Raw genomic sequence first — 57,671 nt, 5'->3', positions numbered from 1 at the left:
TCCCAGCGCCGCAGCGCCCGGGAGGGCATATATTTCAGTCTTTTTTCCGGCGCTGTAATTCCCCGATGAGCGCCGCTGCTTCCGGCGCAATTGCCCCCGGCACAATGGCCGGGCGTGCCAGAAAATAGCCCTGCAAAAGGTCTGCGCCCAGCTCGATGACCGTACGCAGCTCGGCGGCAGTCTCCACGCCCTCGGCAACGATCTTCATGCTGCGGGGGTGGGCGTAGGCCACCACATTGCGCAGAATCTGCTGCTTGTCCGGCGAGGTGTCGATGCCACGGATGATGGTAATATCCACCTTGACGAACCGGGGTGCAAGCTGCAATAGCGTGTTCTCGTTGGAATAGCCGCTGCCGTAATCGTCCAGTGCAAACATCCCGGAAAAGCCCGGTGCATTGCGCTTTCTCTCCAGTGCTTCGTAGTCGATGGCTTCCTCTTCGGTGATCTCGACGACCATACGGTGGCACAACTCGTGCCAATGGTTGTCTATATATTTGCCGTCCTCATGCGACAGGCAGGTGCTGGCGATGGAGTTGACAAAGAGCATGGCATCCCCGGACACACTGCCTGCCCGGCACAGGCTTTCAAAGGTCTCCAGCGCCTTAGTAAAGGTGATGCGCTCGATCTCGTACAGTGCCCCCTGCTCCCGCGCCAGCTTCATGATGGTGGCCGGGGAGCGCAGGGTGGGCAGGTCGGAGCGCATCAGCGCCTCGTAGGCGACTACCCTGCCGCTGCGCGCCGAGAAGATGGGCTGGAAGCAGTAGAACACCTGCGCATTGCTGAGCAGCTGCCGGAACTCCCTGCGGGTGCGCTCGGCGTAGGCTTCGCGGTTGTACACCCCGATGTCGAACTCCTCCACCCGGCCTTTATCCGCGTGCTTGACCTGATACATGGCAAAGTCGGCGTATTTTTTCAGGGTCTCCCAGTCCTGCCCATCGTCCGGGTACCACGCGATGCCGCCGGAAAGGCTGATGTGCAAAGCGTTGCCGCTGGGCAGCAGCGCCACGCTCTGCTGCATGGCATTGGTCAGGCGGTCGATCTTTTCCCGCACTGCGTCCCGGCTGCGGTAGCCGTGGAACAGCACAAGGAACTCGTCGCCGGAAAGGCGGGCGCAGACCGTCCCGGCAGGGGTATTGTCCCGCAGGCACTGGCCGGTGCGGCGGATGTACTGGTCGCCCCAGTCGTGGCCGTAGGTATCGTTGATGTGCTTGAGGTTATCCAGGTCCATCATCATCAGCGCCGCTACGCCCATGCGCTCCGGCGCGGCGAACAGCTCGGTGCACACCCGGTTGAAGGCCTGCCGGTTGTACAGCCCGGTCAGGATATCGTAATCGCGCTCGTGCTCGATGCGCTTCCGTTCCAGCACAGCGGCGGTCACGTCCTCGGCAAGGCCGATCTTGGCGTGCCCCTCGATGGTGCTGCGCAGCATGATGTACCGCACGCCGTCCGGCTGCCGGATAGTCAAAAGCTCGTCGCCCTCGGCGGTGCGGCCACAGGGATTCTTTTCCCGGATGCCCTTGAGCACCTCCTCAAAGCGGCGCACGCTCAGCGGCTTGCCCTGCATCTCGGGCTTGCCCAGCAGGGAGAAGAAATTATCGGTCACGAACACGCTGCCGGTGTCGGTGCGCAGCTCGTAGCCGCCGATCTCCACACTGGCCATATCCATGATGCGCAAAAACTTGGTGGAGTTGGTCACCAGTTCCCTGTTCAGCTCGGTAATGGTCTCGGCAAAGCGGTCCACCTCCCGGATGGCAGTGCGGGACAGGCGGGGGAAGGTCTTTTTCTCCTGCGCGTCTATCACCTCGCGGTACAAACGGTTGATGGGTCTGGCCAGCCGCGCCGAGACCAGCAGGCTGCCCAAAACGCTCAGCACCAGTGTGACCAGTATGGTAGCCAGCAGCACCTTGCGCACCCGGTCGGAAAAAGCCAGCAGCACCGATTGTTCCATGGTACCGGCCAGAAACCACTTTTCGGCGGCAAAGGGCGCGTTGCGGTTATACACCTGCAGCGGCTCCAGCACCATATAATAGCGCTTATCGTTCAGCTCCACCCAGTTGCCGTCGCTGCCGTTGCTGCGGCAGTTCAAAACGCCCAGCGGTGCATCTGCCGTTACCAGATCCTCACCGGAGGTCACGGTCTTGCGCAGGGAGAGCACGTCGTCCGTCAGCGCATCATCGGTAGTGGTCACGATAAAATAGGTGCCTGCCTTGTCCTCGTCCAGCTCGGTGAAGGGCAGCTTGGTTTTCAGATACTCGGTAAGCAGCTCCACGCCCACCACGCCGTACACCGTGCCGTCCGGCAAAATCAGCGGCATCGAGTAGGCAATGGCGTGCCGGTCGTCCCCTGCCAGACAGTAGGAGTCGGTGGTCCAGCGGCCATAGCTTTCCGCCGAAAGGCTGGCACCGCTCTTATACGCGGTCTGAAACACCGTGCGCAGGATGCCGCCCTTGGTATTGCCCTGATAGGGGAAAGCGGGCTGCCAGCCCTTATCCGTGCCGATGGCCAGCTCTTTTACCACTGTGGCGCTGGCGCGTTCCAGCAAAAGGTCGCTGTTGCGCTCCGAAGGGCGGGCGTCCGGGTCCAGATCCCGCAGGTAGATGCCGGGCATTTTTTTGCCCACCTCGCAGGTGTCCAGATCGTGGGTGTTCAGCATGATAAAGATGCCGGTCACCTGCTTTGTGCGCAGGGTGTCCAGAAGCTGCGGGGCAAGGGCAACCAGCAAAGCATCGCTCTGCTCGCTGCTGTTATCCAGCGTATCCAGCGAGATATCGCCATTTTCCAGCAGCTGCTGGGTGGTGGTGGTGATCTGCTCGCTCAGCTGCCCAAGATCCTCCGCGTTCCGCAGGATCTCCTGCACATAGCTGGCGCGGTTGCGCACCCGCATGGTAAGCAGATCCTTGGCGTTTTCGTCCAGCTGTCCGGTCACGTTGACTGCAAGGATGCTGGCGACCGCCATCAGCAGCTCCACCGCCAGCACCAGCATCAAGGTAGCAAAAATATTGTAGAACACGGTTCTTTCCGGTCTGTTTTTCAAGCGCTGCCGCTGGCGCTCTTTCCATGCGTCAAACATCGCCCTGCCTCCTTTCCGTCTTTTTCCGGCGTTCAGCCCTCGTACTGCTGTAACTGTGCAAGGGTGGCCTGATACCACGCCTCAAAATAGTCGTCGGTCAAAAACTCTGCCATGGCTGCTTCCGCGCTCTGGCCTGCGGCAATGCGTTCCAGCACCGTGTCCCGGTCAGCACTGGCCTGATCGCTCATGCTGTAATCCAGCACCTTGCGGGCTGCGTTGCCGCCCGCAAAGGCCATAGGGGTGTACAGCTCGTTTTTGCGCACTGTTTCCACCGCGCCGGAAAGGACCTGCTCCATGGTGTCGGTCAGTTCCAGTCCGCTTGCGCGGATGGCGTCCATGTCGTTGGCGGCGGTGGTCACCGGCAGATAGCCCGACTCCACCGCGAAAGCGATGTTATTCTGCGGCTCGGTGAACCACTTTAAAAAGGTGACTGCGCCGTTGATCTCGTCCTCGGTGCCGGTGGTGACCACCATGCCGGCACCCTGCTGCACCGCCACCTTTTCGCTCCCGGCAAACCGGGGCACAGGCAGCACCTTCATCTCGATATCGTGGATCTGGTTATCCCCGGGCATCACCTGCTTCGGGAAGAAGGTGGCGCTGGCACAGGAACCTACACAGCCCAGCAGTGCGCCGGTTTTCACGTCATCGCTGCGGAAGCGGCCATTCGCAGCAAAATACCCCTTGACGAAGGGCACATAGTAGTTATCCCACAGCTTGCGCACCACATCATGGTCGAAGTGCAGGGTCATTTTGCCGTTGTGCACTTCAAAAATTTCGCAGCCCAGCTGCTTTGCGCCCACAATCATATAGTTTGCCATCGCGTCCCGGCCAAACAGCGCCTTGCCGCCGGACCAGTTGTAGTACTGCTCGGCCACCGCTGTCACGCCCTCCATGGTGGAAAGGGCACCGTAACGCACAAAAGTGTCCTTTGCAAACCGCTGCCAGTCGGTATCGTTAAAGAACATCAGCTCGGTGGATTTTGCCACCGGAAAAATTTTTATGCTGCCGCTGCCGTCAAAATCGCCTTCGGTGATATAGCCGGGCACAAAGGCGGCCTGTTCGTCCTCGGTCAGGTAGTCCTTCAGGTCCACCACCATGCCCATCTGGTCCAGCTTGTACGCGGTATCTGCGTAGGCGGCAAAAATGGTGGGCATCTCCGCAGAGCCCACCTTGCCCTGTGCTGCGTCCATCACGTTGGCTTCCAGATCGTTCACCGTGCCCTGACTGGAGCCCGTCACCCGGATGCCCTTTGCCTTGCCGATGGTCTCGTTGAAGGTGCTCACAAGGCGGTTGAAGCTTTCCAGCTGGTCACCGTTGTAGTAGTTCCACACCGTGATGTCGGTCACTTCTTTTTTGCTCGTTTTCGCATCGCAGCCGGACACCGCCAGTGCCGCTGCCGAGACCGCTGCCGCTGCCAGAAAGCTGCGGCGCGAGATCTTGTTCTTCATCCCATACCCTCCCAGCGTATACAGGCGCACTCTACCCCATACTATACTATTTTATATAATACCACCGTTTCCGTCATAGTGTAAACTATTTCTTGAAGAATCTGGTAAAAAAGTATAGATGACGAATTTGGGTCTGTTTTTTTGGCAGATTTGTCAAAAGCATATTCCCAACCGTGAAAAAGGGGTACAGGAAAACCCGCAGGCTTTCCTGTACCCCGAAAATAAAACTATTTTTTCCCGTTACATCCGTATCCGCTGCGCGGCGCGGGCGATGGAGGCCAGCAGCGTCACAAGGCGCTTTTCGTCCATCTGGCCGCAGTAGCTGGTAAAGGTGTAGTAGCACCCCTGCACGCAGAAGGACAGCACCACCTTGCGCACTACGTCTGCCTCAAAGGTGGGGTCGGTCTGGGCGATGCACTGACACATGGCCTGCTCCACCCGGTTGATGAACAGCCCCTGCCGGGAGCCGGAGAAGAGCACGGTGATCTCTTTCTGATGCGCGGTGAAGGCGCGGAACATCTCCCGCGTCAGCCACTCGGTGCGCTCGCTCACATCGCTGGCGGTCAGGCGGGGCAGACTTTCCACCACCGCCTGCACCATCTCGTCCTCCATGGCGTTGGCCAGCGCATAGATATCCTGATAATGGGCGTAAAATGTGGATTTATTGATGCAGGCGCGGTCGCACAGCTCCTTGACGCGGATCTTCTCCACCGGCTTTTCGGTGCGCAGCTCCATAAAGGCTTCTTTGATGGCGCGCTCAGTCTTTTCAATGCGGATATCCAGAAAACCCACCCCTTTTGCATTTTTGTTGATTTTCCAACATTTTTCCGGTTTTGCGGATAGACAAGCCCCGCAAGCCTTTTTATACTGGGTACAAGCGCCGCAGGGTCACTCCTTGCGGTACAAAAGCCCCTGCTGCTCCAAAGCATCGCGGATGCGGGCAAAGGTGTCCTTGTCCGGGCAGCGCAAAGTGTGCAGGTGCACGCCGCCGGTCATGCGGCTCAAAAGGCTCTCGGGCGCATCGGCTGCCTGACGGATAAAGTTGTCCACATCGTACCGGTTGCACAGGTTCAGGGTGGCGCGGATCTCGCCGTACAGGCTGTTTTCCACCGCCACATCCACCACCGTGCCGCCCTGATCTACCACGGTGTACAGCTCCCGGCGCATCTCCTCCTGCGTGCGGTGCACACAGGCCAGAATGCCGGTATAGCCCTTCTCCGCCGGGTGCAGCTGGTAGCCCCGGGGGGTTGCATCGATCTGCGCCCCACCGGCGCGCAGCAACGCCACATCCCCTACCACGATCTGCCGCGACACCCCCAGCTCTGCCGCCAGCGTGCTGGCGCTTAAAGGGGCACCGGCGCTGTTCAGCCGGGTCAGGATGCGTTCTCTGCGCTGTGCTGCATTCATAGGGGGTCAGGCTTCCTTTCCGTAAAACGACTTTTCTCTCCTTATTGTAGCAAAACGCGGCAAAATGTGCAAGGTTATTCCAATCTCAGCAGGGTGGCGTAATTGGAGGGCAGCTGCACCTTCATGCGGTTCCACTCGGTGGAGACCAGCACCTCCTGTGCTCCTACGGTGTCCGCCAGCAGGTCGGTGACCTTGGCAGCCTCCACCGGCAGCTGGAACTCCAGCTGTGCGGGAGTATCGCCGTTGTTCAGCACCGCTACCACCGCCTTGCCGTCCAGCACCCGGGCAAAGGCGTAGCACTGGGTAGTAAGCTGCAATTCTTTTACCTCGCCGTAGGTCATTTCCGGCAATTCAGCCTTGCATTTCCCCAGCGCTTTGTATACACTGGTAACAGGATTTGTGCGTTCTGCATCGGCGTAGTCGCTAAGCTCCAGACAGGGGCGCAGCGGCCAGTCGCTGCCCCACTCCTTTTTGCCCTCGATGCCGAACTCCGAGCCGTAGTAGATGGACGGAATGCCCCACAGGCTGTACACCAGAATGGCGATGTGCCGGATGTGCTCTTTGTTGCGCAGCTTGTTGGGCAGGCGCTCCACATCGTGGTTATCCGAGAAGAGATACAGCCGGGTGTCGTGGCACAGCCCCTGCAGCCGGCGCATGGTGTGGGCAATTTCAAAATAGTTGTGGTCGTTGTGGCCGCTCCACAGGCCCTTGTGCAGCTCGTAGTTGGTGACGGAGTGCAGCATTTCCGGGTTTGCCCAGCGGCTGTAATCCCCGTGGATGACCTCGCCCATCAGCCAGAACTCCGGCTTTACCTCGTTTGCCAGACGGCGCAGCCCCCGCATGAAGTCGAAATCCAGCACATCGGCTGCGTCCAGACGGATGCCGTCGATGTCGAACTGCTCCACCCAAAAGCGGACGGTATCATAATGGTACTGCTGCACCTCCGGGTTGCGCTGGTTCAGCTTGACCAGCAGGTTGTAGCCGCCCCAGTTGCCGTAGCTGAAGCCGTCGTTATACTCGTTGTTGCCCCAGAAGTTCACATCGCAGAACCAGTCCTTATAGCGGGCGTTCTCGCGGTTCGACTTCAGATCCTGAAAGGCGAAGAAATCGCGGCCCACATGGTTGAACACGCCGTCCACGATGACCCGCTGTCCGCGGGCGTGGCAGGCCGCCACAAAGGCCTTGAACTCTTCGTTGGTGCCAAGGCGGCGGTCCACCAGACGGTAGTCGATGGTATCATAACCGTGGGAGCCGCTCTCGAACAGCGGGCCGATGTAGATGGCCGTACAGCCCAGCTTTGCCGCGTGGGCTGCCCATGCTTCCAGCTTTGCAAAAGCGCCCGGGGTGGGCTGGCCGTCGTTTTCGTGCGCACAGCCGCACAGCCCCAGCGGATAGATGTGATAAAATACTGCTTCGTCATACCAAGCCATGATCGTTCGCTCCCATTCTATTGCTTTAAAAAAGTTGCACCGCTTGCAAGGCGGTAGCAACAGTATACCACACCCTCTGGCAAATATGTGTATTTTTGCCGATTTTTGTCAAGATTCGCTAAGATTATCGGCCATCATGCCGGTAAAAAGACGTTTTTCTTGGATAGTTTGCCCAAATAGCCTTGTACCAACCGGCGCACACCGCCGGTCAACATAGAGAAGTAAGGAGATCTTTGCATGAATTACCCTGTGATCCCCCGCACGTTTTTCAGTGGCGACTGCTTCGATGCCTACCGCATTCTGGGTGCGCACCCCTGCACCGACCCAAACGGCGCCGAGGGCTGGCGTTTTGCCGTGTGGGCACCCGGTGCCACCGCCGTGGAGGTATGCGGCGGCTTTGACGGCTGGGAGCGCGGCGTGCCCATGGAAAAAGCCGATACCGGCGTGTGGAGCGCTTTTATCCCCGGCCTTGCGGAGGGCGACCTGTACAAATACCGCGTGCATGGCGCGGACGGCAGCGCCGTGATGCGCAGCGACCCCTACGCCTTTGCCACTGAGCTGCGCCCCGGCACCGCCAGCAAACTGACAAAGCTGGATTTCACCTTTGACGACACCGCGTGGATGGAGCGGCGGGACAAATGCCGCAACCGCCCGCTGAACATCTACGAGCTGCACGCCGGCAGCTGGAAGCATAAGCCCGGCGCAACCCGGCCGGACGGCTCGGACGGGTGGTACAACTACGAGGAGCTGGCGCGGGAGCTGATCCCGTGGCTGCTGGAGCACCACTTTACCCATGTGGAGCTGCTGCCGCTGGCCGAGCACCCCTTTGACGGCAGCTGGGGCTACCAGACCACCGGCTACTTCTCGGTGACCAGCCGCTACGGCACCCCCGCCCAGTTCGCGGGCTTTGTCAACGCCTGCCACCGCATGGGCATCGGCGTCATCATGGACTTTGTGCCGGTGCACTTTGCCGCCAACGCCGACGCGCTGGCAAAGTTTGACGGCACCTACCTGTACGAGTACGACAGCGACGTGGGACAGAGCGAGTGGGGCACCTGCAACTTCAACTACTACCGCCGGGAGGTGTGCAGCTTTCTGAGCAGCGCCGCCGGGCTGTGGATGGACGTGTACCACTGCGACGGCATCCGCATGGACGCCATCTCCCGGGCGCTGTACTGGCAGGGCGACCCCAACCGCGGCGTGAATCAGGGCGCTGTGAACTTTTTGCGCAGCCTGAACCACGGCCTGAACGAGCGCTGGCCCACCGGCATCTACATGGCGGAGGATTCCACCAACTTCCTCAAGGTGACCGCCCCCACCCGCTACGAGGGCGTGGGCTTTGACTACAAGTGGGACATGGGCTGGATGCACGACACGCTGGACTACTTTGCCACCCCCTTCGGCGAGCGCCCGGGCTGCTACGGCAAGCTGCTGTTCAGTATGCACTACTTCTACAACGAGCTGTATCTGCTGGCGCTGAGCCACGATGAAGTGGTGCACGGCAAAAAGACCATCATTGACAAGCTGTGGGGCAGCTATGCGGAAAAATGCGCCCAGCTGCGCACCCTGTATTTTTATATGTACACCCATCCCGGCAAAAAGCTGAACTTTATGGGCAACGAGCTGGCACATTTCCGGGAGTGGGACGAAAAGCGGGAGCTGGACTGGAATTTGCTGGAATACCCCTTCCACGATGCCTTCCAGAAGTACTTTGCAAACCTCTGCCGCACCTACGCCTCCGAGCCCGCCCTCTACGATGGCGAGTACAACCCGGACTGCTTTGAGTGGGTGGCCAGCGAAAGCTGCGCCGAGGGCGTGTACGCATGGCTGCGCAAGGGGCGCGGGCAGAACCTGCTCTGCGTGATGAACACGCAGGACCATGCCCACAAAAAGTTCCCCCTGTACCTCAAGTTCCCCTGCAGCGCAGAGCTGGTGCTGGACACCGAGGCCGGGGTCTGGGGCGGCGTGCACAAGGCGCACCGCAAGCAGAACTTCCACACCACCGACGGCGGCGTGTTCGGCCGGGACTATACCCTGACGCTGGACCTGCCCGCCATGGGCAGCTACCTACTGCGGCTTGCCCCGGAAGCTCCGAACCCGGACGCCGCTCGCCTGAGTGCCAACAAGGCGCTGGCGCAAAAGCGCAAGGCGGCAAAGGCCGTAAAGGCCGTTGCGGAAGTTTCCGATAAGTAATATTTACACAAAAATGTCCCGTCTGCTTTGAAAACGGCGGGACATTCTGCATTTTTCGCCTTCGGGGTGCTGGACAGTGCCCCGGGGAGTTGTTATACTGTAAGGTGTGAAACTTTGCAAGGAGGGCTCATTCCCCATGACCGATACCATAACAAGGCTGCGCACCTCAAACACGGCAAAGTGCGTGCTGGCATTGGCCGCTGCGGCGGTGCTGCTGGCCGTTTTTGCGCAGGCTGCGCCCGGCAGCGTTTTCTTCTTTCCGCTGGTGAGCCTGTGGTGCAACTTAGCGCTGTTTGCCTGTGTGCTGCTGGTGCTGCGGGTAGCGGGGGTAAAGTTCGACCTGTTCCACAAGGCGGTGCTCGTTGGCCTGTGGGCGGCGGCGCTGCTCTACTTTTTCTGGGCGCTTGACCGCCGCAGCTTTGTTTACATCTGGGATTATTTCAACTATATCAACAAGCAGTACAGCGCCGAAGCCGCCTTTCTGCAAGGCCCGGCGGCGGGCTTTCAGTACATCTTCGGCTCTTTTGCCGAGGACTATACCAACTTCATCACCCTGTTTCTGGATTTTCCCTTCTGCCTGAGCGACCGCACTGGCGACAGCTTTGCGTTCTGTCAGGTGTTCAGCATCCTGCCCATGCTGCTGGTGCTGCTGGCGGGGCTTACCATCAAGGTGGGGCAGATGCTGCAGGTGAAAAACCGCTTCTGGTACTTCCTCATGGGCTTTTCGTGGTGCATCACCTTTCCCTTTTTGCGCATGAGCGCCATGCTGGGGCAGCCGGACTGGTTCGGCCTGATCTTCGGCTTCAGCATCCTGCTGCTCACGCTGGACTTCCGGTTCGAGAGCTTACAGCCGGTGCGCTTTTGCCTGCTGTTTGCTGCCACGGCAGCCATCATCCTTTCCCGCCGGTGGTACTTATACCTTGTGGTGGGCTACTACTTTGCCTACGCGTTGCTGGTGCTGGTAAGCAGTGTGCGTATTGCCCGCGCCGGGCAGAAAACGCAGGCGCTCGTACAGGTGCGCAATCTGGTGCTGTTCGGGCTGATGAGCATGGTGGCTATGCTCATTCTGCTGTGGCCGATGGTGCGCAAGATCCTCAGCTACGATTACGCCGGGCGCTATGCTTACTACAACTTCGGCGGCCTTACGCTGGAGCTGGCCGCACAGGCTTTGCGCATCGGGCTGCTGAACTTTATCCTCATCGGGCTTGGGCTGTGGTTTGCGGCAAAGCGCCGCCTGCCCGCCCTGCCCTGCCTTGCGGGCGCAGAGCTGCTGATTAGCCTTTTGCTGTTTATCCGGGTGCAGAACTCCGGCTCTCACCAGATGCTGCTATTTTTGCCGGGGTGGCTGCTGCTCTTCCTCACCGGCGCGGCGGCGCTGGCCGAGGGCATCCAGAAGCACCGGGAGCTCAAGCTTTTCTACTGGGTGTTCACACTGGTGTTTGCCGTCTCGGTGCGCTGCTCTCCGCTGACCGTTGTGGCGATGCCGGGCTTTCTGGTGGATCACTTCCCGCTGGAAGCCACCAGAGAGTTCGTCCGGTTGGACAAGCTGATCTACGACCGCAAGGATCTGCCGCAGATCAAGGCCATTGCCAACTGGATCGACACCCACTGCGCCGAGGGCGAGCTCAGCTACATGATCCCCCACGATATGCTGTATTGCCCGGATCACTTCAAGAACTGCCTTCTGCCCGAAACGCCCATTAACGATAAGCTGGCCTTCGGCTTCTCGGTGCCGGGTACCCACAACTTTCCCATGCAGTTCTTTGAGGCGAAGTACGTCCTTACCGCCGACCCCTTCCCCCAGACCTTTGTGGGCAACGGCGAGCTTTCCCACAGGTGGAACGACCGTTTCCTTGCGGTGCGGGAGGAATCCTTTGCGCTGGAAGCCACCTTTGATATGGGCAACGGCACCACCTTTACGATATGGCGGCGCACCGCAGCCCCCACCCGCGCCGAGGTGGAGTACTACCTGAGCGCCTTTACGGAAGAAGATGCCCAGTACCCGGAGATGTTCTCCGAAATTGCAGAAAGCTGGCTGGCCGCCCGTGGGCTGTAACGCCGCTTTTATAAAAAGGAGTGTTCGACTATGGAACAGACTGCAAACACCATGCCCGCTGCCGCTTTAGGGCAGTACAAGGGGCTTGCTTTCACCCGCCGGGTGCGCCCGGTATCGGAAAAGGCCGTGGAAGCGGATATCGCCAACATGGCGCGGGTCCATGCGCCCTTTGTGCCCACCGGCGACCCCGCTGCCCGCGGGATGCGGGTCACGCTGGATTTCGAGGGCTTTCTGGAGGGGGCTTCCATCCCGGACAGCCGGATGGAACAGGTGACCGTGGTGCTGGGCACCGGGCAGCTGATGCCCGCCGCAGAAGAAGCGGTGTACGGCCACTGCGCAGGTGAGACTTTCCGGTTCGACTTCACCTACCCTGCCGACTTCCGGGTGCCGGAGCTTTCCGGCAAAACGGCGCAGTTTGAAATTTGTCTGCACACGGTGGAGCGTAAACAGGTGCCCCCGGTGGACGATGCCTTTGCCAAGACGCTGGGCTTTGCGGACTTGGAAGCCCTGCGGGAGAGCCTGCGGGAGAAAAAGCGCGCCTCCCACGAGGCCAACGCCGACCGCATTGCCGGGGCGGCGCTGCTGGATATGGCAGGCGCGAACCTGACCGTGGCGCTGCCCGCCGAGCTGCTGGCGCAGAACGCCGAGTACCAGATGAACCAGCTGCGCCAGCGGCTGCGCAAGAGCCAGATGACCATGGAGCTGTACTGCAAGAGCGCCGGGCTGACCCCGGAGCAGGTGCGGGAGGGCTACCGCAAAGAGGCCGAGCGCCAACTGCGGGCAATGCTGGCGGTGCGCGCCATTGCCGAAGCCGAACAGATCACCGTGACCCAGCAGGAGGTGGACGCCGAGATCGCCCGCCTTTCCAAGCTGCACGACACCCCGGAGGAGGAGATCCGCAAGGTGCTGAGCCGGGACGCCATCGCCGCCGCCGTGACCAACCAGAAGGTGCAGCGTTTCCTGCTCGACCACGCTGCCCTTACCTCTGTTGTGGAAAAGGAGTAAGACCATGGGCTTTTTTACCAGAACTGCAATGGATGCCCTGATGAAGACCACCCATCCCGAGATCAACCGCCGCCAGTGCTGGAACCTGCACCCCCACCGCAAGCCCTGCACCACCTGCAAGGACATCTGCCCCTATGGCGAGGAGATTTTTACCCGCCCGAACCTCGTCAAGGACTGGGATCCCTGCACCGACTGCGGACTGTGCGTTTCTGCCTGCCGCAGCGGCTGCATTGCGCCCTCGCCGGAGCAGGTGCAGCGGGATACTGCCGCTGCCGACACCGACAGTGATACCATCTGGATCGGCTGTGAAAAGTCCACCCGCAAAAACACCGTGGTGCGCAGCTGTATCTGTGCGCTCTCGTGGGAGGCGCTGGCGTATCTGGCGCTGAACAAAAAGATCGTGCTGGACCTGACCCCCTGCGGCGGGTGCGAGAACGACTTGTGCGCCGAGCAGCTGCGCAAGGAGTTGACAAGACTTGTGGACTTTTTCGGTCAGCCGATGTTCGAAGCGCGGTTCTCGCTGGCATACGAGGAAAAGGAGTACCCCTACCATGTGCAGGAGCTGACCCGCCGCGAGATGCTGGAACAGGTGAGCCACGGCTCCAAGAGCGGCACCAAAAAGCTGCTGCAGATGCTGCCCGGTCTGCGCAGCGAGGAGGACAGCGGGGTGGACTTCCGTCTGCTGCTGCACCAGCGCACAAAGCAGCTGAAAGCCGCTATGGAAACGCCCCTGCAGTACGGCTACTATATGCCCAAGTTCACCGACAAATGCTTTGGCTGCGGCCGGTGCGAAAAAGCCTGCCGCGCCAACGCTTTGAAGTTTGAGGAGATGCCCAACGGCCAGACCCGCATGGTGCTTACCCCGTGGAAGTGCAGTGAGTGCGGCGTGTGCATGAACGTGTGCTCCAACAAGGGCTTTGACGGTATGAAGCTGTACCAGCTGACCACCCTTGGCCCCGTGGTGCTGCACAAGTGCACCAAGACCCTGTGCAAGCAGTGCGGCAAGCCCATTGCCCCGGACAGCGCCGAGGGCCTGTGCTCGGTGTGCCGCATCAAGGCGCGCACCCAGAAGCGGCAGGAGGAGGCGCGTCAGCGCGCCGAGCAGCTGAAGGCCGAGCGCGCCGCCAAGGCCGCCGAGGAGGCCGCAGCAGCGGCTGAAAATGCTGCCGAAGCTACGGCAGAAACTGCCGCCGAAGCTGCCGTAAAGACTGCGGAGACCGCCGCCACTGCCCTGCCCGCTGCCGTCCCCGCCGGGCAGAGCGCAACCCCTGCCAACGTGGCTGCGCCCGCTCTCGGAGAGCCGCGCTCCGAATAATAAGGGGCAGGGCTGACGAGTTGCGCCCTCTCAGGCGCTCCCGCGCCAGCTCTCCCAAAGGGAGAGCCAAGCCGTTAGGCTCGTTGCTAAAGCATTAGGCGCAATGAAAAACCTTCCGGGCGTGCAAAAGCCTTCCCCCGGTCGGGGGAAGGTGGCTGCGACCAACGGGAGCAGCCGGATGAGGGCGCAGACCGGCAGTCCGGTGGAAACTATTTGACGTTGCAACCAAACAATGCTATACTGGGCTTAAAGTTACCAGTAATAGCCGACAGACTGTTCAAAAGAGGTAACGGATGTGGTTCCGTTGCCTCTTTTTTTACAAAGAGCGAAAGAGGTTTTTATGATGCATCATGCTTTTTCCCGTCGTCAGTTCTTGAAGGCAGGCGGTGCGGCAGCCCTTTCCACCGCTGCTGCCGGGCTGCTGAGCAGCTGCGGCGGTTCCTCTGCGGGCGGCACTGCCACCGGTGACGGCAGCGCCACCTACACCGTGCTGTACGCCCGCCAGCCCGCCACCCTGAACTATCTCATCTGCTCTGCCGACCCGGACCTGTACCACGGCACCCACTGCGTGGACACGCTGGTGGAGTACGACAGCCGCGGCAAGATCCGCGAAGGCCTTGCCACCAGCTGGGAATGGGACGCCGACACCCTGACATGGACCTTCCACCTGCGGGACGAGAACTGGGTGGACTATACCGGCGCGGTGCTTGGCCCCGTGACCGCGCAGGATTTTGTGGACGCGCTGGCTTATCTGCTGGACCCGGACTATGCCTCCGGCACCGCCAGCCTTGTCACCCCCTATGTGGCCGGGGCTGAGGACTACTACAACTACTGCGTCTGGCGCAACAACGCCAACAACGGCACCGTGGCCGAGGACGGCACCACCTACACCATCGACGCCGCAGGCACCGTGACCCTGACCGCCGCCGACGGCAGCACCACCACCTGCCCTGCTGTGGATTTCTCCTCTGTGGGCGTTTGTGCCGTGGACGAGCACACCCTGACCTATACCTTGAACTACGACTTCCCGGGCTTTTTGAGCCTTTTGAACTACGCTCCCTATGAGCCTGCCTACGGCCCCATGCTGGCAGAGCTGGGCGACCAGTTCTGCACCAGCGCCGAGACCGCCTGCAACTGCGGCGCGTTCTATCTGGCGGAGTACACCCCGCTGGAAAGCTGGGTGATGAAGAAAAACCCCGAAAACTACGATAAGGACAACGTGTACATCGACACCATCCGCTACATCTACAATCAGGAGGCGCTTATCAGCGGCCCGGAGATGGTGCGGCGCGGCGAGATCGACCAAGCCACCATCAGCTCGGACATTCTGGACAGCTGGCTGGCAGACGATACCACCAAGGATATGGTATCCATGGAGCGCCCGGAGACCGGCAAGAGCTACTTCTACTTCTTCAACTTCCTGCCCTACGCCCACCAGTTCTCCAACTGGAACACCACCGGTGTGGACGCCCAGTACCAGCCGGACAACTGGGCCAAGGCGGTGAACAGCACCAACTTCCGCAAAGCCTTCCTCTACGCCATCAACCCCGCCGTTACGCTGGCGGTCACCGCACCGGAAGGGTACGAAAACTACAAGCTGCACACCATCACCCCGCCCTCCTTCTGCGCGGACAGCAAGGGCGTGGACTATACGGAATGCGGCGCGCTTGCCAAGGTGACCGACCACTTCAACGAAGCCACCGCCAAGCAGTACCGCGACGCCGCCGTGCAGGAACTGACCGCTGCGGGGGCTACCTTCCCCATTAAGGTGCAGTACCCCTACAATCCCGCCGTGGTGGACTGGGACAAGCAGTGTCAGGTGTTCAAGCAGCAGGTAGAGGGCGTTTTGAACGACGGTTTCGACTTTGTGGATATTATTATCACGCAGGGGCCGTCGGATAACTTTTTGAACGCAGTGCGCCGCGCGGGTGCGTATGAGTTCATGTCCTACTACTGGGGCGCCGACTACTCCGACCCCGAGACCGAGGTGTACCCCTTCTATCAGGAGGCGGGCGACCGGGGCACCTGCTACGCCTTTCTGCGCACCGGCGTAGAGGACGGCATCATCACCGGCGAGACCGCCGACTATGTCATGACCTACATGGACATGGTGGAAAAAGCCAAGGGCATCACCGCCGACCTTGACGCCCGGTACGCCGCCTTTGCCGATGCCGAAGCGTACCTCATCGAGAATGCACTGGTCATCCCGCTCAGCCTGCCGGTGCCGCCCTACATCGCCACCCGTCTGAACCTGTGGGAGGGGCAGTACGCCCCCACCGGCTTCTCCTCCAACCGCCTGAAGGGCATCCATATCCTCGACCACTACGTTTCCATGGACGAGTATAACGCCAACCGGGATGCACGGTAAGCCGCAGTGCCTGCGGCAATGAGGTGCTGACGCAATGAGGTGCTGACGCAATGAGGTTTGGCGCAAAATGATGTGCCGCTTGCGCGGCAATGCTTTATAATTTCGGGATAGCGGAGCGCCTGCGGGCGCTCCGCTATCCCATTTTCACGGGAGGGAACTCCCCATTTTCCCGCAAAAACCCACAAAGCACTTCCCAAAAAGGGCAATTTGCGGTATGCTATATCTATCGGTATTTCAAGTAAAAAGAGAGGTGCACACCATGGTGCAATATCTTGCAAAGCGCATCGGGCGCTCGGTGCTGACGCTGTTTATCATCGTGACGCTGGTGTTCTGCCTGCTGCGGCTCATGCCGGTGGAAGGCTACTTTGCAAACTACGAAAAAATGTCCGAGGCGCAAATTCAGGCCGGGCTGCAAGCCATGGGTCTTTTGGACCCTCTGCCCGTGCAGGTGGGGCGCTTTTGGAAAAACGCTTTGCACGGCGACCTTGGCGTGAGCCATATCTATAAGGTAAACGCCCCGGTCACCCAAATTTTAGCGCAGAAGCTGCCCATCTCCATCCAGATGGGCGTGCTGGCCATGCTGCTCAGCCTTGTGCTGGGCATCCCGCTGGGGCTTGTGATGGGTCAGTACAAGGGCCGCTGGCCGGATAAGCTGGGTACGGCGCTGATCGTGCTCATTCAGGCTGTGCCCGCTGCGGTGTACTTTTTGTACATCCAGATGTACGGCACGGCGGCGGTGGGCGTGGGGCTGCTCTTCAACGCCGCAAACTGGCGGTACTGGGTGCTGCCGGTGTGCAGCATGAGCCTTGCAAACCTTGCCTTTTACGCCATGTGGCTGCGCCGCTACATGGTGGACGAAAGCAACAAGGACTACGTCCGTCTTGCCCGCGCCAAGGGCGTGTGCGGGCGGGATATCGCGCTGCATCATGTGTTCCGCAACGCCATGGTGCCGCTGGTGCAGTATATCCCCTCGGCGTTTCTCAATACCGTGGTGGGTTCCATCTACATCGAGAGCCTGTACAGCATCCCCGGCATGGGCGGGCTGCTGGTCACCTGTGTGCAGCGCCACGACAACACCATGGTGCAGGGCATCGTGCTGCTGTACGCCTGTGTGGGCATCGTGGGTCTGATACTGGGCGATATCCTGATGGTGCTCATTGACCCCCGCATCAATTTTGGCAGGAAGGAAGGTGGCCGCTGATGTTCAAACGCGCGTGTTCCCGTCGGCTGGAAACGCAGCTGAACACCCTGCAAAAGGACGGCCCTGCCGCGTGGGCAGACCTGCCGGAGGAGGAGCTGTTCACCCCCGCCGGGTTCAGCCAGCAGCAAGCCGAAGCCACTGCCAGCACCAGTTACAGCTACTGGGGCAGCACCTTCCGTGCCTTTTTTAAAAACAAGCTTGCCGTGGCGCTGCTGGCAGCGCTGGCGGCGGTGGTGGTGTTCGCCTTTGTGCAGCCGCTGCTGCCCGGGCAGGCAGACCCCAACCTCTGCGCCGTAGACCCCGCCACCGGCATCCAGTACCGCAACATTGCCCCGGGGCAGCAGGGCTTTCTCTGGGGCTCCAACTCCATCGGACAGGACCTGTGGGCGCGCATCTGGGCGGGCGCGCGCACCAGCCTGACCATCGCCTTTTTCGTGGCGGTCATCGAGGCTGTCGTAGGCATTACCGCCGGTGTGCTGTGGGGCTATGTGCGCGGGCTGGACTTTGTGTTCACCGAGCTGTACAACATCTTCGATAACATCCCCACCGCCATTGTGCTCATCCTCATCTCCTATGTGGCTACCCCCAGCATCTGGACGATGATCCTTGGCATGTCCATCAAGGGCTGGATCGAGATGGCGCGGTTCATCCGCAACCAGATTTTAATTATCCGCGACCGGGACTATAACATCGCCTCCCGCTGCATCGGCACGCCCACGCTGCGTATCGTGCTGCGCAACCTGCTGCCGTATCTGGTTTCGGTCATCATGCTGCGCATGGCGCTGACCATCCCGGAAGCCATCGGCAACGAGGTGTTCATCACCTATATCGGCCTTGGGCTCTCGGTGGAGACCCCCTCGCTGGGCAATCTGGTGAACGATGGCCGCAAGGTGATGATGCAGGCGGGGCTGCGGTATCAGCTGCTCTACCCCACCCTGATTTTAAGCTTTGTCACCATCGCCTTTTACCTGATCGGCAACGCCTTCTCGGACGCTGCCGACCCCAAGAACCATCTGCAATAAGGAGGATACCCCATGACCCAAGACCCCATCCTCTCGGTGCGCGGCTTGCAGATCCGGTTCGATCTGCGCGGGCGCACCCTGCACGCCATCCGGGAGATCGACCTCGACCTTTACCGGGGCGAGGTGCTGGCTCTTGTGGGCGAAAGCGGCTCCGGCAAGAGCGTGTTCACCAAAAGCTTTATGGGCCTTTTGGACGCGAACGGCAGCATCACCGGCGGCAGCATCGACTACTACCCCACCCCCGGCTGCGCCCCGCTGCACCTTGCGGCACTGAAAACCGAAAAAGAGTGGCTTACCGTCCGCGGGCGAGAGATTGCCATGGTGATGCAGGACCCCATGACCAGCCTGAACCCGCTCAAGACCATCGGCGAGCAGATCACCGAGGCGGTCACCCTGCATCAGGGCTTAAAGGGCGCTGCTGCGCGGGAAAAGACGCTGGAATACCTGCGGGACGTGGGCATCCCGGACCCCGCGCTGCGGTACAAGCAGTACCCCCACGAGTTCTCCGGCGGGATGCGGCAGCGGGTGGTCATTGCCATTGCGCTGGCGTGCAATCCGAAAATCCTGCTCTGCGATGAGCCCACCACCGCGCTGGATGTGACCATTCAGGCGCAGATTTTGCAGCTGCTGCGGCAGATGCGGGAGAAATACCACCTGACCATCGTGCTGATCACCCACGACCTTGGCGTGGTGGCAAACCTTGCCGACCGGGTAGCGGTGATGTACGCGGGCGATATCGTGGAGATCGGCACAGCGGACGAAATTTACTACGACCCCCGCCACCCCTACACATGGGCGCTGCTGTCCAGTATGCCCCAGATGGGCGTGAAGGGCGAGGATCTGTTCAGCATCCCGGGCACGCCGCCCAACCTGTTTGCGGAGATCCACGGCGACGCCTTTGCGCCCCGCAACCCGCAGGCGCTGAAGATCGACTTTGTCAAGCGCCCGCCCTACTTTGCGGTGTCGCCCACCCACAAAGCGCGCACATGGCTGCTGGACCCCCGCGCGCCCCGCATCGAGCCGCCTGCTGCGGTGAAAAAGCTGCAAAAGGAGGGGCTGTGATATGGCAGAGCCGTTACTGGAAGTAAAAAATTTACAGGTGACCTACGGCAGCGGGCGCAAAGCGTACCCTGCGGTGCAGAACGCCAGCTTTACCATCTATAAGGGCGAGACCTTCGGTCTTGTGGGCGAAAGCGGCAGCGGCAAAACCACCATCGGCCGCGCCATTCTGCGCATTTTGCCCACCACCGGCGGCGAGATTTTATACAAGGGTCAGCGCATCAACGGCAAAATCTCCCGCGCGCTGGACAGGCAGCTCACCCGGGAAATCCAGATGATCTTTCAGGACCCGCAATCCTCCCTGAACGAGCGCGCCAAGGTGAGCTACATCGTAGGCGAGGGGTTGCAGAACGTGCGCCCGGAGCTTACCGCCGCGCAGCGGGAGGAGAAGGTGCGGCAGGCGCTGTTGGACGTAGGTCTGCTGCCGGAGTTTGCCAGCCGCTTTCCCCACGAATTTTCCGGCGGGCAGCGGCAGCGCATCGGCATTGCCCGGGCGCTCATCGTAGAGCCGGAGTTCATCGTGGCAGACGAGCCCATCAGCGCGCTGGATATGTCCATCCGGGCGCAGGTGCTCAACCTGCTGCGTCAGCTGCAAAAGCAGCGCGGCATCACCTACCTGTTCATCGCCCACGACCTTTCGGTGATGCGTTATATTTCCGACCGCATTGCCGTCATCCGCAAGGGGCATATCGTAGAGCTGGCGGACGCCGAGGAGCTGGTCACCCACCCGCTGCACCCCTACACCCGCAGCCTGCTTTCTGCTATTCCCATGCCGGACCCGCGCCGGGAGCGGGAAAAGCAATTGCTGGTCTACGACCCCGCCATGCACGATTACACCGCAGCGCCCCCCGCGTGGCGCCAGCTGCGTCCCCGGCACTGGGTGCTGTGCAATGACGCCGAGGCACAGCAGTGGCTCGCCGGAAGCGGGACGATTTGAAATGCGCGCCGCGTTGCTTTGCGCATAAATAGTTGCTGTTGCATTATAAAGTTGAATTGCTAGAATTTTCCGACAACTACCTTGACAATCAGCGGTATTGCTCTATAATACAAGTGTATACTATGCAAAAAAATGCATGGGAACGTTTGGGGGACATAATTAATAACAAGGAGGCAGTACGATGAAAAAAATGGAGCGCAGAAAGTTTTTGCAGGTTATGGGTGCGGCGGCTCTTGTGGGCGCAGCGGGTGCTTTGACGGGTTGTGGCCCGGTGCCTGGGCCGGAACAGAATAAAGGCGATGGCTCGGTTTCATTGGCATCGCTGGATGCGTTCACCGGACATTTGGAATGGAACAACGGCGTAGAACCGGAGGATGTCTCCGGAAACAGCTACTCCAAAGCGGTCAACTATATTGTTTGTGCATTTTCGAACGGATCCGAGTGGGATTTCTTGAAGAGTTATACCAATGGATATGGGTACGGTTTTGCAGAGTATCGTGTATCCAAAAAATATAAGAAGCTGACCATGAAGCTGGCACCGCACAAGCTGATGAATAAGGACGGAAACGCTTATATTAAAGTGTATGCAGATGATAAGCTTGTAGCAACTTCGGAGTTCGTGAAGAAAAAATCTTCGGTAATCGACTTTGAAGCAAATATTGCGGACGCAGAATATATCAAATTGGAAGTGTATGTCCATACAGGAAATTCCATCGGCGAGGGTCCGGATGGCAATGATGGTGCGCTCATCATGGCGGACGCAAAGCTGTGGTCGTAACGTTATAAAATGATGGACGAACGAAATGTCAGCCGCCGGAGTTTTTTTAAAGGTATCGGCAGTACCTTGCTGGTTTCGGCGGTGATTGGTATGACTGGCTGCGGCAAAAAGAGTCAGCCGAAAACAAAAACCAAAGAGGAATTGCTTGCGGGTGATTGGTACAGTTTTTTCACTGAGCCGGCTCTTTCCGTCTATGACGACGGAACCTATACGATGTATGGCGATTACGGTACAGGTCATTGGGCAATTGTAAATGAAGACCAGCTCAAACTTACAGATTTCTACGGGGAAACACATATCATGCGTTTGGTTGATATAGATGAGAGTAAACTGACGCTTGGCCCGACAGAAGCCGATATTGCGGGTGGTGCAGACCCGGACGCAAGGCTTATGATGTACCATACATATGAAGAAGCGAAGCAAAACCAGTCCAAAAATGAATAAGTAGTCAAAAGGGGCTGTTGCAAAATAGCTCTCTGAAAAAATCATGCACAAAACCCGGAACCTTTTCAGGGTCAAAACGGCTCAAAAAGGGTTCCGGGTTTCTGTTTTTGCACTATTTCTTTGTGCAAGTTGCTATCGCATTTTTATTTTGCAACAGCCCCTTTCCCTTTTTTACGGTTGCACGGTTTGTTTATTGACTTTCCCCTGCGGTTCTACTACAATACGGAATAAGAGGTCTTGCCCTCTCCAGCATCCCGGCAGCTTTCCACCATGGCAAGCTGCCTTTTTTATGACCGCCGCAAATACTGCGCCGGACGGGAAGATTGAAAGAAGAGAAAAGAAGAAAGGTTTTGATCCTATGACCGAAAACACCAAGGAGCCTGTCTATGCCTCCAAGGCAAAGCCTTGGCTGAAGTATTATGATGAAAAGTACATCCACCAGACCGTGCCGGAGTGCTCGGCCTTTGAGCTGATCTGCCGCAGCAACGAGCGGCATCTGGGCGACACCGCGCTGGAATACTACGGCCGCAGGTTCAGCTATGCCGACCTGATCGTGCAGGTAAAAAAGACCGCCGCCGCCTTGCAGGCGCTGGGGGTGAAAAAGGGCGATATCATCACGGTGGTCAGCGTGATGACCCCGGAGGTGGTCTACACCTTCTACGCCGCCGACCTGCTGGGCGCTACCCTGAATCTGGTAGACCCCCGGTACAGCGCCGAGGGCATCCGGGAGTACATCGAGGAGGTGGAGTCCCGCCTGCTGATCTGCCTGAACGTGGTGTACCCCCGCTGCCATCAGGCCGCAAAGCGCACCAGCGTGGAGCGGGTGGTGGTGCTCAGCCCCGCCGACAGCCTGCCGCTGGCCAAAGCCGTGGGCTACAAGCTGACCAACCCGGATAAAAACCGCTACGCCTCCAACGTGCTGCGCTGGAAGGACTTTATCGCCGCAGGCAAGGGGCACAGCCCCGCCGCCGTGCCCTACGACCCCCAGCACGCCTGCGTGGTGGTGCACACCGGCGGCACCACCGGCTCGCCCAAGGGCGTTATGCTGACCGACTACTGCTTCAACGCCCTTGCGCAGGAGTTTGCCGCCCAGAGCCGTCTGTTCCATCGCGGACAGAAGATGCTGAACGTGATGCCGCCCTTCATCGCCTACGGTTACAGCTGCGGCATCCACATGCCGCTGGTCATGGGGCTGCATGTCATCATCATCCCCAATCTGGACCCGGATAAGCTGGGCGCGCTGGTGTGGAAGCACAAACCCGCGCACATGTTCGGCGTGCCCACCCACTACCAGCAGCTGGCTGCCGACCCGCTGCTGAAAAACAAAGACCTTTCCTTCATCCGCAACTACGCCGCCGGCGGCGACTCCCTCTCGCTGGGCGCAGAGCAGACGGTGAACCAGTTCCTCAAAGCCCACGGGGTGGAGTACCCGCTGGCAAAGGGCTACGGCATGACCGAGGTGTCCTCGGCAGCCACCATTGCCGCCGGTAACGTGACAAAGCCCGGCAGCGTGGGCATCCCCATGGTCAACACGGTGGTCTCCATCTTCGAGCCCGGCACCGAGACCGAGCTGCCCATCGGTCAGCGCGGCGAGATCTGCATCTGCACCCCCACCGCCATGAAGGGCTACTACAACAAGCCCGAGGAGACCGCCTACCTGCTGCGCCGCCACGCCGACGGCCAGCTGTGGGCGCACACCGGCGATATCGGCTATATGGACGAGGACGGCTTTGTGTATCTGGACGCCCGCATCAAGCGCATCATCATCCGGCACGACGGCTTCAAGGTGTTTCCCTCCATGATCGAAAACGTCATCAGCCGCCACCCCGCCGTGCACCAGTGCTGCGTGGTGGGCTACGCCGATACCGACCACACGCAGGGACGTCTGCCCTTCGTCTTTGTGGTGCTGGACCCTGCCGCCGCTGGCAAAAAGCGCCAGATCCTGCGGGAGCTGCGCCAGCTGTGCCGCGAGGAGCTGCCGGAGTATGTGCAGCCCGCCGCCTCGGCCTATAAGATCATCCCCGAAATGCCCATGACCCCCGCCGGAAAGGCCGACTACCGTAAGCTGGAGGAAGAGGTGGGGTAAACCCGCTGCCTTTAAGAAAGAAGGAACCATCCATGGATCATCCCCGTTTTGCCGCATGGCTGTGCAGCGCCGCTGCGCTGGTGCTGCTGGCTGTGCCCGCCTTTGCACAACAGCCCGATGCCCTGCCGCCGGAGGCTGCCCCCGCCGCGCAGGTGCAGCCCGCTGAGGAAGCCCCCGCTGAGCAGGCCGCCCAGCCCGCCCCGGACGGAGAAGCGCCCGCTGAGGAAGCCGCCCAGCCCGCCGGGGAAGCCACTGCCGCCGACCCACAGCGCACCTATGTGGCGCTGGGGGACAGCATCGTTTCCGGCGTAGGTCTGCCGGATTTCAAGTACACCGAAGCCGCCATCGGCATGGACGTGGCCGCAAACTTCGAGGGTTACCCGGAGCAGTGCTATGTTTCGCTGGTGGGCAAAGGCCTTGGGCTGGACCGTCAGCACGCCATCAACCTTGGTCTGCCCGGGCTGACCACCGGCGACCTTGTGGATATGCTGCACACCGGCGCAATGCCCCAGATGAACCAGCTGGCGGGCACCTACTACGTCTACCCCCAGATGCTGGACTATATCCGGCGTGCGGATATCATCAGCGTGCAGATCGGCTCCAACGATGCGCTGGTGCCCGCCCTTGTGGCGCTGGGCAACGCCACCAACTGGAAGAGCGAGCAGCTGGTAGCCACCATCGTCAGCGGTGTGCTGCGCGAGCCCAGCTTTGAGAACCTGCAGCGGCTGAACAGCGACCTTTCCCGCCTGCGGCTGACCCGCGAAGAACGCAAAGCCACCACCCAGCTGCTGCTGGGCGGCGGCACCGACGCCATCTGCGAACAGGCGTATCAGGACGCCGCCGTACACATGCCGCAGGTGGTGTCCCAGCTGCGGGCGCTGAACCCGGACGCGCAGATCATACTGGTAGGCTACACCAACCCCGTGCCCCTGCTGCCGGAGTGGACACAGCTGTTCCGGCGGCTGAACGCCCTTGGCAAGAGCCTTGCCGCCCAGAACGAGAACGTGACCTATGTGCCCATCCCCTTTACCCTGACCGCCACCGATGCCCACCCCACCGTGAGCGGGCATAAGTACATCGCCAAGCGCATCCTGCGGGCGGTCAAGTAAGCGCACCAAAAAAGCCGGGCAGCCTGCGGGCTGTCCGGCTTTTTATTTGTGTTCAGCTTACCCTTCCGCTCTCTACCGAGAAGCTGACATCCGCCGCAGCCATGGTGGACTTGCGGTGAGATACCAGCAGCACCGTGCGGTCTTTGCACGCGGCGCGGACGGCACGCAGGATGATGCCCTCGTTCAGGCTGTCAAGGTTGGAGGTGGGCTCGTCCAGCAGCAGGAAAGGCGCATCGTGCAAAAATGCCCGCGCCACGCCGATGCGCTGCCGCTCGCCGCCGGAAAGGGTGCTGCCCAGCTCGCCCACGGGGGTGTCGTAGCCCTTGGGCAGGCTGCGGATAAAGTCATCCAGCGCAGCCTTTTTGCAGGCGGCTTCCACCTCTGCCTGCGTAGCATCGCGCTTTGCAATGCGGATGTTGTTGCCGATGGTATCCGCAAACAGTTCGGTCTCCTGCGTCACAAGACTTTCCTGCGCGCGCAGGGCGGCGGTGTTCACCCGCCGGATGTCCGCATCCCCAAACCGGATGCTGCCGGTCTGCACGTCCCAGAAGCGCATTAGCAGCCGCAGCAGGGTGCTTTTGCCGCTGCCGGAGCGCCCGGTGATGCCCACGATCTTTTTTTCCGGGATGGTCAGGCTGATCTCCCGCAGCACCTGCTCCCCCGCGTAGCCAAAGCTGACGCTGCGCACCTCGGCACCCGCAAAGGGGGTGTTTTCGCCGTCGGTCACCTCGGGGGTCACAGGCACTTCGTCCAGCAGCGCCAGCACACGGTCTGCGCTGGCAAATACCTGCGTCAGCCCTGCGCCAAGGTTCGCCAGCGCCACCACCGGCCCGAAGGAGCTGAGCGCGGTCAGGGTGCACACCAGCACTCCCTGCGCTGCCAGTGCGCCGCGCTGGTACAGCCACAGGCTCACGCCCAGCACCGCCAGTGTGGTGAATAAGATCAGGGTGTTGGTCACGGCAACAATAAGCCCCTCACGGTACTTCAGCGCCGTCTGCTTTGCGCCCAGCACCTCGCTGTGGGCGGTGATGCCTGCCGCCCGGGCGGCGGTATCCTGATACTGCAAGGTGTCCCGCAGGCCGCGCAGGCTTTCCAGCACATCGCTGTTGGTATCTGCCAGCGCCTGCCGGTACTCCCTGGCAACGCTCTGCCCGCGCTTTGCGCTCCACACCGGCAGCGCCACTCCCACCAGCAGATAACCCGCCAGCAGCGCCAGCGCGGGCAGGATGTGCCAGTGCGCCGTAAAGGCGGTCATCCCTGCCGCCCAGAGCACGGCGATGCACACCGGCGAGATGGTGTGGGCGTAGAACACCTCCAGCGCCTCGATGTCGGCGGTAATCAGGGAGATCAGATCGCCCCGGTCGCGGCCTTCCAGCTTTGCGGGGGTCAGGCGGCGCAGCGCGCCGAACACCTTATCCCGGATAAGCGCCAACAGCCGGAAGGCGATATAGTGGTTGGACGCCTGCTCCGCATAGCGCAGCACGCCGCGCAGCAAAGCAAACACCAGAATGCACCCGAAGGCCGTGCCCACGGTGGGCAGCGGGCTTTGCAGCCCGGCAGCGGTCAGGATGGCAAAGCCGCCGAAAATGGTGATGAAGGTGGCGCAGAAATGCCCCGCCACGCCCATAACGATGGCTGCCAGCATGATGGGCAGCATGGGCTTTACCAGCACGATCAGCCGCGCCACAATGGCGGCAGGGGTGCGGTGGTTCGTTGTTTTATGCATCAGGCATCCTCCTTTGCAAGGGTTTCCAGCTGCTTCTGGGCGGTGTACAGGCGGCAGTAAGCGCCCCCGTGCGCCAGCAGCTGCGCGTGGGTGCCCTGCTCGGCAATGCTGCCGTTTTCCAGCACATAGATACAGTCGCTGTCCACCACATTCGCCAGCCGGTGGGAGATCAAGATCACCGTCTTTTTCCCCGCCAGACCCCGGATGGCTGCCATGATGTCGTTTTCGCTCTCGGCGTCCACGTTGGAGGTAGCCTCATCGAAAAGGTAGATGGGGGTATCGTGCAGCAGAGCACGCGCCATGGCAAGGCGCTGCCGCTGCCCGCCGGAAAGGTTGCTGCCGCCCTCGTGTACGGCGGTCTGTAAGCCGTTCTGGCTGCGGCAGAAATCCGCAAGGTTCACCTCTTCCAGCACCGCCCAGAGCTCGCTCTCGGTGGCCTGCGGTTTTGCCATGCGCAGGTTGCTTTCCACCGTGCCCTTAAAAATGGTGGAATCATGGGGCACAACGGTCAGGGTGCGCTGCCGCGCAGCCCGCTGCAGCTGCTGCACCGGCACGCCGCCCATGGTCACCCGGCCGGTATACCCGGTGCGCCGCCCCGCCAGCAGGGCGGCAATGGTGCTTTTGCCGCTGCCGGAAGCGCCCACCAGCGAGACAAAGCTGCCCTGCGGCACGGTAAAGGAGACGTCTTTCAGCACGGTGCGGTCTGCCTCGTAGCCAAAGGTCACATCTTCCAGCGCCAGCGTGGTGTCCGCCGGGGCGTTCTGCGCACCGTCCTGCGGCTCCTCGGCTGCCAGCAGCCGGAAGATCTTCTCCGCCGAAGCCGCACCGTTCATGGCAATGTGGAAGTAGCTGCCCAGCAGCCGCAGCGGCAGGAAAAAGTCTGCTGCCAGCAGCAGAATGGTCAACGTGGCGGTCAGTTCCAGCTGCCCAGCCGCAAAGGCCGCCACGGCGCTGATGATGCCCAGCCCCGCGCCGCCGTAGGCCATCAGGTCCATCAGGGTCACCGAGTTCAGCTGCATGGTCAGCACCCGCATGGTGATCTTGCGGAAGCGCTCAGCTTCGGCGTTCATCTGCTCATGCTTCCAGCCGTCGGCCTGATAAATTTTCAGGGTGGTCAGCCCCTGAATGTTCTCCAGAAAGCTGTCGCCCAGCGTGGTGTACTCGCTCCAGTAGCTTGCCAGCAGCTTTTTGGCAAACTTCTGCACCGCCACGATGGACATGGGGATCAGCGGCACGCAGCACAGCAGAATGACCGCCGACCGCGCGTGCACCCCCACCAGCAGCGCAAACAGGGTGACGGGTGCCAGCAGACTGTAAAACAGCTGCGGCAGATATTTTGCAAAGTAGGTGTCGATCTGCTCCACGCCCTCGCTGGCCAGCATGACCACCTCGCTGGTGGCCACCGTTTCGGTATAGACGGGGCCAAGGCGGGTAAGTTTTTCGTAAATCTTGCTGCGCAGGGTGCGCTTGACGTCCCGCGAGGCCTGATCGCTCATGCCGGAAGCCAGCATGGTAAAGGCAAAGCGCAGCGGCACCGTGCCAAGGCAGAGCAGGATATTCTGCCGCAGCGCGGCAGCGGTCAGGCTGCCCGCAAAGGCCGCGCCCACCAGCCGGGCGACCGCCCGGACAAAGATGATATTACACACCAGCCCCAGCCACTGGAACGCCACGTTTGCTCCCACATACCGCAGCGCCGCCCGGTCGAAGGACAGCAGTTTTTTGTTTATCATGGGTGTTTCTCCTTTTCGGTCTTGTCTGCCCCGCCGGGCAGTGGGACGATTTAGAATGCGCTCCGCGTTGCTCTGCGCATAATTAGCGGAATTAGATTTTTATTCGGGATTCAGAAAAGCCTGCGGGCTTTTCTGAATCCCCTTTTCACGGGAGGGGGCGTAACGGTCAACTGCATTTGCAATTCAAACCGCCATTTAACCATTACAGCCCCTTCTGTGAAAATAGCGTTTGGAGCGCTCCGCAGAGCGCGACAAACGCGAAATTATAAATAATTCTTCCGCTGATTATGGCTAGAGCGCAGCGGAAGCCATTTCAAATCGTCCCGCCTGCGGCGCAAGTCTCTTCCCCCTCCACCATCCGCTCATAGTCGGCGGTAAAAAGGCGCTGGGGCAAAGCGCTGGTCATGGCAAGGGCGGCGCTCCACTGCTCCTCGCTTGTCAGCTCCCCGCTCACCGGCGGGAAGTGCGCCAGAATGGCGTCCAGCTCCTGCTGCACCCGCTTTGCCACCCAGATGCCGCGGTCGGTCAGGTAAATTTTACCGTAGTATTCCTTTACGATCATGCCCTGCTCCATGAGCAGGTTCAGAATGCGCACCACCGAGGGTTTTGTCACCCCCAGCTTTTCCGCAATGCTGCGGGAGCTGATGTCCAGATGGGTGCGGCTTACCTCGTAGATGGCCAGCAGATAGCGCAGATGCGCTGCGGTCAGCTGCATACCGGTCACTCTCCTTTTTACGCGCCGGGGCCTGCCCGGTGTTATCATAAGCTAACTTTGTTTTAACTAAAAAGGAGCGCGAGCCGAGAGTTTCAGCCCGCGCTCCTTGCGGTTCATTTCAATGCTCAGTGACAGCCGCTGCAGCCGCTGCAGCTGCCATTGCAGCCGCCTTCGCCGCAGCCGCTGCACCCACTGCAGCCGCCGCCATGCTTGTGGGAGTGCCATGTGATCCAGCCCACACCGCCAAACACGATGACTGCCACAATGATGGTGGGCAGATTAAAATTTGCAGCGAGGAATTCCATCATACAAAACACACCCTTTCACAATGTCATGCAGTTTGATCAGATCTTGGTCACGTCGATCTTGACTTCGTTGTTACCCGCATACTTATTGGGGCGCACCATCAGGTAGATAAACGCTGCCAGCACCACAACAGCCACCACGGTGAACAGGCCGAAGTGCACCTCGCCGGTGACAAGGCCGCCCAGCTGATACACCACCAGCGATGCGCAGTAAGCCAGAGCGCACATATAACCAATGGCAATGGCGGTCCACTTGCCGTTGTTCATCTCGCGCTTGATGGCACCCATTGCGGCGAAGCAGGGAGCGCACAGCAGGTTGAAGATCATGAAGGCGTAAGCAGACAGTGCGGTGTAATCCTGTGCCACAGCGGCCCAGATCTCGTCGCCGTTCTCAGACAGCTCGCCGCCGAAGTGATACAGGACGCCGAAGGTACCAACGACGTTCTCCTTGGCGATCAGGCCGGACACGGAAGCGACGGTTGCACGCCAGTTGCCGAAGCCCAGAGGTGCAAAGATCCATGCGATCTTGGTGGCGATGGCAGCCAGAACAGAGTTGTCCTGATCTTCGACCATGCCGAATGCACCGTTCTCGAAGCCAAAGCCCTGCAGGAACCACAGCACGACGGTCGCAAGCAGAATGACGGAACCGGCACGCTTGATGAAGGACCAGCCGCGCTCCCAGGTAGCACGGAACACGTTGCCCCAGGCAGGCACATGGTAAGCAGGCAGCTCCATGACGAAGGGAGCGGGGTCACCGGCAAAGATCTTGGTCTTTTTCAGGATGATGCCGGAGCAGATGATGGCAGCCATGCCGATGAAGTAAGCGGAAACAGCAACCAGCGGAGAGCCGCCGAACATGGCACCTGCAATCAGGCCGATAATAGGCATCTTAGCGCCGCAGGGGATGAAGCAGGTGGTCATGATGGTCATGCGGCGGTCACGCTCGTTCTCGATGGTACGGGAAGCCATGACGCCCGGCACGCCGCAGCCGGTGCCCACCAGCACCGGGATAAAGCTCTTACCGGAAAGGCCGAACTTGCGGAAGATACGGTCCATGATAAAGGCCACGCGGGACATATAGCCCACATCCTCGAGGATGGACAGCAGGAAGAACAGCACCAGCATCTGGGGCACAAAGCCCAGCACTGCGCCGACACCGGCGACGATGCCGTCCATGATCAGGCCGTACAGCCAGCCTGCCACGCCGATGCTCTCCAAAAAGCCGCCCAGTGCATTGGGCACGATCTCGCCGAACAGCACATCATTGGTCCAGTCAGTTGCAAAGGTGCCGATAGACCAGCCGCCGTCTGCAATGGAGGTGCCCATGGACAACGAATACATCAGGATCATGACCAGTGCGAAGATGGGCAGTGCCAGCACACGGTTGGTAACGATACGGTCGATCTTATCGGAAACGGTCAGGTGCTCCACGCGGGCCTTCTTCTTGACAGCCTTGCCCACCACGGTGTTGATGTAGGCGTAGCGCTGGTTGGTGATGATGCTCTCGGCGTCATCGTCCATCTCTTTTTCGCAGTCCTGAATGTGCTCGTCGATGTGATCCATCAGGGTCTTGTCCAGCTTCAGCTCATCCTGCACCTTCTCGTCCCGCTCGAACAGCTTGACGGCGTACCAGCGCAGGAAGCGGTCATCCACCTTGCCCTGAATGCTCTCCTCGATGTGGGCAATGGCGTGCTCCACGCTGCCGGTGAACACATGGGGCAGCTCGCCGGTCTTGCCGGCCTTGGCAGCGGCTACCGCAGCCTTGGCGGCAGCCTCGGTGCCCTCGCCCTTCAGTGCGCTGATCTCCACTGCCTGACAGCCCAGCTCTGCGCTCAGCTTCTTCAGGTCGATCTTATCGCCGTTCTTGCGCACCAGATCGATCATGTTCACAGCCATGACCACCGGGATGCCCAGCTCGATCAGCTGGGTGGTCAGGTAGAGGTTGCGCTCGATGTTGGTGCCGTCGATGATGTTCAGGATGGCGTCGGGCTTCTCCTTCACAAGGTAAGTACGGGAGACAACTTCCTCCAGCGTGTAGGGGGACAGCGAGTAGATGCCGGGCAGATCCTGAATGATCACGTCCTTATCGCCCTTGAGTTTGCCTTCCTTTTTTTCCACAGTAACGCCGGGCCAGTTGCCCACATACTGGTTGGAGCCGGTCAGGTTGTTGAACAGGGTCGTTTTGCCGCAGTTCGGGTTGCCGGCCAGTGCAATTTTAATGCTCATTGCGGATACCTTTCCTCCCTTTGGTCGTATCAGACCACTTCGATCATCTCAGCGTCGGCCTTGCGCACGCTCAGCTCGTAGTTGCGCACGGTCAGCTCCATGGGGTCGCCCAGCGGTGCCACCTTGCGCACATAGATCTGCACCCCCTTGGTGATGCCCATATCCATGATGCGGCGCTTCACCGGGCCTTCGCCGTGCAGGCGTGCCACGGTGGCGGTCTCGCCCACCTTTACGTCTTTCAGTGTTTTCATCGTACTCGTTCCTCCCTTGCAGTATTTCATGCAGCACCGGGAAGGCGCTGCTCAGGACACCATGATGCGGCTTGCCATGGTCTTATCCAGTGCCAGACGGCTCTGCTTGACCTGCACGATCAGGTTGCCCGCGATCTCGTTGACCACGGTCACCTCGCTGCCAACCACGAACCCCAGCTCGGCCAGATGCAGCCGCACCTCGTCCTTGCCGCTGATCCTGCGGATGGTGACAGTCTCGCCTGCTTTTGTCATTGTCAAAGGCATCATCGCTGTGCTCCCCTTCCCTTGAAAAATATGTGATGCTGCGGTGGTTAGTCAGCCGTAACTATCAGCGTAGATAGTTTACTGCTGCTAACCCCGACTTGTCAATAGTTTTTTCATATCTCATAGTTAGTTTATATAAACAAACAAATTTTATGCCGGAACTGACCTGCATTTTTATCAAAATCATCAATGACTAACTCTATTTTTTGAAGTAAAGTTAGTCAATGTTTACATTTTTAAGGGGTGTTTTGCGGTTTTATAGGGCAGGGTGACGGAGAAACACGACCGCCCGGCGCAGGGGTCAAAGCTGCACCGGGCGGTCGTGTGTAAAAAGGAGGATTGCTCTCTCCTGTGTCGGAAGCATAGGAGAGTTGCCAGGATAAAAGAGAGTATTTGAAAAGAGAATATCAATTTTTCAGGCGGCCACCGCCAGTTTTAAAATGGGCGTGCCGCTGTGGAACAGCCGCAGGTACACCGCCGTGCACTTGGCCAGCTGGTCAAAGTGCTGTTGGGCGGCGGCGGGGTCACCGTAGGACTTCCAGCATCCGCAGCAGGTAAAGCACTTGCCCCGGTGGCGGATAAAGCCCACCACATCCTCCAGCGGATAGCCCAGAAATACCCCGATCTCATGCGGAAAATCCGCTGCCTCCGCCGCGCAGCACAGACGCAGGCTGAGCTGGTCGATCAGCGCGTTGCAGTCCGCGGCATCCTCCGGCAGACGGTAGCCCTCCCGGGCTAAAAAGCCGCGCACAGCGGCATCTGCCAGCACCGTTTGCAGCTTGGCGGCGCGGTAGACGTACACCAGATACTGCCGGGTGGCGATGCACCCCCGCAGCACCCGCACCTGCAGGCCCTTGGGGTTCAGCTGGGCATTCCAGCCCGCCACCCGCCGGGCAAGGTCGGCACGGTCGCGCGTTTCGTAGCGGAACAGCCCCGCAGGTTTCAGCCCCGCCAGTACCGGGGCACATTGTTCGATCATTACGGTCTCAAAATCACGCTCCATGGCGGTTCTCCTTTGGCGGCGGTGTCGGGGTCAGTATGCCCTGGGTGCCGGGCTGTTATAAGTAAGACGTAGCTAACCAGCACTTCAAAAAAAAGCAGCACGCCCGGGCTGCGGGCACTGCCGGTGGGGTTCTATATGGTTAGTTGTTCCTAACGCCAGTAGTGTACCACACCGCAGCGGGGCGTGTCAAGCCTTTCCAGTAAAAAAGTTATTTATGGCAAACCGCACCCGCGCTACCCTTCCGGCGGCGGCTGTGGTATAATTGGGGCATTCTCGGGTCTGCCCCTTGGGGCGCACCCTGCCAAGGAGGCCAAACCCATGCCCACACCCATCACCGCGCACACCCTGTCTGCGCTGCTGAGCGCCGCGCTGGCGCAAAAGCCCACCCGCCCGCTGGTGCTGGCACTGGACGGCCGCTGCGGCAGCGGCAAGACCACCCTTGCCAACGGGCTGTCAGCGCAGTTTCCCGGCTGCACCCTGCTGCGCACGGATGATTTCTACCTGCCGCCCGCCCGGCGCAGCCCGGACTGGGCACACACCCCCTGCGCCAACATGGACCTGACCCGTCTGCGGGACGAAGCCCTGCGCCCTGCCTACGCGGGGCAGGCGGTGGCCTACCAGGCGTACAGCTGCCGGGAGGGGGCTTTTCTGCCCCCGGTACAGCTGCCCGCGCAGCCGCTGCTCATTTTAGAGGGCAGTTACAGCCACCACCCGCTGCTGCGCCCCTACGAGACGCTGCGGGTGTTCGTGACCTGCACCAAGGCCGAGCAGACCCGGCGCTTACAGGCACGGGAGGGCGCACGCTACGCGGATTTTGCCGCCCGGTGGGTGCCGCTGGAGGAGGGGTACTTTGCGCAGTACGGCATAGCCGAAAGCGCGGATTTTGTGGTGGACACCACCCAAGGCGGGACGATTTGAAATGGCTTCCGCTCCGCGGGGAAAGTTTTTGCCTGCCGTCAGCGTGCAGGGACGCTCCGCTGGGCCAGAGGCAGGGAGGGGTGTTCCGACTCCCCCCTCCCTACCTCTGGACTCCACCCACCCCGCAACGGGCCAAGGGCTACACGCCCTTGACAATCCTAAAGAAGAAGTCGAAGCACAAAAAAGCTAGCGCTGCGCCAGTCGGCGCTATCGCTTTAACGCTTTTTTCGCTTCTCCATTAAAAGCCCCTCAGTCGCTGCGCGACAGCTCCCCCCGGGGGAGCAAGTTCCCGCCCGCAAGCTTTGCGGTTTAGCCGGAAACTTTCCCGCCATGCCAAAGGCTCACCCTCAGAGGGAGCTGGCAAAACCGTCAGGTTTTGACTGAGGGAGTTCGTTCCAAACCCTCCCGTGAAAAGGCAATTCTGGAAAATCCGCAGATTTTCCAGAATTGCAAAATAAAAATAATCATTCCGCTGAATATGTGCAGAGCGCAGCGGAGCACATTCTAAATCGTCCCGTCCCCGGTTTCCCGCTATTTTGGGTAAAGATGCCCAAAAAGGCGGGAAATATTTCTCTCTCCCTGCGTGAATGGGGGTTATTTTGCATCGAATCGCGCTTGCAGGGGGCGGGCGGCGTCTGATATACTTATGGTATGGAAGAAAGCAACACCACGCTACAACAAAGAATGGAGGCTGATCCTATGAAAAAACTGGCAAGACTGACCGCCCTTCTGCTCACCGGTGCGCTGCTGCTGGTGCTGACCGCCTGCGGCGCTGCGCCGCTTACGCCGGAGCAGCAGGCAAAGCAGCGGCTGCTGGAGGAGATCAACAGCTACCGCGCAAGCCTTGACTCTAGCCTTGACCCGCTGGTGGAAGTAAAACAGCTCTCTGATGCCGAGCAGGATTTGATAAATCACTTCCGCACCGCCGGTAAGACCATGCTGCCAGAGAGCGAAGCAGATAAAGCCCTTGATGATTGGGGCAGCAAGACTAAGGGCTGGACTTCAGATATGGATTTTGGCTATGATTGGGTTAGAGAGGATAACGAGTCGATCTACATTCTGAATGCCAAGGTTCCATCCAATACCCCGGAGGGCAAGGCAGAGTTGTGGGCAGCATTGAAAGGCTCTGGTAAGTTCATGGGTGAAGATTGCAAGCACATCGGCATTGCCGTTGTGACCATTGACGGACAGATGTACTGGAGCTGCGCCGTGTATTACTGACCCCCTTTCCCCGCACAGAATAACACCCCTTGAACAGAACAAAGCCGGACAGCTTGCGGGCTGTCCGGCTTTTGGTTTTGCTTGATTTACAGGCTGTTACTTATTCTTGTACATATCCTGATAGTAGTTCTGGTAGTCGCCGCTGGTGACGTGGTTCATCCACTCCTCGTGGTTCAGGTACCAGTCGATGGTCAGCACGATGCCCTTCTCAAAGGGAGTTTCGGGATACCAGCCCAGATCATTCTTGATCTTGGTGGGGTCGATGCCGTAGCGGCGGTCGTGACCCAGACGGTCGGCGACGTGCTTGATCAGCTCCTCGCTGATACCCTCGTCCTGCAGACGGTCGTGCAGCTGGTTGATGATGGTCTTGACGATGAAGATGTTGGGGCGCTCGTTGTGGCCGCCCACGTTGTACACCTCGCCGACCTTGCCGCCGTTTGCCACCATATCAATGGCCTTGCAGTGATCCTCCACATACAGCCAGTCGCGGATCTGCATACCGTCGCCGTAGACGGGCAGCTGCTTGTGGTGCTTGACGTTGTTGATCATCAGGGGGATCAGCTTTTCCGGGAACTGGTAGGGGCCGTAGTTGTTGGAGCAGCGGGTAATGTTCACCGGCATACCGTAGGTGTCGTGGAAGGCCATGACGAACATATCGGCGCTGGCCTTGGAGGAGGAGTAGGGGCTGTGGGGGCACAGGGGCGTGGTCTCCATAAAGAAGCCGTCTGCACCCAGAGCGCCGTACACCTCATCGGTGGAGACCTGCAGGTACTTCTTGCCCTCTTTCCAAGTCTTGGCATCGGCGTCGTACCATGCCTCCTTGGCGCGCTGCAGCAGGTTGACAGTGCCCATCACGTTGCTCTGCACAAAGATCTCGGGGTTCTTGATGGAGCGGTCCACATGGCTCTCGGCGGCAAAGTTGATGACGTAGTCGAAATCGTACTTTGCAAACAGGCTCTCCACCAGTTTCTTATCGCAGATATCGCCCTGCACGAACACATGGCGGGGGTCGCCCTCCACGTCCTTCAGGTTTTCCAGATTGCCCGCGTAGGTCAGCTTATCCAGATTGACCAGCAGGATCTCCGGGTATTTTTTAAGCATATAGTGCACAAAGTTGGAACCGATAAAACCGGCGCAGCCGGTGATCAGATAGGTTTTCATAGGTCAGTATCCCTCTTTATTTATTTGTTGTTTCCCCCGGACTGCGGGCGGGCTGCGGCGCGGGCGCGTTCCTCCTCGGCGCAGCAGTGCTTTGCCACAAGGTAGAGGTTCTTGTTCATGCTGTTCATGGTCTTGCCCATGGCTTTGGTGTATGCTTCCAGCCCTTGGTTCATGCTGTGAAGCTCCTCATAGGTGGCTTGGGTGTACCGCGCCAGACCCTCGCTCATATCGTTGAGCTCCTTGTGGGTGGCTTTTGTGTACTCCACCAGTTCCGCAAAGGCGTACAGCGCCCATGCAAGGAACATCTGCAAGACCCAGAACACCACAGCGACCGCCAGCCCCAGCACGATGGCTGAAAACCGACTGAAGGGCTTCAGCATTTCATGGACCGAACCGCACAGCATGGCTGCAAGCACAAAGGCCAGCACACACTGCACCTTTGCAAAGATCTTTAATATCTTGACAGATCTGCTAAAAATCGCATCAAACATGATACATCCTCAGTTCTTCCGCAGGGGGGATTTTCAGTTTTTTCAGCCCTTCATGCCGTTTTCGCCGTCCCAGTGGGCGAAGAAGCAGGCCAGAGCGTCCTTCCAGTCGCGGACATCGTTGCCCACGGTGCAGCGCAGCATCCGGTTGTCCAGTGCGCTCCACTTGGGGCGGTCGGCGCTGTCCGGGTGCTTTGCCTTGTACTCCTCGCTGGTGCAGGGGGCAACAGTGGCATCCACACCGGAAAGGCGGATGATCTCGGCAGCAAAATCGTACCAGGAGCAGATGCCCTCGCCGGTGCAGTGGTACAGGCCGTACTCGTGGGTCACGCACAGCTGCAAAATTTCGTGGGCGAGGTCGGCAGCGTTGGTGGGGTTGCCGCACTGGTCGTTGACCACTTCCAGCTTGCCGAACTTTTTGCCTGCGTTCACGATGGTCTTGACAAAGTTTTTGCCGTAGTAGCTGTACAGCCACGCGGTGCGCACGATGAAGTGGCGGTGGCAGAACCGCTCCACATACTTTTCGCCCATGAGCTTGGTGGAGCCGTAGGCGCTGATGGGCCCGGGCAGGGTGGCTTCATCCTGCGGGATGCCGCCGTTCTCCCGGCCGGAGAACACATAGTCGGTGGAAACGTGCACCAGCCGTGCGCCGGTCTTTTCGGCAGCCTGCGCCAGATTGCGGGGGCCAAGGGCATTTGCCTTAAAGGCATCGTCGTGGTGCACCTCGCACCCGTCCACGTTGGTGTAGGCGGCGCAGTTGATGATGATATCCGGGCGGTTGCGCCGCACGAACTCATCCACCATCTTGTAGTTGGAGATATCCAGTTCCGGCAGATCCACCGGGATCACCGTAGCGTTGAGCAGCTTTTCGGGGATGGGGCCCAGCTCACTGCGGCCTTCCTGCAGCTGTTTGAGCAGCTCTGTGCCCAGCTGCCCCTTGCAGCCTGTGACAATGATTTTCATACCAATGTGCCTTTCCTTATGCTTAGTAGCGCAGCTTGCCGTCGGCCACGTTCTTCAGATGCTGGCCGTAGGGGCTCTTGCCGTAGCGCTCGGCGCTTTCCAGCAAGGTGTCGCGGTCGATCCAGCCATACTTGAAGGCGATCTCCTCCGGTGCGCTGATCTTGATGCCCTGACGCTTCTCGATCATGTGCACAAAGTCGGCAGCCTCCACAAGGCTCTCCATCGTGCCGGTGTCCAGCCATGCAAAGCCGCGGCCCAGCAGCTGCACATCCAGCTCGTCCTTCTTCAGGTACATATCGTTCAGGGTGGTGATCTCCAGCTCGCCGCGGGCAGAGGGCTTTACCTGCTTTGCCATCTGCACCACTTCCTTGTTGTAGAAGTACAGACCGGTGATGGCGTAGTTGGACTTGGGATGCTGGGGCTTTTCCTCCACGCTGAGCACCTTGCCGTCCTTGTCGAACTCCACGATGCCAAAGCGCTCGGGGTCCTGCACATAGTAGCCGAACACGGTGCAGCGGCCCTTGTTCTCTGCGTTGGCCACGGCGCTCTTGAGCAGCTTGGAGAAGCCATTGCCGTAGAAAATGTTATCGCCCAGGATCATGGCGCAGCAGTCGTCGCCAATGAACTCCTCACCCAGAATAAAGGCCTGTGCCAGACCATCCGGGGAGGGCTGCACCTTATACTGCAGATGGATGCCGTACTGGCTGCCATCGCCCAGCAGCGCCTCAAAGCGGGGCGTATCGGTAGGGGTAGAGATGATCAGGATATCCTGAATGCCCGCCAGCATAAGGGTGGACAGCGGATAGTAGATCATGGGCTTGTCGTAGACCGGCAGCAGCTGTTTGCTGGTGACCATGGTCAAAGGATAGAGCCGTGTGCCGGCACCGCCGGCGAGAATAATGCCTTTCATACTTGTGCACTCCTTTTTTCTTATAAAAAGATGTGCAGCTTAATTCAAAGCGGAGCTGCGTCCGCTGTAAACAATTTTGGGTCTGCCGCATCTGCATTTTTGCAAAAGACGATGGCAGTACACTTTATTTTACTATGAAAGCACGCAAAATGCAAGAGGTGGAAAAGGCAGAAAGCGGCGTGCCGACGGCACACCGCTTTCTACGAATCAAAAACACTATTTTTTCTTCTCCGCTTACCACGCAAAGCCCCACTTGGAAAAGTAGCGCAGCAGGCTGCGCAGCTGCCACAGAAAGGGCTTCAGGCTGCGGTGCGCCGCGCGGTGCCACGCGTGGATGGCGGTGTACTGGGGCACCAGATACGCCTTGCCCCGGGTGCGCATCTTCTGGGTCAGGTCGGCGTCCTCCACATACATGAAGTACCCCTCGTCAAAGCCGCCTACCGCCTTGAAGGCGGCGGTGTCCACCGCCGAAAAGCTGCCGGTGCAGAACTCAATTTCGGTGGGCTTTGTCAGGTCTTTGTCTGCCATCAGGTAGCGGTCGTTGTACTTTGCCCAAAAGCGCAGACAGGGCAGCTGACGGTAGGCCATGGCGCGCACGTTGCACCGGCGCAGCGGCAGCTGCTGGGGTTTGCCGTCCGGGAAGGTCAGTCCCGGGCGGGTCATCACCACGCCGGGGTGCGCCGCCATCCAGTCCGCAAGGTCGCTCAGGGTGTCCGCGGTCAGCTGGATATCCGGGTTCAGGATAAAGTGCACCCGGCTGTGCAGCAGCGAGAGCACCGTGTTGTGCCCGGTGCCGAAGCCGCCGTTCTCCATCCGGCAGAGTACCTGCACCGTCTGCCCGGGGGCGGTGCGCAGGGTGCCGTCCTTTGCGGCGGCGGTCAGCCGCTGTCCGCTGCCGTCCGGGCTGGCGTTATCCACCAGATACAGGGTGAGCGGGTAGCGGCGGGTGCAGTCCAGCACGGTCTGGGCGGCTCTGATGGCTTCCTCCGCGCCGTTATACACCACGATACAGGCCGAAAGCTCCATCTGCGTTTCCCCTTTCGTTTCAGTTTGGGTCAAAGGCTCACTCCAGCGGCTTGATGTCAAAGCTGAAGTCCTCCTTCATCAGGTCAAAGTTGGGGTTCATGCAGGGGTCGCCCGCAGCCAGCTGCTTTGCCCACCGCTTCTGGAACCGTTCCACCTCAGAGGCAAAGCGCTTGCGCTTGGCGGGACTTTCGTCCAGCCCGCGGCTCTTGCTCTCGTAGTGGTACAGCTGGGCAAAGGGGGTGAACACGTTGGTGTAGCCCGCCTCCCGCACGCGCACGCAGAAGTCCACGTCGTTGAAGGCCACGGCAAAGCTCTCGTCCAGCCCTTCCACCTGCTCGTATACGTCCTTGCGCACCATCAGGCAGGCGGCGGTCACTGCGTACACGTCCTGCGCGTAGGAGAGCCGTCCCATATAGCCGGGGTGTCCCACGGGGAAGTTCTTGTGCATGTGCGCCGCCAGCGTCAGGAAGCCGAAGCCGATGCCCGCGTGCTGGATGGTGTTGTCCGGGTAGAGCAGCTTTGCGCCCACGCAGCCCACACGGTCCTGCTGGGCGTACATGACCATCTCCTCCATCCAGCGGGGCGAGATGACCTCGGTATCGTTGTTGAGCAGCAGCAGATACTCGCCGGTGGCAGCCCGTGCGCCGAAGTTATTCAGGGCGCTGTAATTGAAGCCGGTGCCCTGCCATGTGAGCACATGCAGGGTGTCCGGGTGCTCCTTTTGCAGCTGCTCATAGCAGCGGAAAGTGGCAGGCTCCTTGCTGTTGTTCTCGATGATGATGATCTCAAAATCCGGGTAGGTGGTCTTGCGGTAGATGGACTCCACACACAGCCGCAGGTCACCCGAATGGTCGCAGCTGGGGATCAGCACACTGACCCGCCCGGGCTTTGTGATGGTGTAATCGGTCTTGTAGAAGCCCGGGGTGTTGGGCACCATGGTCACCGCGTCCACCGGCACGCCCATGCGGTCGTAGTGGGCGCGCAGCGCCTTCATGGCCGCTTCCAGACAGTAGGTCTTGGCAGAGATGTTGCTGGCTACGCTTGCCGGGCTGGAACGCCAGTAGTAGAGCAGGTGCGGGATGTGCACGATCTTTTCCGCCTGCTCGGTCAGGCGCAGGTAGAGGTCGTAATCCTGACTGCCGTTGAACTCTGCCCGCTCGTCGCCGCCCACCTTTGCCAGCAGCGCCGCGCTGAACACGCTCAGGTGGCAGATATAGTTGTTGGAGCGGAGGTTATCCAGCATATAATCCGGTTTGAAGTGGTAGACCGTCAGATGGTCGATGTCCCCTTCAAAGGTCACTTCGTCCGTGTACACAAAGTCCGCGCCCTGCTTGGCGATGGCTTCCGCCACATACCACAGTGCGCAGGGGTGCAAGATGTCGTCATGGTCCAGCAGGGCGATATATTCACCCGTGGCAAGGGCAAAGCCCTGATTGGTGTTGCCCGCAATGCCCTCGTTGCTGTCCAGTTTCCGGTAGCGGATGCGGCTGTCCGTGCTGGCGCGCTCCTGCACGAGGGCACCCACGTCCGCGTCCTGACCGGCATCCACCATGCACAGCTCCCAGTTGCGGTAGGTCTGGTTCTGCACCGAGTCCAGCAATTCCACCAGAAAATCGTGGGGGGTGTTGTACAGCGGCACCACGATGCTGATCAGGGGTGCTGCGGGCTGGTCTGCGGCCTGCCGCACCAGCAGTTCCACGTCCGCAAAGCGGTCGGCGGGCATGGTCTTGCCCGGGAACAGCTTTTTGTACTCCTTCTTCGCCTTGGCCTGTGCCTTTACGCCCGCAAAGCCCACCCGGCGCAGGGTGGCAAAAAAGACGAACAGCGGGAAGGTGTGCCACAGCTGGCGGCACTTGCTTACCAGATACCGCAGCGGCCAGCTGGCCTTCCAGAAGGTGGAGTTGACCACGCTGTTCAGGGTCTTTTCCAAGGCCTGCTCATGGCTGCGGCTCAGGGAAAGGTCGCTGCGCAGCCGCTCCAGCTGCGCGGTCTGCTCGGCGGCGGTGCGCTCGGCCAGCAGGGTGCGCTCCCGCAGAATGTCCAGCTGCTGCTCGTAGCCGTTTTCCAGCTCCGGCAGCTCCGGGGCGTCCATGCGGCAGAAAAGTGCCGTCGGCTGCTCCTTGCCGTGATCCTTCCACGCAAGCTCCCGGCAGAAGCCCTGTGCTACAAGCTGCTTTGCGCAGTCTGCCATGCCGGCGTACTCTGCGCACACCAGCAGCACTTTTTCCGCCTGTACGGCGGGCAGGCTGACCCACTGGGGGTCTGCCACCACCAGCAGCTCCGGGGCGCTTTGCACCACTGCAGTATTCATTTTACAAAAAGCTTTTTCCAGCAGCCCGCTGTCCTCCAGCACCTGTACGCTGCGGGGAGCCAGCTCCCGCACGATGCGCTGTGCCAGTGCACGGCAGCGCTCGGCAGCCTCCTGATTCTGCTTTTCCTGATCCAACTCCATGCTGATACTCCAATCCGTGCGTTTTTCCACGCAGTTATGTTTCCCGTTCATTTTTCACAAACGGATATAGTATACCAAATCCTGCGGCGTTTGAGAAGGTATTTCCAAAATTTCAGTCAAATAGCCTCTCAGCGGAACAGCCCCGCCAGCCAGCCGAACAGCCCGCCGCTGCGGGTGGTACTGGTACGGATCTTTGCGCCAGTGTAGTAGTGCTGTAAGATCTGCTTGTAGTTCATGCCCTCCTCGGCGGCATAGCCCACCGCGCCGCACTGGCTCATGCCCACGCCGTGACCAAAGCCGTAGTAGGTCATGCAGGGGGTGCCGTTTGCGTCCGCACCAAAATCGAAGCAGTAGCGGGAGGAGACGAACTGGTTGATGTACCGGTAGCTGCGCCCGTTGGACACCAACGTGTTGTACTGCACAAAGCCGCCCAGATCCTTGTGGGTGGTGTCGGCGCTCTGGTAGGGCTCGCCGGTGCGGCTGTCGTTGTATTCTATATAGGTGTAGTCCTTGCCGATGACCCGGCGCAGCAGGTTGTGGTACTGCTCCTCGTAGGGGCTTTCCACGCTTTGCAGATAGGGCACATCCGTGCCCCATGCGTCCAGACTGGCGCAGGTGCCGTACACGCCGGTCTGGGTGTTGTAGCCCGCACTGGCCGACCATACCGCGTCGCACACGCTGCCATTGTACACCAGCACCTCATCCTTGACCGCCTGCACCGCCTTGCGGATGGCATTGCGGGCAGAAGCCGGGATCTGGCTGACCGGGGTGTAGATCAGCGCATTGGCAGACGAGCCGTACTGCTTGTGGTATTCCAGATAGGAGTGCACCGCCACCGCCTGCGCCTTCCACGCCTGCTGCGCGGCGCTGGCGCTGACGTAGCTGCCAATGGAGCCAAGCTCGGTATAGGTGATGCCCACCAGACAGTCCTCAAGATCCAGCGTGACGTTGCGCTTGAGCCCCTGCCCCTTGATGTTCAGGTACGGCATGGTGATCTTATCCTTGGAGCCAAACAGCCAGCTGAGACAGTTTTCGTCCTCTGCGGGGATCAGGGTAGTATCGGCCCCGCCGATGGTGGTGGCAGCCGAAGCCGCTGCCGCCGGGATGCAGACGCACAGCACCGCCGCCAGCAGAAAAGCCGCCGCGCGGCGAGCAAAAGAATGCAGATGTTTCAAAGTCCGGTTCCCTCCTTGTGGGCATATTTTACGTTTTGATATGACCTTAGTGTAGCACAGCCCGCGCCGCCGGGCAAGAACCGGAGTTAGTATTTTGCGCCGGGCGGGACGATTTGAAAAAGGTGTAAAACTTCCTCTTGATTTTACCCATAGAATCCGGTATAATAAAAGTCGTTCAAAAAACGATGCGCCGGTGTGTCGGAATGGCAGACGAGGGGGACTCAAAATCCCTTGTGCTAATAACACGTGTGGGTTCGACCCCCACCACCGGCATAAAAAAGAAGCTCCCTCAGCTTGTCTGGGGGAGTTTTCTTTTTTTATCTGCGGCGTGTGAGCGGGTCGAACAGCACGGCCCTGCTTTGCAGGGCGAGCGATCAGCCCTGCGGGCTGTCGCTCAGTGCGCGGGAGACCCCCACCACCGGCATAAAAAAGAAGCTCCCTCAGCTTGTCTGGGGGAGTTTTCTTTTTTATCTGCGGCGTGTGAGCACGATCTCGTAGTTTGCATAGGTCGTGACCGCCACGCGGGGCTTCATCATTTTCAACCAGTCCATGAGAAAATCGTTGAAAAATACTGGATGATGACCCTGCCCATATCGTAGGCGTATCGACCGTAAGTATCCGGGGAAAGGTTCATCACGCTTTCCCGCAGCCAGCGGGTCAGGTATTCCGGCACAGACAGGTCACCGACCTGCTGCATCGTTTCCGGGTTGAACTCCTTTTGTGTCTGACGCAGAAGAGATTCCGCCCGCTTTTTGTTTCCTTTTACAGGAAGTCCTGTGCTGATGGATTTGGTTCTGCGCTTTCCGGTTGCATCCTTCCAGCTCAGGACCATCTGATATGTACCGTTCTGTTCTCTTAAATGTCCAGCTACATTTATCATAGAAACGCTCCTTTCCTTGTAGCCAAACGCTCTTTGCTCAGGCAACCTTAGTTTAAAATAAATAAGGCTGCTTTGCAAGGATGGCGCAAGGGATTTTGGGGGCTGCATCCCTCCTGAATGTCAAGTCTTGTCCAGCAGGTACTCTACAACGCAGATCTTCGGGATCTTGTAACTGCGCCCCACACGGACAGACCGGATCTTGTTTTCCTTGACCAGCAGGTAGGCGATCTTCCGTCCTACCCCCAGCATCTTCTGAAGATGTTCCACCGTCACCACATCCGGGTAATCCTTGAACATCATCATGTACCGCTCCGTCTTGCGGTCGGGCGCTTCCTGAATCAAAGTGCAGGCTGCGATCTCGCTCATTCCTGTCCTCCCCTTTCCAGTTCAATATGTCAATCATTCAAAAGAAAATACTATATGTAAAGGGCGATGGCCTTTTCGGGTACCATCGCCCTTGCCAAAGGAGATATTTGAGCTTAGAACTTCATCGGCAGTGCATCCTTCCTGCACTTGCCGTTGTAGGTGGTGTAGATGGGGTAAACGTACCGCCGCCAGCCCGGAAGCTTGGCAGGGTTATCCCGGCTGATACGGTAGAGTTCCATGGGATGGACGCCGCTCAGCGCACGGACAAGCCGCTCCGCGCTGTACTGTCCATGATACAGCTGCACAAAGTACATCACGCCCCGCAGGACAGCCGCCCGGAAGGAATCCGGTCTGCCCTCCCACGCTGCCACGATGTGCCGCAGGGCTTCGCAGTAGATTTCTTCGCCCAGCTGGTCGTACAGCTTCAGCGCCGTGCCCACGCAGCTGATACGGTAGTCGCTCAGCTGCATGCTGTCGTAGTTGAGGGACAGCCCCACCCGGTTGGTGGCTGCAACAAACGCCTTGGAAGGCGCATCACCGCCCACTACCTTGGCGCGCAGCTTGATGCCCGCCGACAGAGGTGCGGTGTGACCGTTCTGCTCCGCAAAGAGCAGGGCTTCCTGCTCCATCGTCAGACCGGTATAGACCTTGCAGAGGATCGGGCGATCCTCGCCGCCGTTAAGGAGGATGCAGCCCTCGATGGTGTGCTGCCCATCCATCACATAGTACCTGCCGTTGCGGAAGCTGACCTTCGGCTCGTTAACGATGTACTCGTTGAAGTCCCTGGCGATCAGCTCCACCCGCTTGCGCTCCACGCCCCGCTGGTAGATCTCGCGGGGATAGATCAGCTTGCTGCTATGGATGACCGAAAGCTGGTACGGCGGGTTGATACCAATGAAAGTAGTGTTGTCGTTCAGGCGCATCGCATTTCCTCCTTGATTCTCCAAATGTACTTCTCGGCTTCCTCTAAGATCTCAGCCACCTGCTGCTTACGCTTCGGGATGGTGAGCAGGCTGGGATTGAAGGTGAAGCTGTATTCCAGCCGCTGGATCATGGCATGAACCGCGGATTGCAACTCGGTGTACAGCATCATTTCCTCGATGCTACCGGCGTTCTCAAAGGACGACCGGATGGGCGTATAGGGGTAGACAGGCGGTTTGCCATTCACCACCTCAGGCGGCGCGTAGACCGCCGTAGAGCGCCGGATAGGCTCTATCTGCTGGATGCTGCCCATAGGGTTCAGCGCAAGGCTGATCCGAACTGCATCATCCACCCGGCGCATTTCCTCCGGGGTCAGATGCCCCAGATACTTCAGCGCCCGGCTCTTGTCGATGGTGAAGATCTGCTCTGCCTGCACAACGGATGGCATATTCAACCCTGCGTTTTCCAACAGGCAGTGGGTCGGCTGATTTACTTTCTTTTCCGCCTTGCTTGTCATGGTCGCAACGATCAGGGTCGGCGAGTGATAATTGCCCACGTCATTCTGAAGAATGACCGCCGGGCGGTCACCGCACTGTTCCGAGCCAGTGCTCGCCCCAAAATGGGTGAAGAAGATGTCTCCACGTTGGAATTTCCAGTTTTGCTGCAAAATTGCACCTCCATGTTGTTATGTACAAAGCCCGCTGCCGGATGTTCCGCAGCGGGCTTTGTTCACGGTATGGTGGTATGGTTGGGTCAGCGGTGCATGACCACATAATCGTAACCGCGCCGCATCTGGCAGACGGTGCAGGTGTCCATGCTCCGGTCTGCGCTGGGTACAAGCGCGATTTTGAAAGCCTTTGCATCCACAAAGTGCCGCAGACAGGTGCTGCAGAGGGTGCGGATGGACTTGACCATCTCAGGGGTCAGCTCCATCTCCTCGTAGATCTCCTGCTCGCGCACCGTGGGGTTCAACTCATCCATAAAAGCGTCCTCCTATGTATCAAAAGTGAATATTCGGGTAAAGATTAAATTGGGATACGTAAAAAACGGGAACTGCCGAATGCGCAAAAACGTGCCCGGCAGTTCCCGGATCAATATGATTAAAGGTCTCGCATATTCGCCCTCGGCCCCCTGCGAGTGGGGCATAAACATCTGGCAGCGGACTTGTACCGCTTCATTGGCATTTCAGCCACCCCGTCTGCTTTGTGACCGGGCCGCGAATTACGGAAGTATCATTATCGGAGTACCAGATGACGGAACTATTCAGTTTTCAAGGTCCCTGAGGTCGGACGTTTTGCCCTGCGGCAGGTGCCGCTTGGGAAATTGTCCCTTCACTTACGAGCCATCGAGAAGGGGCAAATTGTTACCCAGAAAAGAAAATAGTTCAAAAGTTCTTCAAAAACATAGCCATTCGCTCGATTCGCTTATGAATCGTAATTCTTTTGGATTCCAAGGCACTTGCAATCTCGGACTCGGTGTACCCGGCATAGACATAGAGCGTAAGAATTTTGAGGTCGAGTTCCGATAAGCTTTCAAGAGCAGCCAGCGGCCGCTCATTCTCGATTTCGCCGATCCATGCAAAGCGGCTCTTGGTTTCGCGGTAGGTATCCGTTACCGTGATCGCAGCCTCATATTGCTTAAGATCAGCTGCTTTCCTTGCGTCAACGTCATCTTCGCCATCACAGACTGCCACCGTGTTGGCATCATAGGCGCGTTCACTGTTCAGGACGCCCAGATCAAACTCATACATCGCCTGAATTGCCTCTTCGCTCATCCCGGCTTCGCGGTACTGCACACGGAGTTGCTCCCGCTTTGCGTTCAGCTTGCGACGTTCATTACCATTATTGAAACTCATGTGTAACCTCAAAATTTTCGATAAGTCGTGAAAAGTCGAAAATTTGGAAGGCTAACGATAAACACCGCAGGGGTTCACAGCCATGCGCTGCTTGTAGCCGGTGATCTTTTTCTCCAGCAGCTTGTCCACGCAGTTCATCACGTCAGTCATTTTCGTGTCCTTTCCCCCGGACTCAGGGAGGGGAAGGATACCGATGACGGAGACTGGATAGGGGTTCACGCCGTGCACTGAACCAGCCTGCAAAACGCAAAAAGGCCCGATTCCAGAGATGGGAGGTACACCCATAGACCGGTCGTTCTACCGCAGCAGACAGTGCCTGCCGGCTGGTAAAACTCCGTTATGGTATCCTTAACCCTCTCTAGAATCGGGCCTTACGATATTATTTTTTGTTCTTAGAACTTGCCTTTTTGGGGGGGCGTCCCTTGAACTGACTACATGATAACCGAGAACACCTCAAATCACCAGTTCATCAGATGAGCTCTAAAAAGCAGTACACAAAGCATCGTTATTTCGTACTTTTATAAAAAATACCGTCATGTCAGATGCTCTTATGCAGCCTTACTGCGCCGTTTTATTACCGTTTAGGGCTCACTTCTTGAGCCCTTACCTCAGAAAAAATTTCAAAAAAAGAGGCGACCAGACCGTTTTATGGTCCAATCGCCTCATAGGTATATTCTGTTGTGTCCGCATTAACAGGCAGTTTTGAGTTTCGCACATCCACATGCTTCAAGGCAGTCATTGACTTGTTCGATGCCTTCTTTGTAATACTCCGTCAGAATCATCTGATAGACAGTATTCTTTTGATTGTTGAAATCCAGCGTGATTCCGCACATCCTCAATAAATCGCCGCTTTACAGGTGGCGGAAGGTGCAGCTCCACCGAGATGGCAACGATCTGCTCCACACTTGCATCCTGTCCTGCACGAAGCCGCTTTACCGTAGATACAGAGAACCCAGACTCTGACTCCATCTGTTCCACAGACAAATCCCGGTCGTTCATCAGCAGCTTCAAGGCCTCTCCAAACCCTACCCCCGAAATCGTTCTGCGTATTGCCAACGACCATTGAACCTCCTCCGCAAACGCAACTGCAGCTGCCAACCCCTGTTCGGCAGTTTTCTGCGGCAACTGACGGCAAACCGAGTTGGCACTGACGGTTTCCACCTTGGTATCCGTATTCTTATGTACATCGGATGCCACCTCGGTTCACCCCCTTCCATACTGCAAATGCAAACAAAAAAAGACCGGAGATGCTAAGACTCAGTGACTTGTTACAAGTACACTATCCTAGCTTCTCCGGTCTTTGTATATACAAAGATTCCTATTGCGAAGTCAGATTGAATTGAAATAACAGTCCAATTCTCGAATGAGCATACTTATCCCCTTACATAATTCACAAAAGCAGTTATTTTAGAGTTATCTACCTAGAGTTTTTATAATCCTGTAAAAAATCCCGTTACTATTGCTTTTCTAATTATGTATTTGGGTCTGTATGTCTTAAATCAAGAAATTTGTTTCAGTTTTTATCAAGCTCACACGTCTTCGCTGAAACATACAGACTACTTTGCTATTGCTATTTCAATTCAGAGTCCTCGATTTCGCATCTTCGGTTATCCTTTCTGTTCAATTATGTTGTATTGCATTTACACTATGGAATCAAGATGATGGGTCAAAGCCTCCTTTTGGCTCAAACCCCATGGTGATCATAGCACCAAAATTATCCAGCGTAAATATCTTTTCGACAAGTTTGGACAGAAATCCAAAACCGGAGTTTTTCCTTTGTGCAACTTTACTTGTACCTGCTTCTAAAAGGAACAAATTTGCTTCTTCCTCTCCTACGAGCGTAAAATTGTGTAAACAAAAAAAGCCTTTAGACACTGTATCACCTTTCCCTCAAGGAAACGGATTCTCAGACTCTGTCAGCTTTCATCTACATAATAGCAATGGACGTCCCAAAAAGAAAGACCATAAGCATGATATTTCTTCATCCCAGGTTCCAACGCAATTCATCAAAAAAAAGTCGAGGCAGACCTCGGACAACCTTGTAAAAGGTCACCTGAAGTCTACCTCGGCTTACCACGCATTCGAACAGCACCAAACAGGCAGCAATTCAATTTTAAGCTGGCTCACACGGTCTCTTGATGAGCCAAGTGTGCAGATTCGCATCTGGCTCTTCTTGTCCTCATCCTCAAACAGTGCAAATGAGCCGTGTATCCTTCTCCGGCAGGGAGTTGAACACACGGCTCATCATTTTAGGTTCAGAATCTCAAGATGCTCGGCAATCCTATGCTGTCTCTCGGGACAGTGAATCAGTTCCTCTTTCCCTTAAGTACTCGTTCACCTCATCAATTGACCTCATATACATACAATTTAGAATCATCGAATGTGCTAACTGTTCTTTGGTCGCAGCCAAGCTAAAACCCGCTTTTGCTATGAGCGCAAACGAAAGCCATGGAGGAAGGTGCATAGCAACGCATAGTGCAACCACGTTTTTCTCAGAAAAACTTTCAACCTTTCCATTTCTGTAGCGACCGATCGTTGACTCCGACACCTTTGATTCAAAGGCCAGAGCCTCTTGCGTAAATCCGAAGCGTGTCATCACATATCGTAGTGCTGCCGGGAAGCAAGCAGGCATATTCTCTAACACCTTGTGTTCTTCTTCAGCCTTCTCATTCTCAGACAGCCTTTCCTCCGGGTCTATAATACGATAGTAGTTTTTGATCTCTGTTTGATTTTTTTCAGCATGCGAGGGCATCCAAATCCCTCCCACGTCCAAAACTACTCAAGGTAGCCTCAAACGTGGGAGGAATGGGCATAGCGATGCTCATTGGATCAGTAGTCAAACCCGCAGTCGCGCGACTGACCTTTTTGACTCTATTAACCCATAGCATATGCAATTGCGCATGAATCTGTGCACACTTAGCCTTTCTAATGCGTCTGATCAGTTCTCGCATCCTTTCCAATTCGAGAATTCTTTCATAAACGCACTGATACTCCACAGAATCCGGTGCCAGATCATCAGCAATATGAAGCAATGACTGAATCCGCTTATTGATTCTGTTCTTTTCTTGCTTCAGCTCCAATAGACTTACTGCCTCAGTAATCGCCTCGATAGCTGATGAAAGGATTGAATCTTGACAAATGATGTACATTTGCACATTCACCTGCCCTTTTCATGTAGTACGGTAAACCGCCAGTTTTATTATATCACATTCCATCTTAAAACAAAATATGTCTCGTTTTCTTATTGCTTTGCCATCTTTTCCTTAGCCTTGTCCGGCACGTCGATCAGACCAAATCGGTAGAACAGCCCATAGATATACGACACACCCCGGATATCTCCCAGAACCTTAGGTCTGTCCACTACCTCTCCAATTTTACCGATATTGTGATACGCCAGCATCACAGAACTCCAAGCAAGGCTCTTGCTGCCCTCTCTGCGGTCGATCCACAGCTCCTTGGTGAATTCATCTTCCCTGCCCTTCTTCAGCGTATATGTAAAGGGCAAGCCGGACATCGTCTTGAACTTGTATCCCCGAAAAGCCACCACACACTTCCAGAGGTTCTCTTCGCAGGAATCCTTCCTCAGCGCAACCACAGCTCGGTAGTGTCGCTGCCGCTCTGCCCCGGCACTGATATTCGCCGCTTCAGCGTCCTCCGGGAAGTACACGCATTTCTCATACGGCAGATAAGAGGTCACAGAGGAACAGGACAATTGTAAGGCAGACATGGTGGAGGTAACGGCAGTGGAGTAGTCCTGTGTTTCTCTGAAGGTGTTAAAGGTCTGCCAGACGAGTTTTGCGGTATCCGACTCGTAGACTCCGGCTGTGATGAGCAGCTTCCGAACCTTGATAGGGTTGAGGGACAGGGCGTCTGCGATGGCTTGCAGGCTCATTTCGTCCGTATAAAGGTCAGCAGCTGCTTTCATCTGCTGTGCCAGGTTCTTGGATGCGCTGTACTCTGGCTTTGATGGCTTCCGCCCTCCACCGGGCTTGCGCGCGCGTGTATTATCCACTAAATTTCACCTCATTTTATTTCCGTCATAAACTATATATCGTGCTCAAAAATATGCCGTGTGAACTTCTGGAGATCAGTGTCCACACAGCTATTGTGCTTATTCAATAACATCTAATTCGTCGAGGTACTTCCTAAGCTCACCATTTAAATCCCTGAATTTTTCGTTTATCTCACCCGTCCTTTTGTATGCTTCCCTCGAAATTTTTTCTTTTTCCTGCTGTGGCACCAATGTGCCTGCATTCCAGCGTTCCTCAAATTCATCCAATTGTATAACGCAAAGCCTACGAATCTCTTCATACCTGTCGAAAAAAGTTTTCGGAATAAATGCAGCATTACCGTTTAACTCATCCTGTGCAATTACAACTGCTTTCCGAGCCGCATTGTAGTGTTCCTCATCTACCTTTTTCCGTGTTTCTTCATCAGCTGGTATCTTAGCATAGCCCTGGGGGATCATAATGCTACTGCACTTTATCATCTCAAAATATACCTTAGACAGCTTTCTATACAAATCGAACTCAGTATCAAACTTTGTCTTTGTTACATACTTTTTATTGTCAAGATTAGCCTTATAACCTTCAATCTTCTTATCGAGTTCGAGTTGGTACTTTCCCTTTAGGCGCTCTGCCAAACGATCAGCCATAAAGTGAAAAATAAAAAGCGCAACAGCTGCTCCACCGCCAAGACTAAGTACTATAGACCCCATCAGCTTCAGCAGGCTATCCCACCCTAGCGAAACAACTGTAGTAATTGTCGAAGTATCCATATTCAACCTCACTAGCATTCCCCAAAAGCCTCTGCATCTTAGCCGCAGCACCCACGCTGTGTCGCCTGCCGCCCACCGCGTAGAGGTGTGCAAAGTTTCGAGCGGCAAAACCGTGAGAAATGTCCCACGGTTCAAATATAACCCTTTAAAACCAAGTTTTCAAGGGCACAGGTGAAATATACATCAACCTGTATTGTGCTGTATCAAGGCTGTATTCAAACGGCGTAGCCCTTGTTCTTGATGACCTCCACGACCTGAGAGACGTACTTCTGGCAGGTATCATGGTCAGGGGCTTCCACCATCACGCGGACAAGCGGCTCAGTGCCGGACTCGCGCACCAGAATACGGCCAGTATCGCCCAGTGCCGCGGCTACGGCTTTGACTGCCTCCTGCACCGCCGGGTCGTTCTGCGCAGCCTTTTTGTCGATCACACGGACGTTCTCCAGCACCTGCGGGTAGATCTTCAGGGGCTCAGCTAGCTTACTCATAGGCATCTTCTTTGCCAGCATGACTTCCATCATCTTCAGGCTGGTCAGGATGCCGTCACCGGTGCTGGCGTACTTGCTGAAGATGATATGGCCACTCTGTTCGCCACCGATACGGCAGCCATTTTTTGCCATGTACTCATAGACGTACTTGTCACCCACTGCGGTCTTGGCGTAGCCGATGCCCTTCTCATCAAAGGCCTTGTACAGACCAAAGTTGGACATGACCGTGGTAACGACGGTATTGGTCAGCAGCTTGCCACGCTCCTTCATGTAGCAGCCGTAGATGTACAGAATATGGTCGCCGGTGATCACATTGCCCTTCTCGTCCACACACAGGCAACGGTCAGCATCTCCATCGAAGGCAAAGCCGACGTCCAGTCCGTTCTCTACCACGAACTTCTGCAGACCCTCAATGTGGGTAGAACCAGCGTTGTTGTTGATGTTCAGACCATTCGGCTTGTTATTGATGACATAGGTATCCGCGCCCAGAGCATCGAAAACAGACTTAGCGATATTCCAGCTTGCACCGTTGGCGCAGTCCAGACCAACCTTGACGCCCTTAAAAGAGTAGATTCCGAGGCTAATCAGATAGCCCATGTAGCGGTTACGGCCTGCCACATAGTCCACGGTGCAGCCGATATGCTCACGGTGGGCAAAGGGCAGTTCCGGCCAATCCTTGTCGAACACGTGGAGCTTGCCATCGATGTAGTCCTCTACCAGCAACAGGATCTCCTCGGGCATTTTCTCGCCATAGCAGTCGATCAGCTTGATGCCGTTATCGTAGTAGGGATTATGGCTGGCAGAAATCATGATGCCACAGTCGAAGTCGTCCACGCGGGCGATGTAGGCCACACTGGGCGTAGTAGTGACGTGCAGCAGATAGGCGTCTGCGCCGGAAGCAGTCAGACCAGCAACCAAGCTATACTCGAACATATAGGAGCTGCGGCGAGTGTCCTTGCCAATGACGATGCGGGCAGCCTCGTTGTTGCCGTTGCGCTCACGCAGGGCGTTGTAGTACCAGCCCAGAAAACGACCAACCTTATAGGCGTGGTCAGCGGTCAGCGTGATTCCGGCTTCGCCACGGAAGCCATCGGTCCCAAAATACTTTCCCATTATAGTTTTTCCTCATCCAAAGAGTGATTTAACGAATATATGCTTTAGCCGAGAGGAACTCTCGTTGCCTGCTGCTCACCACGGAGAGGTAGCATACTTGAGCAGCAGAGCCATGTGGCGGAACACATGGCTCTGCGGAGAATCAGCCCTTCCTCCACACCATCTTATTAACCACGTTTACATAGCCCTGAATAATACGAACCACCTTCATGGACACGGTCTCGTCCACATAATCGGGGCAGGGCTTGCCCAGAACACCCTTCTGCTTCATCTCGATCGCCATATCAGTGGCGTTGAGCAATTCCCGGGTGGTAATGCCAGCCAGGATGAAGTCACCAGCCTCCAGCGCCTCGGGACGTTCCGTGCTAGTACGGATGCATACAGCGGCGATGGGATGACCGATAGAGAGGTAGAAGCTGCTCTCCTCGGGCAGGGTGCCGGAGTCGGAGACGATTGCCAAAGCGTTCATTTGCAGCTTGTTGTAGTCGTTGAAGCCCAGCGGCTCATTGACCCGGACTCGAGGGTCAAGCTGGAAGCCGCTCTGTTCCAGACGGTGCTTGCTGCGGGGATGGCAGGAGTAGAGAATGGGCATATCATACTTCTCTGCCAGCGCATTGATGGCAGTGAACAGACTCAGGAAGTTCTTTTCAGAGTCGATGTTCTCCTCACGGTGGGCAGACAGCAGAATGTACTTGTCCTTTTCCAGCCCCAGACGCTCCAGCACATCGCTTTTCTGGATTTTCTCCAGATTCATGTGCAGCACTTCTGCCATGGGAGAGCCGGTCTGGTAGGTGCGCTCCTTGGGCAGCCCTGTATCCGCCAGATACTTCCGGGCGAATTCGGAATAGCACAGATTCACGTCGGAGATTACATCCACGATGCGGCGGTTGGTCTCCTCGGGCAGGCACTCATCCTTGCAGCGGTTGCCCGCCTCCATGTGAAACAGCGGGATGTGCAGCCGCTTGGCGCTGATGGCGGACAGGCAGGAGTTGGTATCGCCCAGCACCAGATAGCCCTCCGGTTGCAACTCAGACAAAAGCTCATAGCTGTGCCCCAGAATGTTACCACAGGTCACACCCAGATTCTCGCCCACCACGGGCACCAGAATGTCGGGTCCGAATTCCCCGAAGGTGTTCTTCAGTTCAAAGTCTTCCCAGAAAACGGTAGAAAGGTTTCTGTCCCAATTCTGATTGTAATAGACCACGCAGCAGTCAAAATATTCCCGGCAGCGTTTGATAACCGCAGCCAGTCGGATGATTTCCGGACGGGTACCGCAGCCAATCATGACCTTGGTGCGCCCGTCGTTTTTCCATGTAAAATTGTGTTCCATAAAAATCTCCTATCGACAACCAGTATCCTCTCTTACACCGGCTCGAAGAAGGTGTCCGGGTGGTTCGGGTTGAAGATCTCGTTGCAAGTCATCACGGTTACCAGATTTTCCGTTTCCGACAGGTTGATGATGTTGTGGGTCCAGCCCGGAATCATATGGACGGCCTCGATCTTGTCCCCAGAAACCTCAAACTCCACCGTTTCTCCGGTGTTGATGTTCCGTTCCTGAATCAAGCCGTGCCCAGCCACCACAATGAACAGTTCCCACTTGGAGTTGTGCCAGTGCTGTCCTTTCGTGATGCCGGGCTTCGAGATGTTGATGCTCACCTGTCCACAGTCGGCAGTATGCACCAGTTCAGTGAAGGAGCCACGGTTGTCCACGTTCATCTTCAGGGCATACTTAAACTTGTCCGTGGGCAGATAGGTCAGGTACAGAGAATACAGCTTCTTGGCAAAAGAGCCGTCCGGCATTTTCGGCATCATGAGCGTCGTGGGCTGCGCCTTGAACTCTTGCAGCAAGTCCACAATTTCTCCCAGCGTGACCTTGTGGGTCACGGGAACACAGCAGTAGCGACCGTCTGCTTTCAGAACAGTCTCTACACCATCAAACTCACAGTGCTGCTCCTTGCCTTCCAGCAGGTCGAACATTCCTTCTACCAAGTCGTCGATGTACAGCAGCTCCAACTCAGTGCTGCGGTCATTGACGGTGAAGGGCTCGTCATTGGCAACCGCCCAGCAGAAGGTACTGACGGCGCTGTTGTACTTGGGGCGGCTGTGTCCCATCAGATTGACAAAGCGGTAGACGGCAACCTTAGCCCCAGTCTCCTGAGCATACTGGAAGAACAGCTCCTCGCCCGCCTTTTTGCTCCGACCATACTCGCTGTTGCCGAAACGACCAGCCAGGGTGGCCTGAATGGAACTGGACAGCATGATGGGCGCCTTGTTGCCATGCTTTTTCAGGCAGTTCAGTAGGTCAGATGCAAAGCCAAAGTTGCCCTTCATGAAGTCTTCCGGGTTTTCCGGACGATTCACGCCAGCCAAATTGAAGACAAAGTCCGCCTTCTGGCAGTACTCGTCCAGCTCCGCCGGGGTAGAGTCCAAATCATATTCGTAGATTTCTTCAATATGCAATGCCGGGCGGGTCTTATTTTTCCCATCTCGGATGTTTTTCAGGTTGTTACACAGGGCGGTTCCCACCATGCCCTTGGCACCTGTGACTAGAATGTTCATTCTCTCACCTCTTAGTGTACTGCGGTGCAGTCCGGAATATCTGCGCCATCCGGCACGGTTGCATGATTGCAGATGGTGCAGTTGCTGCCGATGCGGGCAAAGTCCCCCACCGTTGCGCCTGTGCGAACTACGCTGTTGGTGTAGATAAGGGCGTAGTCCCCTACCGTCGCATCACAGTGGACCTCTGTTCCGGCATTCAGCAGAACACCGTCGCCAACGGACGCACCATTCTGGACACAGGCATTTTGCAGCACCACGCAGCCACAGCCCAACTTTGCGTATGGACTGATGTAGGCACCGGGAGCAATGATGTTGGGGAACGCATAGCCAAGTGATTTTGCTTTCTCATACACCTGTGCCCGGAACCGATTGTTGCCGATACCCACCACCAGCAAGCTGTACTCTTTCCGCAGCTCCGGCAAATCAGCAAGACCGCCAACCACCGGAATACCGCAAATCTCGGTACCCACAGGCTGTCCGTCATCCACGAAAGCACAATCATATCGGAACGTCGCCTGCTCCGCCACCATGCGCCCAAAGCCGCCGGCACCAATCAGCAGTAACTTTTCTTTAGACATTCGGGATGCCCTTCAGTGCATTCTGAACATACTCGGTGGTCAGGATTTTCTTGACAGTGCCTTCCACATCCAGGCGCTCGGTGTTGTGGCTGGTGTAAGACTCGTCCGCCATGGTATGTACCTCGCCCTTGACCACAAACTTGTCATAGTTCAGGTCACGGTTGTCAGCGGCAACACGGAAGTAGTGGCCCATATCCTGGCTGCGCAGACGCTCCTCACGGGTCATCAAGGTCTCGAACAGCTTCTCGCCGTGACGGGTGCCAATGATGTTCGTACCGGTGTCGCCGAAGAGTTGCTGGACAGCCTTTGCCAGATCACCAATGGTGGAAGCGTCTGCCTTCTGGATGAACAGGTCGCCGGGGTTGGCGTGCTGGAAGGCGAACATAACCAGATCCACAGCCTCGTCCAGATTCATCAGGAAGCGGGTCATGTTGGGGTCGGTGATTGTGATGGGATTGCCGGCCTTGATCTGGTCGATGAACAGAGGAATGACAGAGCCACGGCTGCACATAACGTTGCCATAACGGGTGCAGCAGATGGTGGTGCCGCCACGCTCGGCCGCCACACGGGCGTTTGCGTAGATGACGTGCTCCATCATGGCTTTGGAAATACCCATGGCGTTGATGGGGTAGGCTGCTTTATCAGTGGACAGGCAGACGACACGCTTGACAC

The 57,671-nt window shown here is 57.9% G+C and carries 53 protein-coding genes and 1 tRNA gene (1 of these 54 only partly in view); 16 read left to right on the top strand and 38 right to left on the bottom strand.

Annotated elements, in window-relative coordinates:
• Window positions 1-34: 34 nt before the first annotated feature.
• The 5 genes from MTP39_RS03465 to MTP39_RS03445 form a co-directional block, all read right to left on the bottom strand.
• A complete protein-coding gene (locus MTP39_RS03465; RefSeq protein ID WP_249241463.1) occupies window positions 35-3,070 on the bottom strand; it encodes a putative bifunctional diguanylate cyclase/phosphodiesterase in 3,036 nt (1,011 codons plus the stop codon).
• Between the two features lie 32 nt (window positions 3,071-3,102).
• A complete protein-coding gene (locus tag MTP39_RS03460) occupies window positions 3,103-4,518 on the bottom strand; it encodes an extracellular solute-binding protein (RefSeq protein ID WP_249241462.1) in 1,416 nt (471 codons plus the stop codon).
• A gap of 240 nt (window positions 4,519-4,758) precedes the next feature.
• A complete protein-coding gene (locus tag MTP39_RS03455; RefSeq protein ID WP_249241461.1) occupies window positions 4,759-5,310 on the bottom strand; it encodes a TetR/AcrR family transcriptional regulator in 552 nt (183 codons plus the stop codon).
• 96 nt (window positions 5,311-5,406) lie between these two features.
• Window positions 5,407-5,925 carry a transcription repressor NadR gene (locus tag MTP39_RS03450; RefSeq protein WP_097778648.1) on the bottom strand — a complete coding sequence of 173 codons (519 nt, stop codon included), beginning with the start codon at window positions 5,923-5,925 and terminating at the stop codon, window positions 5,407-5,409.
• A gap of 74 nt (window positions 5,926-5,999) precedes the next feature.
• Window positions 6,000-7,355, bottom strand: coding sequence for an alpha-amylase family glycosyl hydrolase (locus tag MTP39_RS03445; RefSeq protein ID WP_249241460.1), 1,356 nt, complete (start codon window positions 7,353-7,355; stop codon window positions 6,000-6,002).
• Between the two features lie 237 nt (window positions 7,356-7,592).
• Between MTP39_RS03445 and glgB the strand changes: the two genes are divergently transcribed.
• The 13 genes from glgB (at window position 7,593) to MTP39_RS03380 (ending at window position 24,928) form a co-directional block, all read left to right on the top strand.
• The gene (gene glgB / locus MTP39_RS03440; protein WP_249241459.1) at window positions 7,593-9,548 is read left to right on the top strand and encodes a 1,4-alpha-glucan branching protein GlgB; all 1,956 of its coding nucleotides are present in this window, start codon (window positions 7,593-7,595) and stop codon (window positions 9,546-9,548) included.
• Window positions 9,549-9,684: 136 nt separating this feature from the next.
• Window positions 9,685-11,604 carry a hypothetical protein gene (locus MTP39_RS03435; RefSeq protein WP_249241458.1) on the top strand — a complete coding sequence of 640 codons (1,920 nt, stop codon included), beginning with the start codon at window positions 9,685-9,687 and terminating at the stop codon, window positions 11,602-11,604.
• A gap of 30 nt (window positions 11,605-11,634) precedes the next feature.
• Window positions 11,635-12,609 (top strand): trigger factor, encoded by a 975-nt coding sequence (gene tig, locus MTP39_RS03430; RefSeq protein WP_249241457.1) that lies wholly within the window; start codon window positions 11,635-11,637, stop codon window positions 12,607-12,609.
• Window positions 12,610-12,613: 4 nt separating this feature from the next.
• Window positions 12,614-13,924 carry a 4Fe-4S dicluster domain-containing protein gene (locus MTP39_RS03425; protein WP_249241456.1) on the top strand — a complete coding sequence of 437 codons (1,311 nt, stop codon included), beginning with the start codon at window positions 12,614-12,616 and terminating at the stop codon, window positions 13,922-13,924.
• A gap of 340 nt (window positions 13,925-14,264) precedes the next feature.
• A complete protein-coding gene (locus MTP39_RS03420) occupies window positions 14,265-16,292 on the top strand; it encodes an ABC transporter substrate-binding protein (RefSeq protein ID WP_249241455.1) in 2,028 nt (675 codons plus the stop codon).
• Between the two features lie 259 nt (window positions 16,293-16,551).
• Window positions 16,552-17,493 (top strand): ABC transporter permease, encoded by a 942-nt coding sequence (locus MTP39_RS03415; protein WP_118658103.1) that lies wholly within the window; start codon window positions 16,552-16,554, stop codon window positions 17,491-17,493.
• The gene (locus MTP39_RS03410) at window positions 17,493-18,515 is read left to right on the top strand and encodes an ABC transporter permease (protein ID WP_249241454.1); all 1,023 of its coding nucleotides are present in this window, start codon (window positions 17,493-17,495) and stop codon (window positions 18,513-18,515) included. Before MTP39_RS03415 ends, MTP39_RS03410 begins: the two co-directional genes overlap by 1 nt.
• A 12-nt stretch (window positions 18,516-18,527) precedes the next feature.
• Window positions 18,528-19,577 (top strand): ABC transporter ATP-binding protein, encoded by a 1,050-nt coding sequence (locus MTP39_RS03405; protein WP_249241453.1) that lies wholly within the window; start codon window positions 18,528-18,530, stop codon window positions 19,575-19,577.
• A gap of 1 nt (window position 19,578) precedes the next feature.
• A complete protein-coding gene (locus tag MTP39_RS03400; protein WP_249241452.1) occupies window positions 19,579-20,511 on the top strand; it encodes an ATP-binding cassette domain-containing protein in 933 nt (310 codons plus the stop codon).
• 181 nt (window positions 20,512-20,692) lie between these two features.
• A complete protein-coding gene (locus MTP39_RS03395; protein ID WP_249241451.1) occupies window positions 20,693-21,289 on the top strand; it encodes an NPCBM/NEW2 domain-containing protein in 597 nt (198 codons plus the stop codon).
• A 9-nt stretch (window positions 21,290-21,298) separates the two neighbouring features.
• Window positions 21,299-21,733 (top strand): hypothetical protein, encoded by a 435-nt coding sequence (locus MTP39_RS03390; protein WP_249241450.1) that lies wholly within the window; start codon window positions 21,299-21,301, stop codon window positions 21,731-21,733.
• Window positions 21,734-22,091: 358 nt separating this feature from the next.
• The gene (locus tag MTP39_RS03385; protein ID WP_249241449.1) at window positions 22,092-23,819 is read left to right on the top strand and encodes a class I adenylate-forming enzyme family protein; all 1,728 of its coding nucleotides are present in this window, start codon (window positions 22,092-22,094) and stop codon (window positions 23,817-23,819) included.
• 32 nt (window positions 23,820-23,851) lie between these two features.
• Entirely contained in the window at window positions 23,852-24,928 is a 1,077-nt protein-coding gene (locus MTP39_RS03380) for an SGNH/GDSL hydrolase family protein (RefSeq protein WP_249241448.1), read from the top strand.
• Between the two features lie 52 nt (window positions 24,929-24,980).
• Here the strand turns inward: MTP39_RS03380 and MTP39_RS03375 are convergent, their stop codons facing one another.
• From MTP39_RS03375 to MTP39_RS03340, 8 genes are all read right to left on the bottom strand, one after another.
• Window positions 24,981-26,654 (bottom strand): amino acid ABC transporter ATP-binding/permease protein, encoded by a 1,674-nt coding sequence (locus MTP39_RS03375; RefSeq protein WP_249241447.1) that lies wholly within the window; start codon window positions 26,652-26,654, stop codon window positions 24,981-24,983.
• Window positions 26,654-28,384: an ABC transporter ATP-binding protein/permease gene (locus MTP39_RS03370; RefSeq protein ID WP_249241446.1), complete on the bottom strand. Its 1,731-nt coding sequence runs from the start codon at window positions 28,382-28,384 to the stop codon at window positions 26,654-26,656. The genes MTP39_RS03375 and MTP39_RS03370 overlap by 1 nt, the downstream gene beginning before the upstream one ends.
• A gap of 313 nt (window positions 28,385-28,697) precedes the next feature.
• Window positions 28,698-29,099, bottom strand: a complete 402-nt coding sequence (locus MTP39_RS03365) for a metal-dependent transcriptional regulator (protein WP_249241445.1) — start codon at window positions 29,097-29,099, stop codon at window positions 28,698-28,700.
• Between the two features lie 125 nt (window positions 29,100-29,224).
• On the bottom strand, window positions 29,225-29,407 hold the full coding sequence (locus MTP39_RS03360; RefSeq protein ID WP_044954063.1) for a FeoB-associated Cys-rich membrane protein: 183 nt from the start codon (window positions 29,405-29,407) through the stop codon (window positions 29,225-29,227).
• A 36-nt stretch (window positions 29,408-29,443) separates the two neighbouring features.
• Complete coding sequence (gene feoB, locus MTP39_RS03355; RefSeq protein ID WP_249241444.1) at window positions 29,444-31,630, bottom strand: ferrous iron transport protein B; 2,187 nt, start codon at window positions 31,628-31,630, stop codon at window positions 29,444-29,446.
• 29 nt (window positions 31,631-31,659) lie between these two features.
• Window positions 31,660-31,881 carry a FeoA family protein gene (locus tag MTP39_RS03350; RefSeq protein ID WP_005927392.1) on the bottom strand — a complete coding sequence of 74 codons (222 nt, stop codon included), beginning with the start codon at window positions 31,879-31,881 and terminating at the stop codon, window positions 31,660-31,662.
• Between the two features lie 51 nt (window positions 31,882-31,932).
• Window positions 31,933-32,148, bottom strand: a complete 216-nt coding sequence (locus MTP39_RS03345) for a FeoA family protein (protein ID WP_112090590.1) — start codon at window positions 32,146-32,148, stop codon at window positions 31,933-31,935.
• Window positions 32,149-32,560: 412 nt separating this feature from the next.
• Window positions 32,561-33,148, bottom strand: a complete 588-nt coding sequence (locus MTP39_RS03340; RefSeq protein ID WP_249241443.1) for a DUF3793 family protein — start codon at window positions 33,146-33,148, stop codon at window positions 32,561-32,563.
• A gap of 318 nt (window positions 33,149-33,466) precedes the next feature.
• Here MTP39_RS03340 and MTP39_RS03335 point away from each other — a divergent pair, with 318 nt between their 5' ends.
• Both MTP39_RS03335 and MTP39_RS03330 read left to right on the top strand, forming a co-directional pair.
• Entirely contained in the window at window positions 33,467-34,066 is a 600-nt protein-coding gene (locus MTP39_RS03335) for a uridine kinase family protein (RefSeq protein WP_249241442.1), read from the top strand.
• A 699-nt stretch (window positions 34,067-34,765) separates the two neighbouring features.
• Window positions 34,766-35,287 carry a hypothetical protein gene (locus tag MTP39_RS03330; protein ID WP_249241441.1) on the top strand — a complete coding sequence of 174 codons (522 nt, stop codon included), beginning with the start codon at window positions 34,766-34,768 and terminating at the stop codon, window positions 35,285-35,287.
• Between the two features lie 96 nt (window positions 35,288-35,383).
• Here the strand turns inward: MTP39_RS03330 and rfbB are convergent, their stop codons facing one another.
• The 7 genes from rfbB to MTP39_RS03295 form a co-directional block, all read right to left on the bottom strand.
• Window positions 35,384-36,448, bottom strand: a complete 1,065-nt coding sequence (rfbB, locus tag MTP39_RS03325) for a dTDP-glucose 4,6-dehydratase (protein WP_249241440.1) — start codon at window positions 36,446-36,448, stop codon at window positions 35,384-35,386.
• Window positions 36,449-36,468: 20 nt separating this feature from the next.
• A complete protein-coding gene (locus MTP39_RS03320) occupies window positions 36,469-36,939 on the bottom strand; it encodes a hypothetical protein (RefSeq protein ID WP_249241439.1) in 471 nt (156 codons plus the stop codon).
• A 42-nt stretch (window positions 36,940-36,981) separates the two neighbouring features.
• Window positions 36,982-37,899, bottom strand: coding sequence for a dTDP-4-dehydrorhamnose reductase (gene rfbD / locus MTP39_RS03315; RefSeq protein WP_249241438.1), 918 nt, complete (start codon window positions 37,897-37,899; stop codon window positions 36,982-36,984).
• Between the two features lie 22 nt (window positions 37,900-37,921).
• The gene (gene rfbA / locus MTP39_RS03310) at window positions 37,922-38,809 is read right to left on the bottom strand and encodes a glucose-1-phosphate thymidylyltransferase RfbA (protein WP_055187040.1); all 888 of its coding nucleotides are present in this window, start codon (window positions 38,807-38,809) and stop codon (window positions 37,922-37,924) included.
• 234 nt (window positions 38,810-39,043) lie between these two features.
• A complete protein-coding gene (locus tag MTP39_RS03305) occupies window positions 39,044-39,868 on the bottom strand; it encodes a glycosyltransferase (RefSeq protein WP_249241437.1) in 825 nt (274 codons plus the stop codon).
• Window positions 39,869-39,872: 4 nt separating this feature from the next.
• Window positions 39,873-42,317 carry a glycosyltransferase family 2 protein gene (locus MTP39_RS03300; protein WP_249241436.1) on the bottom strand — a complete coding sequence of 815 codons (2,445 nt, stop codon included), beginning with the start codon at window positions 42,315-42,317 and terminating at the stop codon, window positions 39,873-39,875.
• A gap of 98 nt (window positions 42,318-42,415) precedes the next feature.
• A complete protein-coding gene (locus tag MTP39_RS03295) occupies window positions 42,416-43,462 on the bottom strand; it encodes a SpoIID/LytB domain-containing protein (protein ID WP_249241435.1) in 1,047 nt (348 codons plus the stop codon).
• A gap of 189 nt (window positions 43,463-43,651) precedes the next feature.
• On the opposite strand from MTP39_RS03295, the gene MTP39_RS03290 reads away from it, so the two are divergent.
• Window positions 43,652-43,735, top strand: a tRNA-Leu gene (locus MTP39_RS03290).
• Between the two features lie 194 nt (window positions 43,736-43,929).
• Here MTP39_RS03290 and MTP39_RS03285 read toward each other — a convergent pair.
• The 18 genes from MTP39_RS03285 to MTP39_RS03200 all read right to left on the bottom strand — a co-directional run.
• Window positions 43,930-43,995, bottom strand: a complete 66-nt coding sequence (locus MTP39_RS03285) for a hypothetical protein (RefSeq protein ID WP_249242028.1) — start codon at window positions 43,993-43,995, stop codon at window positions 43,930-43,932.
• 5 nt (window positions 43,996-44,000) lie between these two features.
• Window positions 44,001-44,342, bottom strand: a complete 342-nt coding sequence (locus tag MTP39_RS03280; RefSeq protein ID WP_249241434.1) for a hypothetical protein — start codon at window positions 44,340-44,342, stop codon at window positions 44,001-44,003.
• A gap of 120 nt (window positions 44,343-44,462) precedes the next feature.
• Window positions 44,463-44,708: a helix-turn-helix domain-containing protein gene (locus tag MTP39_RS03275; RefSeq protein WP_249241433.1), complete on the bottom strand. Its 246-nt coding sequence runs from the start codon at window positions 44,706-44,708 to the stop codon at window positions 44,463-44,465.
• 113 nt (window positions 44,709-44,821) lie between these two features.
• On the bottom strand, window positions 44,822-45,631 hold the full coding sequence (locus MTP39_RS03270) for a DUF6551 family protein (protein WP_249241432.1): 810 nt from the start codon (window positions 45,629-45,631) through the stop codon (window positions 44,822-44,824).
• Complete coding sequence (locus MTP39_RS03265) at window positions 45,622-46,296, bottom strand: type II toxin-antitoxin system PemK/MazF family toxin (protein ID WP_249241431.1); 675 nt, start codon at window positions 46,294-46,296, stop codon at window positions 45,622-45,624. Before MTP39_RS03265 ends, MTP39_RS03270 begins: the two co-directional genes overlap by 10 nt.
• An 86-nt stretch (window positions 46,297-46,382) precedes the next feature.
• Window positions 46,383-46,610 (bottom strand): hypothetical protein, encoded by a 228-nt coding sequence (locus MTP39_RS03260; protein WP_117554199.1) that lies wholly within the window; start codon window positions 46,608-46,610, stop codon window positions 46,383-46,385.
• Between the two features lie 403 nt (window positions 46,611-47,013).
• On the bottom strand, window positions 47,014-47,484 hold the full coding sequence (locus tag MTP39_RS03255) for a sigma-70 family RNA polymerase sigma factor (RefSeq protein WP_249241430.1): 471 nt from the start codon (window positions 47,482-47,484) through the stop codon (window positions 47,014-47,016).
• Between the two features lie 735 nt (window positions 47,485-48,219).
• A complete protein-coding gene (locus MTP39_RS03250) occupies window positions 48,220-48,681 on the bottom strand; it encodes a helix-turn-helix domain-containing protein (protein WP_249241429.1) in 462 nt (153 codons plus the stop codon).
• Between the two features lie 456 nt (window positions 48,682-49,137).
• Window positions 49,138-49,359: a hypothetical protein gene (locus MTP39_RS03245; RefSeq protein WP_249241428.1), complete on the bottom strand. Its 222-nt coding sequence runs from the start codon at window positions 49,357-49,359 to the stop codon at window positions 49,138-49,140.
• A 406-nt stretch (window positions 49,360-49,765) separates the two neighbouring features.
• Window positions 49,766-50,236, bottom strand: a complete 471-nt coding sequence (locus tag MTP39_RS03240; protein WP_249241427.1) for a helix-turn-helix domain-containing protein — start codon at window positions 50,234-50,236, stop codon at window positions 49,766-49,768.
• The gene (locus MTP39_RS03235) at window positions 50,220-50,633 is read right to left on the bottom strand and encodes a hypothetical protein (protein WP_249241426.1); all 414 of its coding nucleotides are present in this window, start codon (window positions 50,631-50,633) and stop codon (window positions 50,220-50,222) included. The genes MTP39_RS03240 and MTP39_RS03235 overlap by 17 nt, the downstream gene beginning before the upstream one ends.
• A gap of 92 nt (window positions 50,634-50,725) precedes the next feature.
• Complete coding sequence (locus MTP39_RS03230) at window positions 50,726-51,496, bottom strand: hypothetical protein (RefSeq protein WP_249241425.1); 771 nt, start codon at window positions 51,494-51,496, stop codon at window positions 50,726-50,728.
• A gap of 99 nt (window positions 51,497-51,595) precedes the next feature.
• A complete protein-coding gene (locus tag MTP39_RS03225) occupies window positions 51,596-52,261 on the bottom strand; it encodes a hypothetical protein (protein ID WP_249241424.1) in 666 nt (221 codons plus the stop codon).
• 215 nt (window positions 52,262-52,476) lie between these two features.
• Window positions 52,477-53,862 carry a phosphoglucosamine mutase gene (gene glmM, locus MTP39_RS03220; RefSeq protein WP_249241423.1) on the bottom strand — a complete coding sequence of 462 codons (1,386 nt, stop codon included), beginning with the start codon at window positions 53,860-53,862 and terminating at the stop codon, window positions 52,477-52,479.
• 142 nt (window positions 53,863-54,004) lie between these two features.
• Window positions 54,005-55,192 (bottom strand): UDP-N-acetyl glucosamine 2-epimerase, encoded by a 1,188-nt coding sequence (locus MTP39_RS03215; protein ID WP_330221069.1) that lies wholly within the window; start codon window positions 55,190-55,192, stop codon window positions 54,005-54,007.
• Between the two features lie 32 nt (window positions 55,193-55,224).
• Window positions 55,225-56,421, bottom strand: a complete 1,197-nt coding sequence (locus tag MTP39_RS03210) for a polysaccharide biosynthesis C-terminal domain-containing protein (RefSeq protein WP_249241422.1) — start codon at window positions 56,419-56,421, stop codon at window positions 55,225-55,227.
• Window positions 56,422-56,432: 11 nt separating this feature from the next.
• Entirely contained in the window at window positions 56,433-56,999 is a 567-nt protein-coding gene (locus MTP39_RS03205) for a PglD-related sugar-binding protein (protein WP_249241421.1), read from the bottom strand.
• Window positions 56,992-57,671: the 3' portion of a polysaccharide biosynthesis protein gene (locus tag MTP39_RS03200; RefSeq protein ID WP_249241420.1), read on the bottom strand. 367 nt of this gene lie beyond the right edge of the window; only the last 680 of its 1,047 coding nucleotides appear in the window; its start codon lies off the right edge, out of view; it ends in the stop codon at window positions 56,992-56,994. The genes MTP39_RS03205 and MTP39_RS03200 overlap by 8 nt, the downstream gene beginning before the upstream one ends.

Source organism: Faecalibacterium sp. I3-3-33 (genome assembly GCF_023347295.1).
Taxonomy (GTDB): Bacteria; Bacillota; Clostridia; order Oscillospirales; family Ruminococcaceae; genus Faecalibacterium.
This window is presented reverse-complemented; position numbering and strand designations above follow the sequence as displayed.

What these genes read in the sequence shown, in the direction of transcription:
- MTP39_RS03465 (WP_249241463.1), bottom strand. Translation starts at nt 3,070, where the DNA reads ATGTTTGACGCATGGAAAGAGCGCCAGCGGCAGCGCTTGAAAAACAGA.
- MTP39_RS03460 (WP_249241462.1), bottom strand. Translation starts at nt 4,518, where the DNA reads ATGAAGAACAAGATCTCGCGCCGCAGCTTTCTGGCAGCGGCAGCGGTC.
- MTP39_RS03450 (WP_097778648.1), bottom strand. Translation starts at nt 5,925, where the DNA reads ATGAATGCAGCACAGCGCAGAGAACGCATCCTGACCCGGCTGAACAGC.
- MTP39_RS03445 (WP_249241460.1), bottom strand. Translation starts at nt 7,355, where the DNA reads ATGGCTTGGTATGACGAAGCAGTATTTTATCACATCTATCCGCTGGGG.
- glgB (WP_249241459.1), top strand. Translation starts at nt 7,593, where the DNA reads ATGAATTACCCTGTGATCCCCCGCACGTTTTTCAGTGGCGACTGCTTC.
- MTP39_RS03435 (WP_249241458.1), top strand. Translation starts at nt 9,685, where the DNA reads ATGACCGATACCATAACAAGGCTGCGCACCTCAAACACGGCAAAGTGC.
- tig (WP_249241457.1), top strand. Translation starts at nt 11,635, where the DNA reads ATGGAACAGACTGCAAACACCATGCCCGCTGCCGCTTTAGGGCAGTAC.
- MTP39_RS03425 (WP_249241456.1), top strand. Translation starts at nt 12,614, where the DNA reads ATGGGCTTTTTTACCAGAACTGCAATGGATGCCCTGATGAAGACCACC.
- MTP39_RS03420 (WP_249241455.1), top strand. Translation starts at nt 14,265, where the DNA reads ATGATGCATCATGCTTTTTCCCGTCGTCAGTTCTTGAAGGCAGGCGGT.
- MTP39_RS03415 (WP_118658103.1), top strand. Translation starts at nt 16,552, where the DNA reads ATGGTGCAATATCTTGCAAAGCGCATCGGGCGCTCGGTGCTGACGCTG.
- MTP39_RS03410 (WP_249241454.1), top strand. Translation starts at nt 17,493, where the DNA reads ATGTTCAAACGCGCGTGTTCCCGTCGGCTGGAAACGCAGCTGAACACC.
- MTP39_RS03405 (WP_249241453.1), top strand. Translation starts at nt 18,528, where the DNA reads ATGACCCAAGACCCCATCCTCTCGGTGCGCGGCTTGCAGATCCGGTTC.
- MTP39_RS03400 (WP_249241452.1), top strand. Translation starts at nt 19,579, where the DNA reads ATGGCAGAGCCGTTACTGGAAGTAAAAAATTTACAGGTGACCTACGGC.
- MTP39_RS03395 (WP_249241451.1), top strand. Translation starts at nt 20,693, where the DNA reads ATGAAAAAAATGGAGCGCAGAAAGTTTTTGCAGGTTATGGGTGCGGCG.
- MTP39_RS03390 (WP_249241450.1), top strand. Translation starts at nt 21,299, where the DNA reads ATGATGGACGAACGAAATGTCAGCCGCCGGAGTTTTTTTAAAGGTATC.
- MTP39_RS03385 (WP_249241449.1), top strand. Translation starts at nt 22,092, where the DNA reads ATGACCGAAAACACCAAGGAGCCTGTCTATGCCTCCAAGGCAAAGCCT.
- MTP39_RS03380 (WP_249241448.1), top strand. Translation starts at nt 23,852, where the DNA reads ATGGATCATCCCCGTTTTGCCGCATGGCTGTGCAGCGCCGCTGCGCTG.
- MTP39_RS03375 (WP_249241447.1), bottom strand. Translation starts at nt 26,654, where the DNA reads ATGCATAAAACAACGAACCACCGCACCCCTGCCGCCATTGTGGCGCGG.
- MTP39_RS03370 (WP_249241446.1), bottom strand. Translation starts at nt 28,384, where the DNA reads ATGATAAACAAAAAACTGCTGTCCTTCGACCGGGCGGCGCTGCGGTAT.
- MTP39_RS03365 (WP_249241445.1), bottom strand. Translation starts at nt 29,099, where the DNA reads ATGCAGCTGACCGCAGCGCATCTGCGCTATCTGCTGGCCATCTACGAG.
- MTP39_RS03360 (WP_044954063.1), bottom strand. Translation starts at nt 29,407, where the DNA reads ATGATGGAATTCCTCGCTGCAAATTTTAATCTGCCCACCATCATTGTG.
- feoB (WP_249241444.1), bottom strand. Translation starts at nt 31,630, where the DNA reads ATGAGCATTAAAATTGCACTGGCCGGCAACCCGAACTGCGGCAAAACG.
- MTP39_RS03350 (WP_005927392.1), bottom strand. Translation starts at nt 31,881, where the DNA reads ATGAAAACACTGAAAGACGTAAAGGTGGGCGAGACCGCCACCGTGGCA.
- MTP39_RS03345 (WP_112090590.1), bottom strand. Translation starts at nt 32,148, where the DNA reads ATGATGCCTTTGACAATGACAAAAGCAGGCGAGACTGTCACCATCCGC.
- MTP39_RS03340 (WP_249241443.1), bottom strand. Translation starts at nt 33,148, where the DNA reads ATGGAGCGTGATTTTGAGACCGTAATGATCGAACAATGTGCCCCGGTA.
- MTP39_RS03335 (WP_249241442.1), top strand. Translation starts at nt 33,467, where the DNA reads ATGCCCACACCCATCACCGCGCACACCCTGTCTGCGCTGCTGAGCGCC.
- MTP39_RS03330 (WP_249241441.1), top strand. Translation starts at nt 34,766, where the DNA reads ATGAAAAAACTGGCAAGACTGACCGCCCTTCTGCTCACCGGTGCGCTG.
- rfbB (WP_249241440.1), bottom strand. Translation starts at nt 36,448, where the DNA reads ATGAAAACCTATCTGATCACCGGCTGCGCCGGTTTTATCGGTTCCAAC.
- MTP39_RS03320 (WP_249241439.1), bottom strand. Translation starts at nt 36,939, where the DNA reads ATGTTTGATGCGATTTTTAGCAGATCTGTCAAGATATTAAAGATCTTT.
- rfbD (WP_249241438.1), bottom strand. Translation starts at nt 37,899, where the DNA reads ATGAAAATCATTGTCACAGGCTGCAAGGGGCAGCTGGGCACAGAGCTG.
- rfbA (WP_055187040.1), bottom strand. Translation starts at nt 38,809, where the DNA reads ATGAAAGGCATTATTCTCGCCGGCGGTGCCGGCACACGGCTCTATCCT.
- MTP39_RS03280 (WP_249241434.1), bottom strand. Translation starts at nt 44,342, where the DNA reads ATGATAAATGTAGCTGGACATTTAAGAGAACAGAACGGTACATATCAG.
- MTP39_RS03275 (WP_249241433.1), bottom strand. Translation starts at nt 44,708, where the DNA reads ATGAGCGAGATCGCAGCCTGCACTTTGATTCAGGAAGCGCCCGACCGC.
- MTP39_RS03270 (WP_249241432.1), bottom strand. Translation starts at nt 45,631, where the DNA reads ATGCGCCTGAACGACAACACTACTTTCATTGGTATCAACCCGCCGTAC.
- MTP39_RS03260 (WP_117554199.1), bottom strand. Translation starts at nt 46,610, where the DNA reads ATGGATGAGTTGAACCCCACGGTGCGCGAGCAGGAGATCTACGAGGAG.
- MTP39_RS03255 (WP_249241430.1), bottom strand. Translation starts at nt 47,484, where the DNA reads ATGAGTTTCAATAATGGTAATGAACGTCGCAAGCTGAACGCAAAGCGG.
- MTP39_RS03240 (WP_249241427.1), bottom strand. Translation starts at nt 50,236, where the DNA reads ATGCCCTCGCATGCTGAAAAAAATCAAACAGAGATCAAAAACTACTAT.
- MTP39_RS03235 (WP_249241426.1), bottom strand. Translation starts at nt 50,633, where the DNA reads ATGTACATCATTTGTCAAGATTCAATCCTTTCATCAGCTATCGAGGCG.
- MTP39_RS03225 (WP_249241424.1), bottom strand. Translation starts at nt 52,261, where the DNA reads ATGGATACTTCGACAATTACTACAGTTGTTTCGCTAGGGTGGGATAGC.
- glmM (WP_249241423.1), bottom strand. Translation starts at nt 53,862, where the DNA reads ATGGGAAAGTATTTTGGGACCGATGGCTTCCGTGGCGAAGCCGGAATC.
- MTP39_RS03215 (WP_330221069.1), bottom strand. Translation starts at nt 55,192, where the DNA reads ATGGAACACAATTTTACATGGAAAAACGACGGGCGCACCAAGGTCATG.
- MTP39_RS03210 (WP_249241422.1), bottom strand. Translation starts at nt 56,421, where the DNA reads ATGAACATTCTAGTCACAGGTGCCAAGGGCATGGTGGGAACCGCCCTG.
- MTP39_RS03205 (WP_249241421.1), bottom strand. Translation starts at nt 56,999, where the DNA reads ATGTCTAAAGAAAAGTTACTGCTGATTGGTGCCGGCGGCTTTGGGCGC.